General features: G+C 61.1%; 55 protein-coding genes and 2 pseudogenes (1 of these 57 cut by a window edge). 26 read left to right on the forward strand and 31 right to left on the reverse strand.

The window, feature by feature from the left end:
* Positions 1 to 201, forward strand: a pseudogene (locus D0N36_RS19360) (IS982 family transposase); the annotation flags it as partial.
* A 608-nt stretch (positions 202 to 809) separates the two neighbouring features.
* Complete coding sequence (locus D0N36_RS05650; RefSeq protein ID WP_116940448.1) at positions 810 to 1,028, forward strand: KTSC domain-containing protein; 219 nt, start codon at positions 810 to 812, stop codon at positions 1,026 to 1,028.
* Between the two features lie 51 nt (positions 1,029 to 1,079).
* Here the strand turns inward: D0N36_RS05650 and D0N36_RS05655 are convergent, their stop codons facing one another.
* The 6 genes from D0N36_RS05655 to hutI all read right to left on the reverse strand — a co-directional run bounded on the left by D0N36_RS05655 (position 1,080) and on the right by hutI (position 5,766).
* The gene (locus D0N36_RS05655) at positions 1,080 to 1,496 is read right to left on the reverse strand and encodes a hypothetical protein (protein WP_242478815.1); all 417 of its coding nucleotides are present in this window, start codon (positions 1,494 to 1,496) and stop codon (positions 1,080 to 1,082) included.
* Positions 1,456 to 2,256: a class I SAM-dependent methyltransferase gene (locus tag D0N36_RS05660; protein ID WP_116940560.1), complete on the reverse strand. Its 801-nt coding sequence runs from the start codon at positions 2,254 to 2,256 to the stop codon at positions 1,456 to 1,458. The genes D0N36_RS05655 and D0N36_RS05660 overlap by 41 nt, the downstream gene beginning before the upstream one ends.
* Positions 2,253 to 2,987, reverse strand: a complete 735-nt coding sequence (locus tag D0N36_RS05665) for a DUF2071 domain-containing protein (protein ID WP_199798305.1) — start codon at positions 2,985 to 2,987, stop codon at positions 2,253 to 2,255. Before D0N36_RS05665 ends, D0N36_RS05660 begins: the two co-directional genes overlap by 4 nt.
* Before the next feature lie 119 nt (positions 2,988 to 3,106).
* Positions 3,107 to 3,475 carry a DoxX-like family protein gene (locus D0N36_RS05670; RefSeq protein WP_116940450.1) on the reverse strand — a complete coding sequence of 123 codons (369 nt, stop codon included), beginning with the start codon at positions 3,473 to 3,475 and terminating at the stop codon, positions 3,107 to 3,109.
* Positions 3,475 to 4,284 (reverse strand): PhzF family phenazine biosynthesis protein, encoded by an 810-nt coding sequence (locus D0N36_RS05675; protein ID WP_116940451.1) that lies wholly within the window; start codon positions 4,282 to 4,284, stop codon positions 3,475 to 3,477. The genes D0N36_RS05670 and D0N36_RS05675 overlap by 1 nt, the downstream gene beginning before the upstream one ends.
* Before the next feature lie 210 nt (positions 4,285 to 4,494).
* Positions 4,495 to 5,766, reverse strand: a complete 1,272-nt coding sequence (gene hutI / locus D0N36_RS05680; RefSeq protein ID WP_116940452.1) for an imidazolonepropionase — start codon at positions 5,764 to 5,766, stop codon at positions 4,495 to 4,497.
* Positions 5,767 to 5,979: 213 nt separating this feature from the next.
* On the opposite strand from hutI, the gene D0N36_RS05685 reads away from it, so the two are divergent.
* Together D0N36_RS05685 and D0N36_RS05690 are read left to right on the forward strand one after the other, a co-directional pair.
* Positions 5,980 to 7,494 (forward strand): T9SS type A sorting domain-containing protein, encoded by a 1,515-nt coding sequence (locus D0N36_RS05685; RefSeq protein WP_116940453.1) that lies wholly within the window; start codon positions 5,980 to 5,982, stop codon positions 7,492 to 7,494.
* 106 nt (positions 7,495 to 7,600) lie between these two features.
* The gene (locus tag D0N36_RS05690) at positions 7,601 to 8,137 is read left to right on the forward strand and encodes a 2'-5' RNA ligase family protein (protein WP_116940454.1); all 537 of its coding nucleotides are present in this window, start codon (positions 7,601 to 7,603) and stop codon (positions 8,135 to 8,137) included.
* Positions 8,138 to 8,252: 115 nt separating this feature from the next.
* On the opposite strand, the gene D0N36_RS05695 is transcribed toward D0N36_RS05690, so the two are convergent.
* Both D0N36_RS05695 and D0N36_RS05700 read right to left on the reverse strand, forming a co-directional pair.
* Positions 8,253 to 8,981 carry a hypothetical protein gene (locus D0N36_RS05695; RefSeq protein WP_147320764.1) on the reverse strand — a complete coding sequence of 243 codons (729 nt, stop codon included), beginning with the start codon at positions 8,979 to 8,981 and terminating at the stop codon, positions 8,253 to 8,255.
* Between the two features lie 5 nt (positions 8,982 to 8,986).
* Complete coding sequence (locus D0N36_RS05700) at positions 8,987 to 9,196, reverse strand: hypothetical protein (protein WP_116940456.1); 210 nt, start codon at positions 9,194 to 9,196, stop codon at positions 8,987 to 8,989.
* Positions 9,197 to 9,381: 185 nt separating this feature from the next.
* Between D0N36_RS05700 and pncA the strand changes: the two genes are divergently transcribed.
* Positions 9,382 to 9,996, forward strand: a complete 615-nt coding sequence (gene pncA / locus D0N36_RS05705) for a bifunctional nicotinamidase/pyrazinamidase (protein ID WP_116940457.1) — start codon at positions 9,382 to 9,384, stop codon at positions 9,994 to 9,996.
* A gap of 24 nt (positions 9,997 to 10,020) precedes the next feature.
* On the opposite strand, the gene D0N36_RS05710 is transcribed toward pncA, so the two are convergent.
* A complete protein-coding gene (locus D0N36_RS05710; RefSeq protein ID WP_116940458.1) occupies positions 10,021 to 10,830 on the reverse strand; it encodes a class I SAM-dependent methyltransferase in 810 nt (269 codons plus the stop codon).
* Positions 10,830 to 11,249: a BLUF domain-containing protein gene (locus D0N36_RS05715; protein WP_116940459.1), complete on the reverse strand. Its 420-nt coding sequence runs from the start codon at positions 11,247 to 11,249 to the stop codon at positions 10,830 to 10,832. The genes D0N36_RS05710 and D0N36_RS05715 overlap by 1 nt, the downstream gene beginning before the upstream one ends.
* Before the next feature lie 201 nt (positions 11,250 to 11,450).
* Between D0N36_RS05715 and D0N36_RS05720 the strand changes: the two are divergent.
* Positions 11,451 to 12,973 (forward strand): annotated as a pseudogene (locus D0N36_RS05720) (malate:quinone oxidoreductase).
* 148 nt (positions 12,974 to 13,121) lie between these two features.
* On the opposite strand, the gene D0N36_RS19900 reads toward D0N36_RS05720, so the two are convergent.
* The 3 genes from D0N36_RS19900 to D0N36_RS05735 all read right to left on the reverse strand — a co-directional run bounded on the left by D0N36_RS19900 (position 13,122) and on the right by D0N36_RS05735 (position 14,373).
* Positions 13,122 to 13,487: an arginine deiminase-related protein gene (locus D0N36_RS19900; protein ID WP_199798306.1), complete on the reverse strand. Its 366-nt coding sequence runs from the start codon at positions 13,485 to 13,487 to the stop codon at positions 13,122 to 13,124.
* A gap of 31 nt (positions 13,488 to 13,518) precedes the next feature.
* A complete protein-coding gene (locus D0N36_RS19905; RefSeq protein WP_199798307.1) occupies positions 13,519 to 14,064 on the reverse strand; it encodes an arginine deiminase-related protein in 546 nt (181 codons plus the stop codon).
* Positions 14,065 to 14,181: 117 nt separating this feature from the next.
* Positions 14,182 to 14,373, reverse strand: a complete 192-nt coding sequence (locus tag D0N36_RS05735; RefSeq protein ID WP_019949498.1) for a cold-shock protein — start codon at positions 14,371 to 14,373, stop codon at positions 14,182 to 14,184.
* 221 nt (positions 14,374 to 14,594) lie between these two features.
* On the opposite strand from D0N36_RS05735, the gene D0N36_RS05740 reads away from it, so the two are divergent.
* From D0N36_RS05740 to D0N36_RS20085, 3 genes are all read left to right on the forward strand, one after another.
* Positions 14,595 to 14,732 carry a hypothetical protein gene (locus tag D0N36_RS05740; RefSeq protein WP_190242535.1) on the forward strand — a complete coding sequence of 46 codons (138 nt, stop codon included), beginning with the start codon at positions 14,595 to 14,597 and terminating at the stop codon, positions 14,730 to 14,732.
* Between the two features lie 547 nt (positions 14,733 to 15,279).
* On the forward strand, positions 15,280 to 15,846 hold the full coding sequence (locus tag D0N36_RS20080; protein ID WP_317191436.1) for an NmrA family NAD(P)-binding protein: 567 nt from the start codon (positions 15,280 to 15,282) through the stop codon (positions 15,844 to 15,846).
* Entirely contained in the window at positions 15,807 to 16,208 is a 402-nt protein-coding gene (locus D0N36_RS20085) for a hypothetical protein (RefSeq protein WP_317191437.1), read from the forward strand. Before D0N36_RS20080 ends, D0N36_RS20085 begins: the two co-directional genes overlap by 40 nt.
* Positions 16,209 to 16,245: 37 nt before the next feature.
* Here the strand turns inward: D0N36_RS20085 and D0N36_RS05750 are convergent, their stop codons facing one another.
* On the reverse strand, positions 16,246 to 16,635 hold the full coding sequence (locus tag D0N36_RS05750) for a YkvA family protein (protein ID WP_199798308.1): 390 nt from the start codon (positions 16,633 to 16,635) through the stop codon (positions 16,246 to 16,248).
* Positions 16,636 to 17,098: 463 nt separating this feature from the next.
* On the opposite strand from D0N36_RS05750, the gene D0N36_RS05755 reads away from it, so the two are divergent.
* The gene (locus D0N36_RS05755; RefSeq protein WP_147320765.1) at positions 17,099 to 20,302 is read left to right on the forward strand and encodes a PAS domain S-box protein; all 3,204 of its coding nucleotides are present in this window, start codon (positions 17,099 to 17,101) and stop codon (positions 20,300 to 20,302) included.
* Positions 20,303 to 20,532: 230 nt separating this feature from the next.
* On the opposite strand, the gene hutU is transcribed toward D0N36_RS05755, so the two are convergent.
* Both hutU and D0N36_RS05765 read right to left on the reverse strand, forming a co-directional pair.
* Positions 20,533 to 22,293 carry a urocanate hydratase gene (gene hutU, locus D0N36_RS05760; RefSeq protein WP_199798309.1) on the reverse strand — a complete coding sequence of 587 codons (1,761 nt, stop codon included), beginning with the start codon at positions 22,291 to 22,293 and terminating at the stop codon, positions 20,533 to 20,535.
* A gap of 117 nt (positions 22,294 to 22,410) precedes the next feature.
* Positions 22,411 to 23,217 (reverse strand): XRE family transcriptional regulator, encoded by an 807-nt coding sequence (locus tag D0N36_RS05765; protein WP_199798310.1) that lies wholly within the window; start codon positions 23,215 to 23,217, stop codon positions 22,411 to 22,413.
* 201 nt (positions 23,218 to 23,418) lie between these two features.
* On the opposite strand from D0N36_RS05765, the gene D0N36_RS05770 reads away from it, so the two are divergent.
* The 10 genes from D0N36_RS05770 to D0N36_RS05815 all read left to right on the forward strand — a co-directional run bounded on the left by D0N36_RS05770 (position 23,419) and on the right by D0N36_RS05815 (position 35,013).
* Positions 23,419 to 23,838, forward strand: a complete 420-nt coding sequence (locus D0N36_RS05770; protein ID WP_116940461.1) for a YbjN domain-containing protein — start codon at positions 23,419 to 23,421, stop codon at positions 23,836 to 23,838.
* Between the two features lie 53 nt (positions 23,839 to 23,891).
* Positions 23,892 to 24,620: a PspA/IM30 family protein gene (locus D0N36_RS05775; protein WP_116940462.1), complete on the forward strand. Its 729-nt coding sequence runs from the start codon at positions 23,892 to 23,894 to the stop codon at positions 24,618 to 24,620.
* Positions 24,621 to 24,644: 24 nt separating this feature from the next.
* Positions 24,645 to 24,851, forward strand: coding sequence for a hypothetical protein (locus D0N36_RS05780; RefSeq protein WP_116940463.1), 207 nt, complete (start codon positions 24,645 to 24,647; stop codon positions 24,849 to 24,851).
* Positions 24,852 to 24,911: 60 nt separating this feature from the next.
* On the forward strand, positions 24,912 to 25,580 hold the full coding sequence (locus D0N36_RS05785) for an OB-fold-containig protein (RefSeq protein ID WP_116940464.1): 669 nt from the start codon (positions 24,912 to 24,914) through the stop codon (positions 25,578 to 25,580).
* Between the two features lie 46 nt (positions 25,581 to 25,626).
* Positions 25,627 to 26,034, forward strand: coding sequence for a PH domain-containing protein (locus D0N36_RS19910; RefSeq protein ID WP_116940465.1), 408 nt, complete (start codon positions 25,627 to 25,629; stop codon positions 26,032 to 26,034).
* Positions 26,035 to 26,323: 289 nt separating this feature from the next.
* Positions 26,324 to 28,486 carry a flotillin family protein gene (locus tag D0N36_RS05795; protein WP_242478817.1) on the forward strand — a complete coding sequence of 721 codons (2,163 nt, stop codon included), beginning with the start codon at positions 26,324 to 26,326 and terminating at the stop codon, positions 28,484 to 28,486.
* A gap of 179 nt (positions 28,487 to 28,665) precedes the next feature.
* Entirely contained in the window at positions 28,666 to 33,831 is a 5,166-nt protein-coding gene (locus tag D0N36_RS05800) for a DNA repair ATPase (protein ID WP_116940467.1), read from the forward strand.
* A gap of 2 nt (positions 33,832 to 33,833) precedes the next feature.
* On the forward strand, positions 33,834 to 34,184 hold the full coding sequence (locus D0N36_RS05805; protein WP_147320766.1) for an MDR/zinc-dependent alcohol dehydrogenase-like family protein: 351 nt from the start codon (positions 33,834 to 33,836) through the stop codon (positions 34,182 to 34,184).
* Between the two features lie 7 nt (positions 34,185 to 34,191).
* Positions 34,192 to 34,752 (forward strand): hypothetical protein, encoded by a 561-nt coding sequence (locus tag D0N36_RS05810; RefSeq protein WP_116940468.1) that lies wholly within the window; start codon positions 34,192 to 34,194, stop codon positions 34,750 to 34,752.
* A gap of 27 nt (positions 34,753 to 34,779) precedes the next feature.
* On the forward strand, positions 34,780 to 35,013 hold the full coding sequence (locus D0N36_RS05815) for a hypothetical protein (protein WP_116940469.1): 234 nt from the start codon (positions 34,780 to 34,782) through the stop codon (positions 35,011 to 35,013).
* 234 nt (positions 35,014 to 35,247) lie between these two features.
* Here D0N36_RS05815 and D0N36_RS05820 read toward each other — a convergent pair whose 3' ends face one another.
* Complete coding sequence (locus tag D0N36_RS05820; RefSeq protein ID WP_458692962.1) at positions 35,248 to 35,799, reverse strand: SDR family oxidoreductase; 552 nt, start codon at positions 35,797 to 35,799, stop codon at positions 35,248 to 35,250.
* Positions 35,800 to 35,835: 36 nt separating this feature from the next.
* Here D0N36_RS05820 and purU point away from each other — a divergent pair, with 36 nt between their 5' ends.
* Positions 35,836 to 36,669, forward strand: a complete 834-nt coding sequence (gene purU, locus D0N36_RS05825; RefSeq protein WP_116940470.1) for a formyltetrahydrofolate deformylase — start codon at positions 35,836 to 35,838, stop codon at positions 36,667 to 36,669.
* A gap of 110 nt (positions 36,670 to 36,779) precedes the next feature.
* On the opposite strand, the gene D0N36_RS05830 is transcribed toward purU, so the two are convergent.
* The 4 genes from D0N36_RS05830 to msrB form a co-directional block, all read right to left on the reverse strand.
* Positions 36,780 to 37,049, reverse strand: a complete 270-nt coding sequence (locus D0N36_RS05830) for a hypothetical protein (RefSeq protein ID WP_116940471.1) — start codon at positions 37,047 to 37,049, stop codon at positions 36,780 to 36,782.
* A gap of 163 nt (positions 37,050 to 37,212) precedes the next feature.
* Positions 37,213 to 37,476, reverse strand: a complete 264-nt coding sequence (locus D0N36_RS05835; protein ID WP_116940472.1) for a hypothetical protein — start codon at positions 37,474 to 37,476, stop codon at positions 37,213 to 37,215.
* Between the two features lie 148 nt (positions 37,477 to 37,624).
* Entirely contained in the window at positions 37,625 to 40,186 is a 2,562-nt protein-coding gene (locus tag D0N36_RS05840; protein ID WP_116940473.1) for an excinuclease ABC subunit UvrA, read from the reverse strand.
* Positions 40,187 to 40,313: 127 nt separating this feature from the next.
* Positions 40,314 to 40,787, reverse strand: a complete 474-nt coding sequence (gene msrB, locus D0N36_RS05845) for a peptide-methionine (R)-S-oxide reductase MsrB (protein WP_116940474.1) — start codon at positions 40,785 to 40,787, stop codon at positions 40,314 to 40,316.
* A 39-nt stretch (positions 40,788 to 40,826) separates the two neighbouring features.
* Between msrB and D0N36_RS05850 the strand changes: the two genes are divergently transcribed.
* Positions 40,827 to 41,225 carry an STAS/SEC14 domain-containing protein gene (locus tag D0N36_RS05850; RefSeq protein WP_116940475.1) on the forward strand — a complete coding sequence of 133 codons (399 nt, stop codon included), beginning with the start codon at positions 40,827 to 40,829 and terminating at the stop codon, positions 41,223 to 41,225.
* A 22-nt stretch (positions 41,226 to 41,247) separates the two neighbouring features.
* On the opposite strand, the gene D0N36_RS05855 is transcribed toward D0N36_RS05850, so the two are convergent.
* Positions 41,248 to 42,852 (reverse strand): protein adenylyltransferase SelO, encoded by a 1,605-nt coding sequence (locus tag D0N36_RS05855; protein WP_116940476.1) that lies wholly within the window; start codon positions 42,850 to 42,852, stop codon positions 41,248 to 41,250.
* 383 nt (positions 42,853 to 43,235) lie between these two features.
* Here D0N36_RS05855 and D0N36_RS05860 point away from each other — a divergent pair, with 383 nt between their 5' ends.
* Positions 43,236 to 43,682, forward strand: a complete 447-nt coding sequence (locus D0N36_RS05860; protein ID WP_147320767.1) for a hypothetical protein — start codon at positions 43,236 to 43,238, stop codon at positions 43,680 to 43,682.
* 9 nt (positions 43,683 to 43,691) lie between these two features.
* Here D0N36_RS05860 and D0N36_RS05865 read toward each other — a convergent pair whose 3' ends face one another.
* Positions 43,692 to 44,498: a flavin monoamine oxidase family protein gene (locus D0N36_RS05865; protein ID WP_190242536.1), complete on the reverse strand. Its 807-nt coding sequence runs from the start codon at positions 44,496 to 44,498 to the stop codon at positions 43,692 to 43,694.
* Positions 44,417 to 44,785 (reverse strand): FAD-dependent oxidoreductase, encoded by a 369-nt coding sequence (locus D0N36_RS05870; protein ID WP_116940479.1) that lies wholly within the window; start codon positions 44,783 to 44,785, stop codon positions 44,417 to 44,419. The genes D0N36_RS05865 and D0N36_RS05870 overlap by 82 nt, the downstream gene beginning before the upstream one ends.
* Positions 44,786 to 44,979: 194 nt before the next feature.
* Here D0N36_RS05870 and D0N36_RS05875 point away from each other — a divergent pair, with 194 nt between their 5' ends.
* Together D0N36_RS05875 and D0N36_RS05880 are read left to right on the forward strand one after the other, a co-directional pair.
* Entirely contained in the window at positions 44,980 to 45,522 is a 543-nt protein-coding gene (locus D0N36_RS05875; RefSeq protein ID WP_116940480.1) for a universal stress protein, read from the forward strand.
* A gap of 35 nt (positions 45,523 to 45,557) precedes the next feature.
* Positions 45,558 to 45,824, forward strand: coding sequence for a universal stress protein (locus D0N36_RS05880; RefSeq protein ID WP_190242537.1), 267 nt, complete (start codon positions 45,558 to 45,560; stop codon positions 45,822 to 45,824).
* Between the two features lie 224 nt (positions 45,825 to 46,048).
* Here the strand turns inward: D0N36_RS05880 and D0N36_RS05885 are convergent, their stop codons facing one another.
* From D0N36_RS05885 to D0N36_RS05915, 7 genes are all read right to left on the reverse strand, one after another.
* Positions 46,049 to 46,399: a DUF3140 domain-containing protein gene (locus tag D0N36_RS05885; RefSeq protein WP_116940482.1), complete on the reverse strand. Its 351-nt coding sequence runs from the start codon at positions 46,397 to 46,399 to the stop codon at positions 46,049 to 46,051.
* Between the two features lie 166 nt (positions 46,400 to 46,565).
* Positions 46,566 to 47,588 carry an aspartate--ammonia ligase gene (gene asnA / locus D0N36_RS05890; RefSeq protein ID WP_190242538.1) on the reverse strand — a complete coding sequence of 341 codons (1,023 nt, stop codon included), beginning with the start codon at positions 47,586 to 47,588 and terminating at the stop codon, positions 46,566 to 46,568.
* Positions 47,589 to 47,995: 407 nt separating this feature from the next.
* Positions 47,996 to 48,730: a PD-(D/E)XK nuclease-like domain-containing protein gene (locus D0N36_RS05895; protein WP_116940483.1), complete on the reverse strand. Its 735-nt coding sequence runs from the start codon at positions 48,728 to 48,730 to the stop codon at positions 47,996 to 47,998.
* A gap of 234 nt (positions 48,731 to 48,964) precedes the next feature.
* Positions 48,965 to 50,008 carry an NADP(+)-dependent, decarboxylating phosphogluconate dehydrogenase gene (locus tag D0N36_RS05900; RefSeq protein ID WP_317191438.1) on the reverse strand — a complete coding sequence of 348 codons (1,044 nt, stop codon included), beginning with the start codon at positions 50,006 to 50,008 and terminating at the stop codon, positions 48,965 to 48,967.
* A gap of 36 nt (positions 50,009 to 50,044) precedes the next feature.
* Complete coding sequence (locus D0N36_RS05905; protein WP_116940485.1) at positions 50,045 to 50,659, reverse strand: cyclase family protein; 615 nt, start codon at positions 50,657 to 50,659, stop codon at positions 50,045 to 50,047.
* A gap of 60 nt (positions 50,660 to 50,719) precedes the next feature.
* Positions 50,720 to 53,383 (reverse strand): MGH1-like glycoside hydrolase domain-containing protein, encoded by a 2,664-nt coding sequence (locus D0N36_RS05910; protein ID WP_116940486.1) that lies wholly within the window; start codon positions 53,381 to 53,383, stop codon positions 50,720 to 50,722.
* 193 nt (positions 53,384 to 53,576) lie between these two features.
* On the reverse strand, positions 53,577 to 54,395 hold the full coding sequence (locus D0N36_RS05915; RefSeq protein ID WP_116940487.1) for an SDR family oxidoreductase: 819 nt from the start codon (positions 54,393 to 54,395) through the stop codon (positions 53,577 to 53,579).
* A 213-nt stretch (positions 54,396 to 54,608) separates the two neighbouring features.
* Between D0N36_RS05915 and D0N36_RS05920 the strand changes: the two genes are divergently transcribed.
* On the forward strand, positions 54,609 to 55,036 hold the 5' portion of the coding sequence (locus tag D0N36_RS05920; RefSeq protein ID WP_116940488.1) for an EamA family transporter. The gene runs 13 nt beyond the window's last position; the window shows 428 of its 441 coding nt (coding positions 1–428); the start codon lies at positions 54,609 to 54,611; the stop codon falls past the right edge of the window.

Raw genomic sequence — 55,036 nt, forward strand, 5'->3', positions numbered from 1 at the left:
GCGCGGCGCAAAAACAGCAAGCGGCCCCACCACCCGGCCCAAAACTTTCTGATTCAGTATTTTCGCAAAGGTATTGAAACCACCTTCAGCTGCCTGACAGCGCGCTTTCCCAAGCAGATTCATGCCGTAACAGCGGCCGGCTTCGCCTTAAAAATAGTGCTTTTCATCTTTGCCCACGCACTACACCAAGTCGGTTTGTAGTTCGCAACTTGGGTTTGCTAGCACCATTTTCTTCTCTGTAGCCCGTACATTCATAAGTAGGACCGTGATAGGCATTAGGGCGAAGTCTAACGACGAGATACGGATCTATGTCGTGTAGTTGGGCATAGACCGGCGGATGCAGGCTGTCACGTAGCGCCGCCTGTTGTGGAAGCGTGAATATCCGTTGGGCCAAGGCGTAAATGGTATCCGTTTGAGGGCGAGCCAAAACTATGACCAGCGTATCTTGAGGCACATAACGTGCGCCATGTGATATACCGTCCTTTTTTGCTTCTGTCGGATATATTCTCGAGTAAACGACGAGATAAGCCTGTGCTGCGCCTCTGTAAAATCCCCTGATAGACTTCCCGGTCTGAACGCTGAATATCTTCTGCGGCATCGACATGGCAGTTTCCTCTACATTAATCTGATAATCATAAACTAAGTGCTGCTCTTCTTGAGGCAACGTATTATCTGCTTGGCAACCTATTAACAGTAGAAGTAGGCCGAAACCTCCTGAGTTTCTATAATTGCGCATATATCATAGATATAAAGAGGTAGTTTGTCAACTTGGTTCGTACTTGGTCCACTGTGAAAACACTTCCTTGCCCATGCTCCGCCGCCCAATCCGTTCCACTTCCCTGAAAGCCGTGGGCTACGACCCCGCCACCCAGACGCTGGAAATTGAGTACCGCCACGGCGGGCTGGTGCGATACACCGGCGTACCCGAGGAGCTGCACCAGGCGCTGCTGCGGGTGCCGGGCAAGGCGCTGTTCATCGAGCAGGTAGTGGAGCGTGGCGGCTTCGGGCGCGAGCAGCTGCGGGGGTAGCGGGCACAGCTGCTTTTGCGTGGAAGCGGTTGCACAACGTCCTTCGTTCCTCTACCACCCAGCCGCCAAAAAAACCGCGGTCAGGTAGGCCCACAGCAACGAAAAAGCAACGTGCATCCCGGTTTCGAAGCGCTTGCCGCGCCACAGGGCGGGCGAGTAGCCAACGAATTGCACCACCAGCCGCAGTAGCCAAAAAGCGCCTAGGCCCCTGCATAGGGCCTGACCCAGTCGCGTGCTCGTCAGTTCGGGCGCGTAGGCTAAGCACAACAGTCCCACCAGAAGCAGCGCCAGGGCCAGAAACAGCGTGTGGATGTACATCATCTGGCGGTTGATGAGGCTGACTGTGCGGAATTCTACTGCCCAGTTGAAATAGCGCGGGAAGCCGGCGTGCAGCAGCGCCAGCACCGTCAACAGGCCACCAATCAGCTTAAGATGCGTTTCCAGCGGCATCATCTTGAAAAGCATCATCTGCGGTAATATTATGCACGATAAAGGCCGACACGAACGGGGTAATTTTCAGCTCGCGCTCCAGTTGCAGCCCAGCCGCCGCAAAGGCGCGGAGCCAGGTGGCGCGCGAGTAGAAGTGCAGGAACCCCACGGTGTAAGCTAGAAAGTTGGCGGGGTCGCGCAGGTGCTCCACCACAACGGCCCGGCCGCCGGGAGCCAGCACCCGCCCCATTTCGTGCAGAAAGGCTATTCGCTGACTGGGCTGGCGGATTTCGTGCGCAGCTAGCAGCACGAATACCTGGTCGATGCTGGCAGCAGGCAGCGGCAGCACGGCGGGCCGAACCTGCACGGTGCCCGGGTAGGGGGCCACCGCCGCCCGCGCCCGCCGGATGGAAGCTTCGGTGTGCAGTTGCGGGTCGTAGAAATCGAATACCAGCAGTTCGGCGGCCGGAAACTGCTGTTGCAGCAGGGCACTGGTTTCGTCGAAGCCGGCGTGAATGTTAAGAATGCGGCGGGGTGGCGCAGCGGCTGGCAGCCAATCGAACCGGTAGAGGTCCGAGCGGTCGTACACATACCACGAAGCCAGCAACGAAACAAAGGCGGGAATCAGCACGGCCAGCAATGCCAGCCCGGCATATCCGCCCCAGCCTAGGGGCGCCCACACGGCAGCAACTCCCAACAATAGCACAGCTGAGGCCGCCAGCGCATAGAAGGGCCAGTTGAAGCGCACGATGTTGGCCACTCCGGTCAGCGGGCCGCGCTGGTTTGCAGCCGCGCTCATGCCGGCCAAAGCTCAGTGCGCCCTTTTTTCCAGTGGTATGGAATGTCGGTCATGGTGAAGGCGCTGGCCAGGCGGGCATCCGGCAGGCCCAACTCGTGCAGAAACCCTACCTGCGCTTCCGCAACCCGCACCGGCTGCGGGTGCCACTCCTCGCGCACGCCCTCCACGATAACTACCTGTTGGCGGGCTTCATCAACCGAAAACGTGAAGGGCAGCGGCCCGGCGAATCGCCGCGCCTGCGCCCAACTGGCAAACGGCGAACTGGCCGGCAGCTCCGCTTCCCCGTTGGCTGACATTTCAACCTGAATGCGCAAGTCAGCCTTTTTGGAGGCAAAGTGCAGGCTATCAGTGGTGGCTTTATGGCAGATATCGATGGTGCGGTAATGGTAGCCAGTGAACAGGTTACCCAGCCATTGCATCCGGCGCTTATCGGTTTCGGAGCGCAGAATATATAGCCCCCGCAGGCGCTTGCCGGCCGCGGTGGTATAGCGCACAAATACGCGGTAGCCAATCAGAAAAAAGTCCTGCCCCAGAAACGCCGGCATCCCCTCGGGGCGCAGCTGCCGCGTTTGTACCAGCGCCACGGCCACAAAGGCCCACGTATCGTCCAGCGTATCGAGACTCAGACACGCCGGCACCAGCGCCCGCAAGCCGGCCACTGGCACGGCGTACGTCAGCACGGTGGTGCGGCTAAGCTGGGCGGCCACGGCGAATGGGTGATGCGCGAGCATAAGAGGAAGAAAGATGGTGAGAGGTGAGCAGAATGGCATGCCGAGCGAAGCCGAAGCATCTTTGCCGCTTAGTTGCTGCCGACAGGATTAGTATTGCGGTAGAGATGCTTCGGCTTCGCTCAGCATGACGTTGTGCTAACCTCCAACCTTCCCCACCAATACACTACCACCGCGAACAGCAGGGCAAATGCGAAGTTCAGCGGGCCCCAAAGCAGCAGGTCGGGAGCCAGCCACAGCTCCAGCGCGTTCATCGTCAGCACCAGCGCAATTTGCAGCGCAGCCGTGGGCCGTGGGTTGCGGCCGCTCAGCACCCACAGTCCCAGCCCGATTTCGGCCAGGCCAATGAACCGGGTGAGCGGGCCAGCGTAGGCCGGCCCCAGAATGCGCCCTACAATAGCCTCGTGGCGAGGCACCAAGTGCAGCAACTTGGCCAGCAGCCCATTTATCAGCCAAACAGCAGCAATACTATAGCGCAGCAACTTTACCATTAGCCTATGTCCCCCAGTTCGATTTCGCCCTTGAGGTAGGTGACGGCGTGGCCGCTCATCAGCACCCGCTCGCCACGCAGCTCGCACCATAGGTCGCCGCCGCGGGCCGATACCTGGCGGGCGCGGAGGGTGGTTTTGCCCAGCCGCTCGGCCCAGTAGGGCACCAGCGTGGTGTGGGCCGAGCCGGTTACCGGGTCTTCGGGCACGCCCACCCGGGGGCCGAAAAAGCGCGATACAAAGTCGATTTCGCCCGAGCCGGGGGCGGTGGCAATAACGCCGCGGAACTCCACCTCGGCCAGCCGGGCCTGGTTGGGGCGCAGGGCCCGCACTTCGGCCTCGGAGGCGAACACGCACACCAAATCGGGGCCGGCCAGCAGGGCCAGCGGGGTGGCGCCCAGGCCATCGACCAAGCCATCGGGGTGCCGGGGCAGCGGCTGCGGCGGCCGGGCCGGGAAGTCAAGCGTCAGCATTCCGTTCTCGGCCTTACATACGCGCAACGGGCCGCTTTTCGAGTGAAACACGATTTCGGCCGGCTGGAAGTTGAGGTGGCGGTAGAGTACGTGGGCCGAGGCCAGCGTGGCGTGCCCGCACAGCTCCACCTCCACGGCCGGCGTAAACCAGCGGATTTCGTACTCGTGCTCCGTTTCGGATTTGGGCACGAAGAAAGCCGTTTCGGCCAGGTTATTTTCGGCGGCAATGGCCAACATGGTGGCCTCGGGCAGCCACTCGGTAAGGGGGCACACGGCGGCCGGATTGCCGGCAAAAGGGCGGTCGGAGAAGGCATCGACCTGATAAAGGGGCAGTAGCATAGCAGAGGAGGGGCAGCATGAAACAATACGCCACCGTAGCCCGGCGGCCCGGCTAAACTACGGTTTCGGCTGCTATTGCGCACTACTTCGCCGCCGGCAGCCCCTTGTAGCAGCGCGGCAGCTGACTCAGGTTGCAGTTGTATTGTGCCTCTCAGGCTGCTGCGTCCGAGCCAGCTACCCATTGCCCGACCAGGTGCAGCCCCCTCTTTCTCACGGATTTTCCTCCACCAGTTCGCCCCCGATTATTACCTGATGCACCGGGTTGTCGCCCAGCCAGTAGGGGATTTCGGGCAGTGAGGCCACGTTCAGCACCAGCACATCGGCGCGAAGGCCGGGCGCGAGGCTGCCGCACTCCTGCTGCTGCCCGATGGCCCAGGCCGCGTTGCGCGTCACGGCGGCCACGGCTTCGGCGGGCGTCAGGCCCATTTTCAGGCAGCCCATGCTCAGGGCCAACCACAGGTTTTTGCTGGGGCAGGAGCCGGGGTTGAAGTCAGTGCTGAGCGCCACCGGCAGGCCGGCATCAATAAACGTGCGGCCCGGCGCATACCGCTCCTGGCGCAGAAAAAGCGGCACCAGCGGCAGCAGCACGGCCACGGTGCGCCCCTGCGTGGTAGCGGCAATGCGGGCCGCCACCGCCGCCGAAAGGTAGTCGGCATGGTCGAGGCTAACGGCCCCAAGTTCGGCGGCCATTTCGCTGCCGCCCAGCTCGTGAAGTTGCTCGGCATGGATTTTCAGCCCGAAACCCAGGTCGCGGGCCGCGGTCAGGAATTCGCGGGAGTCGGCTACGCTAAACGCGCCCTGCTCGCAGAAAATATCCACGAAGGGCACCTCGGCTGGGTCGAGGAGGGGCAGCACCTCGGCCACCAGCATGGCCAGGTAGTCGGCGGCGCGGCCGGCGTATTCGGGGCCGGGCACGTGGGCCCCCAGGAAGGTCGGGACCACCCGCACGGGCTGGCGGCGGCCGGCCTCGCGGGCCACGCGCACCAGCCGCAGCTCGGTTTCGGCATCGAGGCCGTAGCCACTTTTGGCTTCGAGCGTGGTAACGCCGTAGCGGCGGAAATCGGCCAGATGGCGCAGGGCCGCGGCCAGCAGCTCGGCTTCGGAGGCGGCGCGGGTGGCGCGTACGGTGCTCAGGATACCCCCGCCGCCGGCCAGAATATCGAGGTACGATTCGCCCCGCAACTTACGCTCGAACTCGGCCGCCCGCTGACCGCCAAATACCAAGTGTGTGTGGCACTCCACCAGCCCGGGCATCACCACCCGGCCGTGCGCATCCATAAGGCGGGTGGCCGGCGTCAGCTGGCTTTCGTCGAACTCCGCCATCGGGCCCACGGCTACAATCCGGCTCCCCTCGCAGGCTACGTAGCCGTCGGCGATAATATGCCAGCCGGATTGATCGGGGCCGGCCAGTGGGCGGGTGGTGGGTGGGCCGGCCAGCGTTAGTAGCTGGCCGCAGTGGCGGATGAGCAAGGTATACGGCATGGCAGCAACAGGGAGAATTGGTTAGGTAAAGATGGGGACAAGTGCAGCGGCTTAGTCAGGCTAAGGGTAACCACTAACAGATATTTCCCAAGAGAAATAATGTATCCCAAAGTGAGATTGAGCCGTATGTGGGTCTCAAAACATTGAAATCTAACTAGTTATTTTACTATATTAGGTATCTCACCGCCCTCCACTCTTCTTTCCTTTCCTAAAATGAAAAAGCCCTTACTCTTACTGCTGGCGCTTAGCCTGGTTATGCAGGCGCGGGCCCAGTTTCCGTCGAACAGCTACGCCGTGCGTTCGGAGTGCCCGGGCAGCGCCAATAATCCCTCCACGCTCGAAATCATCAACGTCGATGGGTCGCTGACGCTGATTGGCATAGTGCGGGAGGGTACTACCCCGCTGGTGCTTAATGCGCTGGGCAATGATGCTCAGGACCCCGCCAACCTCTACGCCCTAAATGTGGAGCAGCCCATCACCCTCGCCAACTTCAACACGCCCCCTAATTTATACCGCGTGAATCTGGCCACGGCCCAGGCCGAGAAGCTGGGGCAGGTAACGCCACCCCCTGCCTCACCAGGGGGCGGTGGATTTGGGACTATAGGGTACCGCCAGACCCTTAATTTTATCGGCGACGGGGATAATACATCGAGTTATTTCGTGGGTGGCGTTTCCTTCAATTATAACGTCTTCACCGGGACTATTACCAATTTCCGCTTTTACGTGGGGCAGGTGCAGCTCAACCCCTTCGCTACTGCCGCGCCTACTTGGCGGCTGCTCGATGTGAGCGACCCGGCCACCACGGCGCTGATTGCGCAATTTGCTCTCGAAACCCAAACCTATATCAGTGGCGGCTTCAACGGCCCCGCTCCGGAAGGGGGAATTCAGGATTGGGTATTCGACCCCGGCTCGGATAATCTGGTGAGCTATGCGGGCCAGGACGATAAATTTATTACCATCAGCGGCATCCGTACCAGCCCCAAAGCCTTCACCACCACGCCGACAATGCCCATCCCAGCCACTCAGGATATTGGTTCGATGTTCACCGACCGATTTGGGGGCGTGTATGCCGTGAATGCCAACGACGGCACCATCTTCAAGATAAACCGCCTGACGGGCGACTGGACCGGACAGACTTTCGGCTCGGCGCTGGGCTGCAACCGCGGCGACGCTGTGAGCTTCCCGGATGCCCTGCCCCTGCCCGTTACACTCACCCGCTTCGATGCGGCGACGGCCGGCCCAGCCGTGCGCCTGAGTTGGGCCACGGCCTTCGAGGAGCGGGCCAGCCACTTCGAGGTGGAGCGCAGTGCCACGGCTACCGCCTGGAACACCGTGGCACGGGTGGCGGCCGGCAACCAGGCCACCGGCCAGAAATACGCGGCCACCGATGCCGGCCCATTGCCGGGTGTGGCTTACTACCGGCTGGCCATGCACGACCGCGACGGCACCGTCAGCTACTCCGGCATCCGGATGGTCCGCAGTGCGGCCGCCACCGCCGTATACCCCAACCCCTTGCGCAACACGGCGCAGGTGCTGTTGCCACTGCCTGGCCAAAGTGCCACGCTGGAACTTGTTTCGGCCCGGGGCGCGGTAGTCCGACGGCTCACGGCTCCGGCCGGACTGGCTTCTGTTGAAGTGCCAATGGCCGATTTGCCTGCTGGCATTTACCTGTTGCGCGTGCAGCAGGCCGGCGCGACCAGCACCACGCGCGTAGTGCTGGAAAAGTAGCCCCGCGCCTTTCCCGGCCACCTAGCTGCGGCGTTTAAATTGCCAGTGTGTACCTGCTTCGCTGCCCCGATGCGCCCCGGCTGCGTATCGGGGTATTTGCTTTCGTATGCCTGATTTGCCACCCACCGCCATCGATGCGCCCCTGATTCTGACGCTGCTCCTCAACGAGGAGGCCCAGCAGCATTTCGATCGGCTGCGCACAGCGCATTTTCCTCCAGCGCGCAATTACCTGCGGGCTCACGTTACGCTTTTCCACCATCTGCCGGGAATCGAATACGCCACCATTGCCCAGCATTTGCAGGTCATAACGGTGGCTACCCCGCCCCTGTCGCTACGCGTTTCAGGAGTGCGGTTCCTGGGTCAGGGCGTGGCGTATTCCCTCGAAAACGACCAGCTGCGCCAGCTGCACCGGGAGCTACAGACCCATTGGGCCGCCACGCTTCGCCCCCAGGATCTGCAGCCCCTGCGGCCGCACATCACCGTGCAGAATAAGGTAGCGCCCGCCGTGGCCCGCACCCTGTACGAACAGCTTTCGACCGACTTCGAACCCTACAACATTGCCGGCACCGGCCTGGCCCTCTGGGCCTACCGCGGCGGCCCTTGGGAAGCCCTGGCGCAGTTTCCATTTGAGAGAAAGCCATAAAAGGGTGGCCCGGGATTGTAGACCGTCATCAGTGATACCACCAAGAGCGGTCATGCTTCATCTGGCGTCCGCTTGCCGAAGCACGACAGTCTTTTACCAACGCTCCTACCTTTCTCTACCGCGCCTTAATCGTGTGGGTGAGGCTTTTAAACTGTTCCAGGGCCTGGTCGAAATCCTGCCGGGCAACCCCCTGCAGGGCCACGGCGGTGTTGCCGATTACCGTTACCTGCTGGTACACCAGCACCCGCTGGCCCTGTAGCTGCGCAAACCCCTCAGTTTCATAAGTTACCAGGTCGTTTACCTTGCCCGAGGTCATCTTGCGCGGCTTGTAGGCCTTGGGGCCGTCGGGGCGGGTCAGGAGCTGGGCGCCGATATCGGCAGCCGTGATGGACGGATTGTAGGGATAGGTACTGACGGTGAGCACTGGCTCGGTGCCGTAATCGGGCTTGCGCTGCCCGCCCAGCGTGTAGGTGTAGGTGCCCTGCCGGGCCAGCGCCAGCGCGAAGGGCGACTTCTGCTCGTCGAGTACGAACACGGTGTTGCCCAGCGTAACCGGCGCATCGGCGGCGGCGGGGCGGTAGGTGGCCGAGCGCAGGCTACGCCGCAACGCCCCGCCAGCAGCCGTGTCGGCCGCCGGATAGCGGGCGTCGAGTAGCACGACAAACGTCGAGTCGCCGAACAGCAGCTGGCTGGTTTCCTGGGTGGGGCTGAGTTGCACCCGCGCCAGCTGCGCCGGGTATCCATCTATCTGCAGGGCGCTGAAGCTAATGATGGTACCGCCGCGCGCCGTAAAGCGCGCCGGGTTGAAGCCGGCCGCCTGCCGGTAATAGTTACTGCCGGGCATTTCCATTACCTGCAGCGCGGCCGACCCCGGCGCAGCCCCGTGAGGCCCGCGGCCGGCCCGAAGCCGGCAGGCGGCACCAGCCACACCCGCGTACCGGCCACCACCTGCCGGGCGGCTGGCTCGGAGGCCGAAACGGGAGTCAGGGTTTGGGCCGCGGCCCCCTGGGGCCAGCCGCCCAGCAGCAGGCCCAGGCCCACCAGAAAAAACTTCGTCATTATCTATCGTGCGCTTTCGGATTGCGGGTCGGGCCCGCCCCTCAATTCGTGGCAAAGTACGCACGAATCGGGCGGGCCGCCCGCCGAGTGGGCCGATTGGGGTAAGTTTGCCCCGCCAGCCGGCCGAGACTTTCTACCCGAAAGCGGCCCGCCGCCGGAGCCACCCACTTTTCAGTTTTTGCCCGATGAAAGCTCTTCTGCTGATTGATATTCAGAACGATTTTGTGCCCGGTGGGGCGCTGGCCGTAACCGGCGGCGACGCTGTTGTGGCGCTGGCCAACCAGCTGCAGCCTCACTTCGGGCTGGTGGTAGCCACCCAGGATTGGCATCCGGCCGGCCACGGCAGCTTCGCCAGCTCCCACCCCGGCCGCCAGCCCTTCGAGCAGGGAGAACTGCACGGGCTGCCCCAAACCCTCTGGCCCGACCACTGCGTGCAGGGTACACCCGGTGCCGAATTTGTGGCCGGCCTCGACCAGCACCGCATCGAGGCCATCTTCCGCAAAGGCACCAACCCCGCCATCGACTCGTACAGCGGCTTTTTCGACAACGGCCACCGCAAAAGCACCGGCCTGGCCGACTACCTGCGTGGCCGCGGCGTAACCGCAGTGTACCTGGCCGGCTTAGCGGCCGAATTCTGCGTCTACTTTTCAGCCCTCGATGCGCTACAGGAAGGCTTTGCCGTGTTCTTCGTGGAAGATGCCACCCGCGCCATCAGCGTCGAAGGCTACGAGCAGGCCCGCACCGATTTGATGCACCGCGGCGCACAGTTCGTTGCAACGGCTGACGTTCTTTTTGACTAGGCTCCAACTCCCAAGCTCCAAACCCTATGGCTTTTGGGCTACTACTGAGTACATCAGCGGGAGCTTGCCGGGCATCTGGGCGAGCTGGTAGCCGCCGGGGGCCGGTTCCAGTCCGTTCAGGCAGTCGTAGCACGAGTAATCGTATTCCTCGAAGTGGCGGATGGCCAGCCCCTGGCCCAATAGCGCCCCCAATACCTCCCCCAGGCTATGGTTCCACGATACAGACGTTTCGTGCAGCGGGGCAGCGCGGTCGGCGTAGGTGCCGGTTTCCTGCTCGATGATAGTCTGGCGGTTGAAATAGGAGTGCTCGATGTGGGTAAAATCGTTGTCGAACATCCAAATGGCCGGATGAAACTCGACCAGCACCAGCCGGCCGCCGGGGCGCAGGCAGCGGGCCACGCCGGCCGCCCACAACGCCAGGTCGGGCAGCCAGCCCAGCACTCCGTAAGAGGCAAACACCACGTCGAACTGCCCGTCGAGGCCGGCGGGCAGCGCCAGCACATCGGCCTGCACGAATTCGGCGGCCAGGCCCAGTTGCGCGTTAAGGGCGCGGGCGGCAGCAATGGCTTCGTCGGCCAGATCAACGCCCATCACGTGGGCGCCCATCCGGGCCAGCGAGAGGGTATCGAGGCCAAAATGGCACTGCAGGTGCAAAATACGCTGTCCGGTAACGTTGCCGAGCAACTGCAGCTCGGGCGGGTTGAGCGACGATTGGCCCGCCGCAAAACCGGCTACATCATAGAAATCTGACGCGAGGTGGAAGGCCGTTTTAGCATTCCAGAGGCGACGGTTCTGCTCCAGGTAATCAGGTGGAATATTGGGTGGCGTACTCATCAAACGGTAAGGCGGGTTTGCTGGATGAATTCCCGGATCAACTCCCGAATCAGCCGACCGGCTTCGTTGCGGGGCTGCCAGGGGTTTTCGGGGTCGCAGTAGCCGGCCAGCGAGGCAAAGGCGGAAGGCGAGGCCACCGCAAAGGCCATCGACCATTCGGGAAACTCGCGCCAGCTCACCGGGCCGTCGGCCAGCTTTACTACGGTACTGTGGCGCGGGTCGTGCTCAATGCGGCCATAGAGCTGTTCCACTGCTTTCCGCTCGCCCTCCAGCACCTGTAGCACTTGGCCGTTGCAGTACAACAGAATGCCCGTGATGCCCGCCTGGTGGTTGTACTGCCTGAACTTTATCAGCATTTCGCGCAGCAGGCTTTCGCTTAATGTACCCATTACCTGGCTCGAGTATACAAGATGGTACATAGTTGCGGGGCTTTAACTTACACATACAACGCACATCCGGCGCGACGGTGGCACCTACCAGAACCAACCCTGCCAGGACAATAACTAAATATACGTTTTTAAAGATGGAGTGCCAAGATTCGAGGAAATGTGGCCCTGAACCCCATTCGTTTATCTTTTTGGGGTCCGGGTTCGTACCTATCATCCTTAGCCTCTTCCCCAATGAATTCTACTACCACTTCCCTACCCGCCACCGATGTAGTGCTGATTGGTGCCGGCATTATGAGCGCCACGCTGGGCCTGATGCTCAAGGAGCTCGACCCGACACTGACCATCACTGTTTTTGAGCGCCTCGATGTGGCCGCCGCCGAAAGCTCCGATGCCTGGAACAACGCCGGTACCGGCCACTCGGCTTTCTGCGAGCTGAACTACACGCCCGAGCGCCCCGATGGCTCCATCGATATCAGCAAAGCCCTCAAAATTGCCGAGCAGTTCGAGCAGAGCAAGCAGTTCTGGGCCTTTCTGACGGAGAAATACAATATCAAGGAAATCGAGCGGTTTATCAATTATATCCCGCACATGAGCTTCGTGATGGGCCGCGAGAATGTGGAATTCCTGCGCAAGCGCCACGCCGCTCTCACCGACTCGGCCCTGTTTAAAGGCATGCAGTTCACCGAAGACCGGGCCGAAATTGAGACTTGGATGCCGCTGGTGATGGAAGGCCGCGACGCTGAGCAGACCGTGGCCGCCACCCGCATGGACCTGGGCACCGACGTCAACTTCGGCTCCCTAACCCGCGGCATGTTTTACCTGCTGCAGGAAAAACCGGGCGTAACCATGCACTTCCACCACGAGGTGGACAAGCTGCACCACAACGCCGACGGCAGCTGGCGGGTGAAAACCAAGAACCTTGAGAACGGCCAGGAAGTCGAAACCCAGGCCCGGTTCGTGTTCATTGGGGCCGGAGGCGGCTCGCTGCCGCTGCTCGAAAAATCCGATATTCCGGAGGCCGACGGCTACGGGGGCTTCCCGGTAAGCGGGCAGTGGCTGCGGTGCATCAACCCGGCCGTTATCGCCCGCCACGACGCCAAAGTGTATGGCAAGGCTTCCGTCGGCTCGCCGCCCATGTCGGTACCCCACCTCGATACGCGCGTGATTGACGGCGAAAAGCAGCTATTGTTCGGTCCCTACGCCGGCTTCAGCACCAAGTTCCTGAAAACGGGCTCCTACTTCGACTTGCCGGCATCCATCCAGTTCGGCAACGTGAAGCCCATGATTATGGCCGGCCTCAAGAACCTCTCGCTCACCAAATACCTGATTCAGCAGGTTGCTCAGTCGCCCGACGACCGGTTGGCGCCCTGCGCGAGTACCTGCCCGAGGCCCAGGCGCAGGATTGGGAGTTGGCCATTGCCGGCCAGCGCGTGCAGGTTATCAAAAAGGATAAGAAAGAAGGCGGCGTGCTCGAATTCGGTACCGAAGTGGTAACGGCCGCCGACGGCTCCATTGCCGCGCTGCTCGGGGCCTCGCCCGGTGCCTCTACCGCCGTCAGCATCATGCTGAATCTGGTGCAGCAGTGTTTTCCCCGGCAGTCGGCGACGCCCGAGTGGCAGGCCAAATTCCGTGAGCTGGTGCCCACCTTCGGCCACCAGCTGGCCGACGAGCCGGAACTGGTGAACCAGACGCGCACCCGCACCAGCACCATTCTGGGGCTGGTAACGCCACAGCAGTTGGGTATTGAGGTTTAGCGCCTGAAACCAGTCAGCGAATCAACCGAAAGAGCCCGCCGGAACTGGCGGGCTCTTTTGGTTGGCAGGTGGAGAGACTCAATCATGCTTCGGCTGCGCTCAGCACGACGTTGCTTCTGCGCGGTTTCTTCCCCACTGCCCGCGCAGCCTAGCTGGCTGCGGTTTCGGCGACTTCGGGAAGAAACACCTCGGCCAGCATGCACCGGACGCTGCCGCCGCCCAGGGTTTCGATGGTGGGAATGGGCAGCGGCAGCAGCTCGGCGTGGCGGCTGAGCTGCTGCCGCTGTTCGGTCGTGAGCGAGTCGTGGGCACTTTGCGACATGGCCAGCAGCACGGGGCCGCCGACGGGCTGCAGGGCCAGCATGTTGCCCGCGAAGCAGGCCACCTGGGCCAGCGAGATGGGCACGATTTCGTGGCCGGTTTCGGTGAGCGAATCCACCACGGCGCGGCGCTCGGCCGCATCAGCAATACTTTCGAGGCAAGCCACCGCAAAGCCGGGCCCGATACTAAGCATCACATTGGTGTGGTAGATTTCCTGCCCCCGTTCATCGACGGACCGGGAAGGACACCGGCTGGTAGCCCAGCTGGGCGCAGGCGTCGGCCAGCAGGCCCGGCTCGGTACGGGGCGAGCGGCCGGCGTAGGCGCGGCGGTGCTCGTGGTCGAAGATGATGCTGCCCGTGCCCTCCAGAAACCGGCCTTCTGCCTCCGCGCCCGACAAGTCCAGCACTTCCGCTATCCCGAATTCCTGGCCCAGGGCCGCCACAATATCGGGGCGGCGCTCGGGGCGGCGGTTGGGGGCGCACATGGGGTAGAGCACGGCGCGGCCGTCGGCGTGCAATGAGAGCCAGTTGTTAGGAAACACGGCATCGGGCTTGGCGGGGGCGGGCGTGTCGTCGAACACGCGCACCTGCACGCCCCGGCTGCGCAGGGTTTCAACCAAGGCACCAAACTCGGCAACAGCGCGGGCCTCGGCGTCAGCGGCGCTCAGATTGGTGGGGACCTGCTGGAAGTTGTTGGATTCGGCCGTTTCGGCGTTGAAGCCGAACCGGGCAGGCCGGACAACAAATACGGTGGAGGCTGCTTGCTTCATGGGGCTAAACTACGGAAAAGGCCCCTACAAATGCACCCCAATCCCAACACTATGGAGCGCAAAAAAGCACGCCCCTAGTTGGAGCGTGCTTTTTGCAACTACAAAAAGTAGGGTAGGCTAAGCGCGACGCACTTTAACGGCGTTCAGGCCCTTACGGCCCTGCTCTACTTCGAATTCTACCTTGTCATTGTCGCGGATTTCGTCAATGAGGCCGGTTACGTGTACGAAGATGTCTTCGCCGGTTTCGGCGTTGTTGATGAAACCAAACCCTTTGGTCTCATTGAAAAATTTTACGGTTCCCGTCTGCATGATGCTTGGAAGGAGGTGGAGATGATAAAGCAAGCAGCAGCGGGACTTTTTGGCTCAGTTCAGCTAGGCTGAATTGAGTTGATGACTCGTTGGCAATTTGCCTTTTAACGTGCTAAAGATAGACTTTTTTTTTGGAACGGTTCGACAGGCCTTTCATCATAAGCCTCTAAAGATTCGACCAAGGACCGGGACACCGCCTTCAGCAGTTTCAGATGAAGCGCATGCCGAGCCGAAAACAACCCAGCAGCCCACCCCAGAGCGGCAGTACCCGTGGCGCGGCCCAGCCGCGCCAGCACCCGAATATTGTAGCTATAGAAGCCCTGACCGGCGCAGCGCGGCTGCTGCAAGGCCAGCGCTAGGGCTGCCAGAACCACTAGCGGGACTACTGTAGCACTACCAGTCCCAACCAGCCCAGCGGCACCAACCCGCAGTACACCCTGATGTTGAGCGCGACGTAGCTCAGGCCGACCAGCTGGCTGACGCTTATAAATATCTGATGTTACGCCCCGTTATCTTAAGTTGATTGTAGCACTGCCGTAGGGTGCGGGGCTTGTCCCTGCCCATCGTTGCACGATATCGACAGTGCCTAATGTGGCTCCTAACGGTGCAACGGCGGGCAGGGACATGCCCCGCACCTTACAATCAGCCCTATCTGCGTAACAGCAGTTAATAACAAACACTACTAGGGCATCGAACATGCCGGCGAACAGGTTGAGCAGGATTTACATACGCCGGCAAATGCATCAGGTGTGGCCAATTGTTGCGGCAGTTTTTGGGGCTGCAGCGGCTTAGGCTACAACTTTATAGCGGCCGTCCGGGTAAAGCAGCTGTTCGCATCGGTGCGGCAACGGCCGCATCTGGCCCTGCTTGTACCGTTGCTCCACTCCTGCTCTAGCTTCTTGTTTCATGACTGAACCAACCACTTCCGCTCCGGCCGACTCGCCATTGATTGTACTGGCCGGGGCTACCGGGGCGCTGGGGCTGCTTATTGCCCACCATCTGCGCCGGCGCGGGGCCGAGGTGCGGGCGCTGGTGCGCCCGGCGAGCCTGAGCGGGGCCGAAGCCGAGTCGTTGCGGCGGCAGGGGGTGCAGGTGGTGGCCGCGGACTACGGTAGCGGTGCCGATCTGACCCAGGCCTGCCAGGGCGCCGCCTGTGTGGTATCGGCCCTCAACGGGCTGCGCGATATTATGGTGGAAGCCCAGGGCAGGCTGCTCGATGCGGCCGTGGCGGCCGGCGTGCCGCGCTTCATTCCATCCGACTTTTCGGCCGATTTCACCCGGGTGCCCGAGGGCTCGAACCGCAACTTCGACTTGCGCCGCGAGTTTGCCCGCCGGCTCGACAAGGCACCTATCCGGGCCACGTCGGTGCTTAATGGCATGTTCATGGATTTGCTGCGGGGCACGCGCCGGTGGTGCTGGCCGGCCCGCGGCTGGTGCTTTATTGGGGCAACGCCGACCAGCCCCTCGACCTGACAACCATGCAGGACACGGCCGACTTTACGGCCGCCGCCGCCCTCGACCCCGGCACGCCCCGCTACCTGCGCGTGGCCGGCGAAGTAGCCAGCCCCCGGCAGCTGCGCGAGGCCGCCAGCGCCGCCACTGGCCGGCCCTACCGGCTGCTGCGGCCCGGCGGTCTGGGCCTGCTGAGCACGCTCATCAGCATCACCAAAACCCTGGTGCCAGCCTCAAACGATGTGTTTCCGCCCTGGCAGGGCATGCAGTACCTACGCAACATGCTCAGCGGCGAAGCCAAACTACAGGGACCACTTGATAACAACCGCTACCCGGGCCTGGAGTGGACGACGGTACGGGCCATGCTGGCGGCGAACCGATAGGCGCGGTTGACTTGGGAATGAATCGGGCCAGCCCAGCTTATGGCTGTTGCCGCCCTTGCCACCACACCCACCCGAACCGGCCCACACTCAGTAGCGCTATCAGCCAGATTACCAGCACCAACGTTCCTATGAGCCAATTTGCGCGCCGGGTAATCGGGGTAGAGGCCGCCCGCTGCCTGGCCTCACGCATCACCTCGGCCGGCACCAGCCGGATGCTGAGCGCAATGCCGGCCGGCACCAGAATCAGGTCGTCGAGGTAACCCAGCACGGGGATAAAATCGGGAATCAGGTCGATGGGGCTGGCGGCGTAGGCCAGCGTCGCCAGCATTACCAGGCGGGCGTACCAAGGCGTGCGCGGGTCGCGCGGCGTAGTACAGGGCCACCAGCTCGATTTTGAGGGCGCGGGCGCGGTTCTTAAGGTCGACAAACATCATCGGCAAGGTAAGCCGCCACACCGGGAAGCCGACAGCCTTCCTGCACCTGAGGATGGCTCCGGCAAAATCGGCAGGGTAGCCGAGGTAACATTTGAACGCGCGGCACGATGAAGCACTTCTGCTCCAGGAAGTCCCGGTTGGGGCGGGCCGATTTTCGGCGCAGTTGTTCAGCGGTTATTTGCGTTTCAGCGTACGGGCTTTGCGGGCCGCCGGTGCTATTTCTCAAGTTCCCGCACGGGCCGGGGCCAGCTTCGGGCTCAACCGTTTTACCCGGGCCAGCCCGCCCGCTGACCGAGCCAGGAGCTGCGTGGCTCAAAATACAAAATTCCTTATGCCAGAAAGGTGATATTTTACATGGCCAAGTATGCGTTAAACATGCGCCTACGCCTTATCTTGTATTGAATAAACACAAAGTGATTCTCATTGCCCAGCAACCAGGCCCTGTTTAACGGGTAAGTGCTTGCCGCAAGTATCCATAATAAAGCGCTTGCCTTCACGGCCGCTGCACCACCCACGATGAAGGAAAGCGAAAAAAAGTATCGGCGCTTGATCGAAGCCAGCCAGGATGCATTGGTCACCGTTAATGCCGCGGGCGACATCCTCGACACCAACGAGGCCGCAGTAACGCTGACGGGCGTGGAGCGTGGCACCCTGATGGGAGCCAGCTTTTTTACCTTTTTTACCGAGCCGGAACTGGTGTGGCAGGCCCACCAGGAGGTGCTGGCCAACGGGGCGTTCAGCAACCGGCCGTTCACGCTCCGCCACAGCAACGGCATGCTGACCGAGGTGTTGCTTGACGGCTCGGTTCATAAGAACGACGAGGGCATTGTGCTGGGTGCCGTGCTGGTGGCCCGGGAAGCGGCCGGAAAAAACTGGGCTACGGAGCTCGGAATTGCCAACAAGGAGCTGGCGTTTCAGCACAATGAAAAAGAAAAGCGGGCCGACGAGCTCAGCATTGCCAACGAGGAGCTGGCCTACCAGAACGACGAGAAGGAAAAGCGCGCCCAGGAGCTGAGTGTAGCGAATACGGAGCTGGCCTTCCAGAACGACGAGAAGGAAAAACGCGCCGCCGAGCTCAGCATTGCCAACAAAGAGCTGGCCTTCCAGAACAACGAGAAGGAAAAACGGGCGGCCGAGCTCAGCATCGCCAACGAGGAACTGGCTTATCAGAATGACGAAAAGGAAAAGCGCGCGGCCGAGCTTAGTATTGCCAATAAAGAACTGGCCTATCAGAATGATGAGAAGGAAAAGCGGGCCCAGGAACTCATCATTGCGAATACCGAACTGGCTTATCAGAACGACGAGAAGGAAAAGCGGGCCCAAGAACTAGGTGTTGCCAACAAAGAGCTGGCGTTTCAGAACGATGAGAAGGAAAAACGGGCGGCCGAGCTCAGCATCGCCAACGAGGAGCTGGCGTTTCAGAATGATGAGAAAGAGAAGCGGGCCCAGGAGCTGAGTGTGGCGAATGCGGAGCTGGCCTTCCAGAACGACGAGAAGGAAAAGCGGGCCCAGGAGTTGAGCGTTGCCAACATCGAGCTGGCCTTCCAGAACGACGAGAAGGAGAAGCGGGCCGCCGAACTGGTTATTGCCAACAAGGAGCTGGCCTTCCAAAACGATGAGAAGGTGAAGCGCGCGGCCGAGCTGCGGCTGGCCAACTACGCCCGGGGGCTGATTGAAGCCAGCCGCGACCCGCTCGTTACCATCAGCCCGGAGGGGAAGATAACGGACATGAACCAAGCCACGGTCAACATCACCGGCCGCGACCGGGACCAGTTGATCGGGTCCGATTTCTTCGTCTATTTCACCGACCCGCAGATGGCGCGCGAGGTGTACCAGGAAGTGTTTGCCAAGGGCACTGTGGCCGACTCGCCCCTTACGCTGCGCCACAAAGACGGCAAGCTGACGGATGTGCTCTTCAACGGGTCGGTGTACACAAACGACGAGGGCATGGTGCTGGGCGTGGTGATTGTGGCCCGCGACGTGACCGACCAAAAGCGCATTGCCACCGAGCTGATTGAGGCCAAGTTTGCGGCCGAGCGCGCAACCGTGCGGGCCGAAGAAGCCCAGGCCAAAGCCGAGAGTGCCGTGAAAGCCAAGCAGCAGTTTCTCAGCAACATGAGCCACGAAATCCGGACGCCCATGAATGCCATCATCGGGTTTACGAAGGTGGTGCTCAAGACCGAGCTGACCGACAAGCAGAAGCAGTACCTGACGGCCATCAAGCTCAGCGGCGACACGCTCATTGTGCTCATCAACGACATTCTGGACCTGGCCAAAGTAGATGCGGGCAAGATGACTTTTGAGCAGATTCCGTTCAAGCTCTCGGCGTCGGTGGCGGCCATGGTGCGCTTGTTTGAAACCAAGGCCCAGGAGCAGAATCTGGCCCTGGTGCTGGACTACGACGCCAAAATCCCGGAAGTGCTGGTGGGCGACCCGGTCCGGCTGCACCAGATTATTATCAACCTGGTGAGCAACGCCGTCAAGTTTACGAGCAAGGGCGCCATCACGTTGGGCGTGCGGATGCTGGTGCAGGACCAGGAAAAAGTCATCCTAGAGTTTGCCGTTACCGACACGGGCATCGGCATTGAAGAAGATAAGCTGGGCACCGTGTTCGACGACTTTCAGCAGGCCACTAGCGGGACCAACCGCCTGTACGGCGGCACGGGCCTGGGCCTGGCCATCGTCAAAAACCTAGTGGAACTTCAAGGCGGCACAACCAACGTAAAAAGCCAGTTGGGCGTGGGCTCGACCTTCAGCTTTATCCTGAGCTTTGGCAAAACCACCGAGAAAGCCAATGACGAGTCGGGGCCGACTATCGAGCTGGAAACCGGATTCGAGGACATCAAAATCCTGGTGGTGGAAGACATTGCCCTCAATCAGCTCTTAATGAAGACGCTGTTGGAGGGCTTCGGCTTTGAGATGGAAGTGGCCGGCAACGGTAAAATAGCCCTCGAAAAGCTGCGGACCACCCGCTACGACATCGTGTTCATGGACCTGCAAATGCCGGTCATGAATGGTTTCGAGGCCACCGAATACATCCGCAATGAGCTGCACCTAACCGTGCCCATCATTGCCCTCACGGCCGACGTGACAACGGTGGACGTGGAGAAATGCAAGGCCGCGGGCATGAATGATTACATCTCTAAACCGATTGACGAAAAGCTGCTTTACAGTAAAATTATCAAGTACCTGAAGCAGCCCGACCTCCACCAAACGGCCGCGGAGCCAGCCGCCGACCACCCAGAGGCGCCGCCCCAGACCTGCGTCAACTTCGACTACCTGAAACGCATAACTAAAAGCGACGCCCGCATGGCCGAAATGATTGGCCTTTACCTGCAGGAAATTCCGCAGCTGGTGCAAACCATGAAAAAGGCCATTGCCGAAAAGGATTGGGCTGCCCTTAAGCACGCCACGCATTCCATCATTCCCACCTTTGCCACGATGGGCATGGACCCATCCTATGAGGAAACTGCCAGATCCATTCAGGAGCTGTCAGTTAACCTGATTGCCGAGGGCGGTGGGGCCAGCCGGGAGACGATGACGGGCTTGCTGTCCTTGTTTTTAAAAATAGAAACTGCCTGCGCCCAGGCCGCGCAGGAGCTGGAGCAAAAGCTGCGCGCCCTCTCCCATAGCCTCGCCCAAGCGCAGACCACCAAGTAGCAGAATGCCTGGGCGAAAGGCGCCACCACAGCCAGCTATCCAACGCCGCTAACAAAGCGCACAATCGTCGCCCCACCCAGCCCAAAACGGTGACCAAAAGGCGTAAGGGTCTCACCGTTTTGCCGGCGCGCATGGGCCCTGCTGAAGCCAGCGTCAGCGGGGCTGAGTGCGGGGCGGGAAAACGCATACTATCGGCGCAATACCCCCTGCCGCTTATCAATTTTCACTATTCACGCTGCCCCCGGAATCTGTACGCCGCGCTCTTGCGCTACCTGCTGGGCCAGCTCGTAGCCGGCGTCGGCGTGGCGCAATATGCCCATGCCGGGGTCGGTGGTGAGGACGCGGCGCAGGCGTTCGGCCTTTTCGGGGGTGCCGGTGGCTACGATTACCATGCCCGAGTGGGTGGAATTGCCGATGCCCACGCCGCCGCCGTTGTGCAGGCTCACCCAATCGGCGCCCGAGGCACAGTTGGCCAGGGCATTGAGCAAGGGCCAGTCGGCTACGGCATCGGAGCCGTCCTTCATGCCTTCGGTTTCGCGGTTGGGCGAGGCCACCGAGCCGCAGTCGAGGTGGTCGCGGCCGATGACGATGGGGGCCGACACTTCGCCGCGGGCCACTAGGTCGTTGATGACCAGGCCAAACTTCTCCCGCTCACCGTAGCCCAGCCAGCACACGCGGGCCGGCAACCCGATGAACGGCACTTTGGCCTGGGCCTTCGCTATCCAGCGGGCCAGCAGCTTGTCGTCGGGGAAGGTTTCGAGCAGGGCGCGGTCGATGCGCAGAATATCCTGGGGGTCGCCGGAGAGGGCGGCCCAGCGGAAAGGCCCTTTACCTTCGCAGAACAGGGGCCGGATGTAGGCGGGCACGAAGCCGGGATACAGGAACTGGCCTTGCTCGTCGCGTACTCTCAGGCCGCCCTTTTCGGCCTGCCCGCGCAGGTTGTTGCCGTAGTCGAGGGCTATGGCGCCAGCCGTCTGCAGGTCGATAATAGCCTGACAGTGCTTCATGATGGAAGCCAGCGCCTGCCGCCGAAACTCTTCGGGGTCGTCTTTGCGCAGCTGCAGCACCGCCGCAATGTCGCCTTCGGGAATGTAGTCGAGCAGGTCGTGGGCCGAGGTCTGGTCGGTAACGATATCGGCTGGGTAGCGGCGGGTCAGCAGCTCGGGCAGCACCGTGGCGGCGTTGCCGGTGAGGCCGATACTCCAGCCTTTGCCCTCCTGCCGGTACTGCTCGCACAGCTCCAGGGCGTGGTCGAGGTTGCGGGCCTGCTCGTCGAGGTAGCCTTCGCGCACCTTCTGCTTCACCCGATCCTCAATGGGCTCGATTACCAGGCACACGCCGTCGTTCATGGTTACGGCCAGCGGCTGGGCCCCGCTCATGCCGCCCAGGCCGGCCGTTACGGTTACGGTGCCGGCCAGCGTGCCGCCGAAATGGCGCTCGGCTACGGCGGCGAAGGTTTCGTAGGTGCCCTGCAGAATGCCCTGGGTAGCAATATAAATCCAGGAGCCGGCCGTCATCTGCCCGTACATCATCAACCCCAGCTTATCCAACTCATCGAAACGCGCCTGAGTGCTCCAGGCGGGCACCAGGTTGGAGTTGGCGATGAGCACCCGCGGGGCGTGGGCCCAGGTGCGCAGTACGCCCACGGCCTTGCCGCTCTGCACGAGCATGGTTTCGTCGGGTTCCAGGTTTTTGAGCGTGCGCACAATGGTCTGGTACTCCTTCCAATTGCGGGCGGCGCGGCCGGCCCCGCCGTACACAATCAACTCGCCGTACACGAGGCTCACGGCCGGATCGAGGTTATTTTCCAGCATGCGCAGGGCGGCCTCGGCTTCCCAGGTTTTGCAGCGCAGCGTGGTGCCGTGCTGGGCCCGCACCGTTTCCTTGGGCTGGTACTCGTAGTACATGGGCCGGCCGGAGGCTGCGGCGGGTGCCGACTGGGAGGTAGCTTCGAGGTTGAGTTCGGGAGTTTGCAGGGCGGAATGAGGCATGGCGACGGGGCAGCAGGTGGAAAGGCAGGCCGCATCAGCAAGATATTGTTTTTACCCCGGCTCCGGCCGGCCATTCTACCGCGCATGGAAATGCCCCCTCGGCGCGGCGGGTACCGCCTAGGGCTGACTGGCCGGCGGTGGGGTTTCTTCAAACCGGGTTTGCAACTGCGTAAGCTGCTGTTCGAGCAGGGCTAAACGCTCTTCGAGCAGGGCTGGGCGGCGCAGGTAAGTGCTGAAACTGCCGTGCACTTCCCAGATTTCGAGGGCTTCGGGCAAATGGAAATCCTGGGGCGGGTAATCGGAGTTGTCGGCGCGGAGCCGGAGCATTTGGCCGGGCAGCTGCTCCTGCAGGCGGCGCACCAGCAGGCGGCTTTGGGTGAGCAGGGCGTATACCCGGCCGCTGTGCAGGCGGGGCAACGCCTTGTCAATGCGGCAGCAGAGCAGCACGTCCTGGTGGCGCAGGGTGGGCGCCATGTCGGGGCCGTTGAGGTCGAAGGCGCGGGTGGTGGGGCCCAGTTGGTGCGGAAACGTGAGCGGGGGCAGCGCATCGACGAAGGCCGAATCGTGATGGCGTACGATGTACTCGAGCAGTCGGGCCTGGGGCACGTAGGGCGTCAGCTGGGGCCGCTGGTCGGCCAGCGCCGCGGCGGCGGGCGCATCGGCCTTGGTTAGCGCCGACTCCTGGGGCTTGAAAATATCGAACCGGTAGAGCTCATTTATAGTCAGTTCTTTCGTGAGTAGCAGATCTACCGATAAGCCAAAATGCTGAGCAATCTGCAGCAGCGTCTCCATTTTTGGCTCCGAGCGCCCTTCCTCGTAAGCACCCACACTGGGCCTAGCTAAGCCAAAAAGCTCCGCAAAAGCGGCTTGGCTGAGCTTCTTGACGGTTCTTATCTTCCGGATGTTCTTGCCAACGTACGACATAGACGAAAATATTTTAGCTCAAAGCTTGAGCATATTGCAAACTTTGCTTACCATTGCATCGTAAAGCTACCACAATCCCGGCAGTCGTTCAGTCATAATGCTACTTTTTTGAGCCGCGAGGATCATTCGAGGTTGCCAGCCCAATAATCCGCCCGAATTGCCTAAGTTGTCTGGTCTCTATCTTTCCTCTCCCGCTTCGCTATGGCTACTCGTTACTTCACGCTGCTACACACCTACTTACTGGAGCTGGGCTTCGATGTTCATCATCAGGATGAGGCCGCCAGCCTGCTCGTAGTAAGTCGGCCGGAACTGGGCATTCATCACTTGGTGCTGGGCTGCGGCGAGCCGCTACTCATTATGGAGCAGTACCTGCTGGAATTGCCCGCCCCCAACTGCAGCGTTTACCAGCGCCTGCTCCAGAAAAACCGTGACATCATCCACGGCGCCTTTGTGCTCGACGAGTCGGGCCTCAAGGTCATCTACCGCGACACGCTTCAGCTTGATATTCTTGACCGTGCGGCCCTTGAAGCCGTGCTCAATTCCCTGGCCTTAGTACTCAGCGAGTTTGGCGACGAGCTGATTGAATTTTCAAAAGGAATTCCCGGGAATTTGGAGGCTTGAATAATGCTCTTTTTTAGGCCTTCGAATCCCCAGACCCCATAAACCCCACTACTATGAGCTTTCTCAACCGTCTCTTCAAAATCGGACAAGCCGAAGCCCACTCGGCCGTCAATCAGTTCGAAGATCCCATTAAAATGACCGAGCAGGGCCTGCGCGACCTGCGCGAGGACCTCGACAAGGCTCTGCACGCGCTGGCCGAGGTGAAGGCCCTGGCCATCCGCAGCCGCAACGACGCCGAAACCGCCCGTAGCAAGGCCCTCGACTACGAGAACAAAGCCGTGCTGCTGCTTCAGAAGGCCAATCGCCAGGAGTTGGAAACCGCCGAGGCCGACCGCCTGGCCACCGAGGCGCTGACCAAGAAAACCCAGCACGAAGCCCAGGCCACCCGCGCTGGCCAGGACCAGGAAAAGTTCGAGGCTTCGGCCAGCCAGCTCAACCAGAACGTGCAGCAGCTCAAGCAGACCATTTCGCAGTGGGACAACGAGTTGCGGACGCTGAAAGCCCGCGTGACGGTAAGCACGGCCACTAAAACCATCAACCAGCAGCTGGCCCAGCTCGACTCGTCGGGTACGGTGAACCTGCTGGAGCGCATGAAGGAGAAGATTGCCACCGAAGAAGCCCTGGCCGAATCGTATGGCCAGATAGCCAACGAAAGCAAGTCAGTGGACCAGGAAATCGACAAGGCCCTGGGCGCCGACGGCAGCGGACAGGCCGCGACCGATCTGGCGGCCCTCAAGGCCAAGCTGGGTATGCAGAAGCAGCTTGGCAGCTCTGAATTGTAAATACAGCCCTTTATTAATAGTGCTATGACGACCCTCGAAAAGCTCTTATTCTACTTCGGTGTTGCCCTCATTCTGGGCTCGGCCCTGGCGCGGGTTTCCCACGTCATCGAGCTGGAGCAGGCCTACTTCCTGATGCTGATAGGCGCGGCGCTTGAGTTCAACGGCCAGAGCCGCTACAACCGCCGGTTGCGGCAGCGAATTGAGGAGCTGGAGTCTCAGCCGGGCCGCTAACGCCGGCCCCTTGGGCTGACCTGACAATTCCCGTACCTTCCCGCCGCTAATCCTCTCCTGATGAAAGAACTGCTACACGCGGCCGTGGCGCCGGCCAACCTGCTCCCCACGGGCCTGCTGGTGCTGGTGTTGCTGTATTGGCTTACGGTGCTGCTGGGCCTGCTCGACTTAAAGTCGCTGGATTTGAGCGTACAGGCCGATTCTCACACTGATCTGCACACCGATACCCACACCGGAGCGCACGCGCATGAGTCGGGCACCTCGTTTCTGAACTCAGTACTGGTCTTTTTCAATCTGGAGCGGGTGCCGCTAATGGTGTTCGTGAGCTTTGTAGTGCTGCCTTGGTGGGTAGGCAGTATTCTGGCCAATCATTACCTGGGCAATGAGGGCCTGCTGGTGGGTGCGGTGCTGCTCGTGCCGTTGCTGGTGGGCAGTCTGCTGATAGCAAAGGTGCTTACTACGCCCTTTATAAGCCTGTTTGCCGCGCTGGAGAAAGAATCGGAAGGCACCAACTCGCCGCTGGGCAAGGTATGCACGCTGCTGCTGCCCGCCACCCACGAGCAGCTGGGCCAGGCCAGCGTCCGGCTCCGCAAGGGTGCTCCGCTGATGCTTAATGTGCGGGCCGCCTCGCAGTCGGCCGAGCTGCGCAAGGGCGACACGGCACTCATCATCGACTACGACCAGCTGCGCCGCTGCTACCTGATAGAGCCATTTGAGCTGACGCCCTGAGGCACTAAGTAGCACCAGAACCTTATTTAACTACTCTTACTATAACATGAAACAGATATTCCGGTCCAAAATCAGCTGGTGGCTATTCGGGCCAATACTCTTTTTGCTTCTGTTTTTTCCTCTCTGGTACTGGGAGCAAACGGCCGGGCATTTCTTCACTACCGGCATCAATTTACTAGTTGCAACTTTCTTCATATATCTCATACGCACAACATATTACCTTTTCCACGACCGGCAATTACTAGTTTATTGTGGGCCTTGGCGGATGCAAATACCTGTAGATAGTATTACGCAAGTGGAAGCCACACACAACCCGATAAGCTCCCCCGCCCTCTCCCTCGACCGGCTCTTAGTCCGCTACGGCAAGTACGATTCGGTGCTGATTTCGCCGGCCGACCGCGCCGGCTTCTTGGCCGCTTTGCTGCAGCTAAACCCCGCTATCCGCCATGACTGAGTTACTCCATCTTCTCCAGAAAGGCCTGCGCTGGCTCGGCGACGTGCTGCTCGACGGCCTGCTCGCCGACTTCTTCAACTGGCTGGCCGACTGGCTGCTGACGTGAGGTTGAGCAGTACAAGAACTGTCATGCTGACGAAGAATGCATCTCTACCGCTTCGTTGCAGTCGGCAGGAGTAGTATTGCAGGCGAGATGCTTCCTTCGTCAGCATGACAGTTCTTTTTCGCTAAGCAGTCCCAGAATCCCAACAAATCCTAACTCTCTGAAACACTCCTACTCTCTATTTTCATGATTGATCAACTTTCATTGGTGGTGCTTGTCATCATCGCCGTTTTTGTGCTCGGGTTTGTGGCCTTCGTAGCCCGCATGTACAACAAAGCCGTGCAGGGCGAGGCCCTGGTGCGCACCGGCATGGGCGACACGAAGGTGTCGTTCAGCGGAATTATCGTGGTGCCCGTGCTCCATAAGCTGGAGGTGATGGACATCAAGCTCAAAACCATCATCATTCAGCGGGCCGGCTCCGAGGGGCTGGTGTGCAAGGACAACTTGCGGGCCGATGTGAAGGTGAACTTCTTCGTGCGGGTCAACAAGACCCCTCAGGACGTGATTAATGTGGCCCAGAGCATCGGCGCGCACCGCGCGTCCGACCCGGCGGCGCTGGAAAACCTGTTCGACGCCAAGTTTTCGGAGGCGCTGAAGACGGTGGGCAAGCACTTCGATTTCATTGAGCTCTATAACTCCCGCGAGCAATTCAAGCAGCAAATCCTGACCATCATCGGCACTGACCTCAACGGCTACGTGCTCGACGACTGCGCCATCGACTACCTGGAGCAGACCCCGCTCGCGGCCCTCAACCAGGACAATATCCTCGACGCCGAGGGCATTAAGAAGATTATTGCCCTGACTTCGGAGCAGAAAATCCAAGCCAACTCGATTGAGCGCGAGAAGCAGAAAACCATCAAGAAGCAGGACGTAGAAGCTCAGGAAACCATTCTGGAGCTGGAGAAGCAGCTGATTGAAAACCAGGAGAAGCAGAAGCGCGAGGTCGCCAACATCCGGGCCCGCGAGAATGCCGAGTCGGCCAAGGTGCAGCAGGAAGAAATGCTGAAATCGGAGAAGGCCCGCATTGCTACCGAGGAAGAAGTGGGTATTGCTCAGCAGAACCGCGACCGGCAGATACTGGTCGCCGAGCGCAACAAGGAGCGCACCGATGCCGTGGAAACCGAGCGCGTAGCCCAGGCCAAAGCCCTCGAAGTAAATGAGCGGGAGCGGATTGTGGCTCTGGCCCAGATTGAAAAGGAGAAGGCCCTGGAAGAAGAGAAAAAGAACATTCAGACCATTATCCGCGAGCGGATTACGGTGGAGAAAGCCACGGTAATCGAAGAGGAGAAGATCAAGGATACCCGCGCCCAGGCCCTGGCCGAGCGCGATAAGCTGATAGCCATAACGGCCGCCCGCCAGGAAACCGAAGCCGCCAACGTGAACTTGGTGGGTACGGCCGACATGGAGCGCCAGGCCGCCGAGTTCCGCGGCAAGCAGGCCCTCATTGAGGCCGAAGCCGAGAAGGCGTCCGCCGAGTTCAAAGCTTCGGCCATCCGCACCCTAGCCGAAGCCGAGGCCAGCAAGGCCGCCGCCGTCGGCATGGCCGAGGCCCAGGTGATGCAGGCCAAAGCCGCCGCCCGCCAGAAGGAGGGCGAGTCGGAAGCCAACGTGCTCCAGCTTACGGCCACGGCCGAGGCCCAGGGTATTCAGGTGAAAGCCGGTGCCCAGGCCGAAGCCGATGAGAAGCTGGGAATGGTAGCGGCTCGGGTGAACCGCGAAAAAGGCATTGCCGACGCCGATATCATCCAAGCCCGCGCCGACGCCGACCAGAAGAAGGGTCTGGCCGAAGCCGCCGTGTCGGAGCAGAAGTACGCCGTGGAAGCCAAGGGCATTGAGGCTAAGGCCGACGCCATGAAAAAGCTCGACAGCGTGGGCAAGGATCACGAGGAATTCAAGCTGCGCCTCGACAAGGAGAAGTCCATAGAGCTGGCCCAGATCAGCATCCAGAAAGACATTGCCGCTTCCCAGGCCCAGGTCATCGGCGAGGCCCTGAAAGCGGCCAAAATCGACATCGTGGGCGGCGAGACCATGTTCTTCGACCAGATTATCGGCTCCATCACCAAGGGCAAGATGGTGGACCGCGCCGTGCACAACTCCGAGGTGCTGAGCAGCGTGAAGGACACTTTCTTCGGCGAGGACGGCGGCGGCGACTTCAAAGCCAACCTGCGCCGCTTCGTCGACCAGTTCGGCCTCAGCTCCGACGACATGAAGAACCTAAGCGTGTCGGCGCTGCTGCTGAAACTCATGAGCCAGGCAAACGACGACGCCACCCGTAGCACGATTAAGCAGCTTACTAGCACCGCTAAAGCACTAGGTATCGGTGATGCGCCAGTGCGGGGGTTGATGTAATCTTGAGTTGCGCCTCACGTGCGCCTCACCCCCTAGCCTCCTCTCCGAAAAAGGAGTGGGGGAACTAGTTTTTTGCTTTTAATTCTAAACTATCCCCGGCTGGTTTCTAGCACTGAAAAGCTAGAAGCTAGTCCCCCCTCTCCTTTTTCGGAGAGGGGGCTAGGGGGTGAGGCGCACCGATGGAACAGACCACCCAACTCGAAACCGGCACCTACGAAATCCTGCGCAACCGCCTGCAAGCGGGTAGCGATGAGCTGCGCCAGCGCCTGAACGTCCTGAATGCCGAGCGTAAGCAGGTGTTTGGGGCCGTGGATACGCGGCTGATTGGCACCGGGCGCATCACCACCGAGTACAACTGCGTGGCCTGGGACCTGGTGCCGGTTGGCAAGCAGTTCATTTTCGGCTACAACGTGGTGCTGGGCCTCAAGGCTGAGCCCGATCTGGCCGACGTGTTTGGGGTCTACGAGTACCAAGACCACGAATTCCGGCCGCTGGGGCTGGAGCTGTTGGCACACCCCAAGTTTGAGGAGGAGTTTCGCAACCTGTACCGCTACTACAAGAACACCCAGTTCGTGAAGTTTGCCGTGCTCGGGGTTCACCTGTTCATGGTGTTCCGCATCGGCAAGGGCTCTTCGGATGTGAAGACGTTTAAGTGGCTGATTCGGGGCGAAACGCTGACGTATCTTGACAACCGCTCCGACCACGAGTACGGGTTTCCGCCCCAGCACGAGTTTCAGTGGCAGCGCGCCACCCGCGACATGCACCGCGGCGGCAAGTTTCCGCACGTCAGCATCGAGGACAAGGTGTTCGTGGAAACCTCCGGCGGCGACCTGACCATCAAGGTGGAAAACAACACCGCCACCGGCAAAGGCATCCTCAGCGAGCCGGTGGACGACAAGGACCAGACCCTCGACGATTCGGAAATCTACTACGCGGTGGTGGGCAACCTGGTGCTGCTCAAAATCCGGCCCTACCAGGAGCAGCAGTACCGCTACTTCATCTTCAACTACAAGCTCAAGAAAGCCCAGCGGCTCGATGCCCTGGCCGACGCCTGCGTACTGCTGCCCGACGGCCAGGGCCTGATTTTCCCGCACGGCTTTTACCTGCAGACCGGCGACAACAAGCTCTTCGACAACGGCCTGCGCGACATGCTGTTTGAGAAGCGGCTGGCCTCGCCCAACGGCGAGGATTTCCTGTACGTGTTTTATAACAAGGACAGCGGCTTGTATCTGCTGCTGAGTTACAACCGCATTGCTCAGCGCGTAGATAATCCCATCGTGTGCCACGGCTACGCGGTGTTTGAGAACGGGGAGCTGTGCTACTTCCGCACCGACGAGGAGCCTAAGAAGCACCACGCCGTGCAAATCTGGCAGACGCCCTTCACCGGGCCGGATTTCGAGCTGCCGGTTACGTCGGACTCTTATCTGTACAAGCTCGGCAACAAGGAGATTGTGCGGGCCATGAGCGAGGTGCAGGAAGTCCTCACGCTGACGGGCAAGGACGATTCCTACGCCGGCCTCTACGTCGACCTCATCCGCCAGACTACGGCCCTCACCGACGCCTACCACTGGCTGCGCGAGCCCGCCGCCCAGGACCTGGCCACCCCGCTCGACGATATTCGCCAGGCCGCCACGGCGGCGGTAGAGGAGTTCGAGAAGGTGCGCGGCATCCGTAAAAGCACCGTTCAGCAAACCCAGGACGTGTTTCAGCAGGCGGCCGAGCTGACCGACCGCATCCGCCGCGCCGCGCCCGACGATGTGACCGGCTTTGTGCAGCTGCTGGGCGAGTTGCGGGCCGTGCGCGGAGCCGTAGTGGCCCTCAAGGAGCTGCGCTACGTGGCGCTACCAGCCGTGGAGGAGCAGGCCACCGCCCTCGAAACGCTGAGCCAGGAGGTGGCCGGCCAGACCGTGGAGTTCCTGCTCCGCGACGACGCGCTGGCCCCCTACGAGCAGCGCGTGCAAACCATTGCCGACGGTGTAGCGCTGGTGGCCAAAACCGTGGAGGCCGACGAGCGGGAGCGAGAAACCACCGCCCTGGCCCAGGAGCTGGAGCTGCTGATTGACGTGGTGAGCAACCTGCCCATCCCCGACCCCACCCAGACGACGGCCATCATCGACCGGATTTCGACGGTGTACGCCCGCTTCAACCAGATTCGGGCGGCGCTGAAGCGGCGGCGCCAGGCGCTGGCCGGCACCGAGGCCCAGGCCGAGTTTACCGCCCAGCTCAAGCTGCTCGAACAGGCCCTCACCAACTACCTCGACCTGGCCGATACGCCCGCCAAGTGCGACGAGTACCTGACCAAGCTCATGGTGCAGCTCGAAGAATTAGAGGGCCGCTTCCCCGACTTCGACCAGTTCCTCGACCAGCTGACTACCCGCCGTGAACAAGTGGTGGAGGCCTTCGAGGCCAGGAAAGTGGCACTGGTGGCCGCCCGTAACCAGCGCGCCACGTCGTTGCTACAGAGCGCCGAGCGGCTGCTGAAAGCCGTGCAAACCCGGCTGGCCCGCCTCGAATCGGTGGCCGATATCGGGGGCTATTTCGCGGCCGATTTGATGGTGGAGAAGGTGCGCCAAACGGCCCGCGAGCTGCTCGAATTGGGCGACCCGGTGAAGGCCGACGACGTGCAGAGCCGCCTCAAAACCCTGCGCGAAAACGCCGTGCGCCAGCTCCGCGACCAGGCCGACCTCTACGCCGATGGCGGCCAGACCATTAAGTTCGGTCCCTACGCTTTCACCGTAAACACCCAGCCGCTGGAGCTCACGGTCGTGCAGCGCGACAACGCGCTGTTCTACCACCTCACCGGCACCAACTTCTTCCAGCCGATTGAGGATGAGGCCCTGCTGGCCGCCCGGCCGGTGTGGGACCAAACCGTAGTATCAGAAAGCCCCGACGTGTACCGGGCCGAGTTCCTGGCCTGGCGCATCCTGCAGGCGGCTCACCACCCCGTGCCCGCCGCCCCCGAAGCCGGCCGCGTCGCCGTGCTGTCGGTGGCCGGGCTGGCCCGGCTGAGCGAGGCCGAGCTGCTAACCTACGTGCAGCAGTTTATGGCCCCTCGCTACGCCGAGGGCTACCTCAAGGGCGTGCACGACCACGACGCGGCCCGGCTGCTGACGGCCCTAGTGCGCCTCACCCGCACCGCCGACTTGCTCCGCTACCCCGCCGCCACCCGCACCGCCGCCGCCCTGTTCTGGCTCCGCTTCGCCGACCCCACCCGGCGCATCCATTGGCAGCGCCAGCTGCAGGGCATCAGCACGCTGCTCCAGGTTTTCCCCGACTCCCGCCAGTTCGACGCCCTGCAAGCCGAGCTGCAAACCGCCGTTGAGCAATTCGTCCAAAAAACAGCCCTCTTCACGCCCGATCAGGTACAGGAAGCCGGCGAGTTCCTGTTCAATTCGCTCCTCAAAAGTGACCTACAACAAGGCTTATCAGATATTCCCGAGCCAATCAAAATCAAGAAGAAGGACAAGAACGAACTAAGCACTAACCACGAAGCACCAACCACCAACTCCTTCCCCATTTCCCAGGAAGCGGCCGACCTCTACCGGCAGTTCCAGCAACAACTCCAGGAGCGGCGCGCTACCGAGCTATTTGCGCAATCTGTAGCAGCCCTAGCCGGCCAGCCGGTAGCCCAGTTCGAGCTGGTGCGGCAGTGGGTGCAGGCGTCGCAACCCCACCCCCGGCCCCTCCCCGGTGGGGAGGGGAGCCAAACGGCAGCGGCTGGTTCGACAACTTCATCACAAACCCCGAAAACAGGCCAGGGCAATTCCCAGGAAAAAGAAGCCGGGGCAGAAATCAGCACACTGGAACCCGCTGGCACACTTCTCCAGAACGCACCCCTCCCCACCGGGGAGGGGCCGGGGGTGGGGTCAGGCACAGGGCTTGAGGTGGCCCTGCTGCTGCTCACCGACTCCTTCGATGCCGCCCGCATCGTGCCTACTCCTACCCGCGAAACCCTTACCGGCTTCCAGGGCACCCACCCGCGCGTCGACGGCACCAGCTACCACCTCGATTTCCCTGCTTTTCGCCGCCGGCTGCTGCGCTACGACCAGCACCTGGTGCCGCAATTTGAGGCGTTTCAGGCGCTGAAGAAACAGCGGGTGGCCGAGGCCACGGCCACACTGCGGCTGGAGAGCTTCCGGCCCCGGGTGCTCACGTCGTTCGTGCGTAACCAGCTCATCGACCAGGTGTACCTGCCGCTGATTGGGGCCAACCTGGCCAAGCAGATTGGTACCGCCGGCGAGGGCAAGCGCACCGACCTGATGGGCCTGCTGCTCCTGATTTCGCCCCCCGGATACGGCAAAACCACCCTCATGGAGTATGTGGCCAACCGCCTGGGGCTCATCTTCATGAAAATCAACGGCCCAGCCATCGGCCACTCGGTTGTGAGCCTCGACCCAGCCCAGGCCCCCAATGCCGGGGCGCGGCAGGAGCTGGAGAAGCTCAACCTGGCCTTCGAAATGGGCGACAACGTGATGATTTACGTCGACGACATCCAGCACTGCCACCCCGAGTTTCTGCAGAAGTTCATCTCGCTCTGCGACGCCCAGCGCCAAATTGAAGGCGTGTACCGCGGCCGCCCCCGCACCTACGACTTCCGGGGCCGCAAGGTGGCCGTGGTGATGGCCGGCAACCCCTACACCGAAAGCGGCGACGTGTTCCAACTGCCCGACATGCTGGCCAACCGCGCCGACATCTATAACCTCGGCGACATCCTCACGGCCGGCTCCGAAGCCGCATTCCGCCTCTCCTACCTCGAAAACGCCCTCACCAGCCACCCCACCCTGGCCCGCCTGGCCACCCAAAGCCCCCAAGACGTGCCCGCGCTGCTGCGGCTGGCCGAAACCGGCTCGGCCGAGGGCCTCAACTTTGAGGGCAACCACTCGCCCGAGGAGCTGAACGAATACGTGGCCGTGCTGCGCCAGCTGCTGCGCCTGCGCGACGTGGTGGCCAAGGTGAATGCCGCCTACATTGCCAGCGCCGCCCAGGCCGACGCCTACCGCACCGAGCCGCCGTTCAAGCTCCAAGGCTCGTACCGCAACATGAACAAGCTGACCGAGAAGGTCCGCCCGGTGATGAACGACCAGGAGGTAACCGACCTGCTGGCCGCCCACTACGCCAGCGAGGCCCAAACCCTGACCAGCGCCACCGAGGCTAACCTACTCAAGCTCCGCGAGCTGCTCGGCTGGCTCACCCCCACCGAAGCCGCCCGCTGGCAGGAAATCAAAACCACCTTCCAGGCCAACATCCGCAACTCCCAGGCTGGCCAGCTCCTCCAGCTATTGGAGAAGCTGGAGGGCATCACGGGCGGTTTGAGCGGAATTAAGGAGGCATTGAATAAAAAATAGACATGACCTCAATTAACACACTTGAAGAATGGTATAAGAATGCACTACTTATTTCTTCTCCGTTACTTATCAGCGCGAAACTATCTAGAGATAAGGTAGAATTTATATATGAACAACTTAAATTTGGCTTTGGAGAAAAATTTTTCTATCTAAAAATAGGAATTGACATTCCACTGGATAAAGCCATATGGATACATCAACTATTAGCTAACATGAATCATTTAGGGAGTATTGGAGCACTTTACCAAATATCATTATTAATTCAATACACAAGTACATTAGAGAGGAATATCTACAATGAAATATCTAGAGTAAAGAAGAATCCTAGAAACCTAAGAACTTTTTTTCTATGAACTGTTTGTGTTTTACTTATTAGATAAAGCTAAAATTTACAACAAAAAGAAACTAACCATTGGTACACAGGAAATAGAAGGATTATGCACCATTAATAACAAAACATTTTTGTTTGAATGCCGAAAAGTATTTATGCCCAGAATAGAGGAATTAGATATAAAGAAAAGATTGATGGAAATTTTCTATCTCAAATCAAGAAAGATCAATAAAGGCATTGGCATGATATGCGGCATTAAAATGAATAAACCTATTATTAGCAAATACCGTCATTCATTTGAGGAAAAAATTAGCACTTATTTTGACGAATTTAATAAATCAAATAGCTTTGATAGGATAAACTACTCCATTGAGGATGAAACAGGAATTTTTAGCGCATGCAGTTATGACGAAGCATCGTTGATCGAGGCGAAGGAACTAAAGAATTACGATGTATTATTCTACCTATCACCACAAGGAAACAAAGGAGATATGGTGTATCTGACTGGCGGCACCCAAAGCATATTTCAAGTTTCCCAAACCACAATATATAAGAAACTTGAAAGCATTCTCAAAGAGAAGAAAAAATAACACATAAATTCTGTCTATAAATATAAAATGATTTTTATCGATACAGAAATTTTCCCTAGTTTAGACATGGATATATTTCAAACCGAAACTTCTTTCAATATAGAAATGCTCAAGGAAGTATTCAACAAAGTATGCAGAGACACCATTATCATTATTACAAGAAGAATATACCAAAAAGAAGAACCTGAGATTAAAATAGCGGCCATTTACACTAAAGCACTTGAATATGAAGCTGATTATATATTATCTAGATTTAAGTAGCTCCTTACCGCTGCATCCGGTGCGAGTTTAGCGTAGCATAACATATGACCAGCCATAGCGCAGAGGTTGTGCTGCTGCCGCGCCAGCGGTAAACCGATACCGCGTTACCCAAAAAGCCCCGCCGCAAACGCGCCGGGGCCTTTCTCATTACCGAAAATCGTCAGGCTCCCCCTCTCCTCTTTCGGAGAGGGGGCCGGGGGGTGAGGCGAAACGCCAGAACGTAACGACATAGAGTTACGGCGTGCCGTTGCCGCCCATCGAGCCGTACACCTGGCCGGTAGCGTAGCTCGCGTTAGGGTCGGCGAGCAGCACGTAGATACCCGCCAGTTCGGCCGGCTGGCCGGGCCGGCCCATGGGGGTTTTGGCTCCGAACTTCTCCACTTCTTCCTGGGTGGCGCCGCCGCTGGTTTGCAGGGGCGTCCAGATGGGGCCGGGGGCCACACCGTTCACCCTGATTCCTTTCGGGGCGAGTTGCTTGGCTAAGGAGCGCACGTAGTTGGTCGTGGCCGCCTTGGTCTGGGCGTAGTCATAGAGGTTGGCCGAGGGGTCGTTGGCCTGCTCCGAGGTGGTGCCGATGATGTAGGAGTCCGGCCAGGGCGTTTCCTGTTTTTTGAACGGCGGGCTGGCATATTTCGTGGCCGGGTCCTGGAGGGGCTTAGCGCTGCCGCCGTTGCCCATTTCGCCAGCGGCGGCGGGGCGGTGGTTCTGCGGCCGCCATACAGCTACGGGGCTGGCGGCAGGGCCGCAACCGGCGCGGCCGGTATACCAGCAGAATCTGCCCGGCAATGCCTAATCTTGCGGCCCCGCTGTTCCGGGTTCCCCATGATTCACTACCTGCTGATTGACTGCCCCGACGAGCCCGGCCTCGTCTTCCGCACTTCCGAAGTACTCTTCCGCCACGGCCTCAACATCCTGCGCAACGGCGAGTTCGTGGAGCCCTACGACAGCCACTTCTTCATGCGCACCGAGTTCGATGGCGACTGCGACCCGGCCGCCCTCACCCGCGACCTGCAGGCCGCGCTGCCGCCCACGGCCGTCATTCGCCTCCGCGACGACCGGCCGCGCCGGGTGGTACTGCTGGCCACCCGCGAGCATCATTGCCTCTCCGAATTGCTGGTGCGGCACTTTTTCGGGCAGCTGCACGCCGAAATATTGGGCGTCATCAGCAACCACGACAACCTGCGCACCATCACCGAGCGCCTCGATGTGCCCTACCACCACATCAGCGCCGAGGGTCTGAGCCGCGAAGCCCACGAGGCCGCTGTATTGGCTCAGATTCAGCATTATGAACCCGAGTACGTGGTGCTGGCCCGCTACATGCGCATCCTGTCGCCCGAGTTCGTGGCCCACTTCAGCGGCCACCTCATCAACATTCACCATAGCTTTCTGCCGGCCTTCATCGGGGCCAGCCCCTACGCCCAGGCCTACGAGCGGGGCGTGAAAAGCATCGGCGCCACCGCCCACTTCGTTACCGACCAGCTCGACCAGGGCCCCATCATCGCCCAAAGCGTTATCCCCACCGACCACACCCAGAGCGCCCGCGACATGGCCCAGGCCGGCCGCGACGTCGAAAAGCTCACCCTGGCCCGCGCCCTCACCCTGGTCTGCCGCGAGCAGGTGTGCGTCCACCGCAACAAAACCATCGTGTTCGAATAAGCTACAGCTACTCCAGGTTGCGAAGCACAGCGTAGGGTGCCAGCAGGCTACTTCGCAACTTGGGTTACCTAGCCGCCGCCGCTCATGCCCATAAAGAGCACCAGCCCGGCTTACATCCGCGAGTAGTGCTCGTCAATGGCCTTATCCATGGCCGCCTTAAACGACAGTAGCAACTTGTCGCGCTCCAATTCCGGCAGCTGCTGCAAGGCCTGCTCGAACGTTACGCGGTACACGTGGGTCATAAAATCGGCCCCGTACATAGTAAAAAAGCCGTCGTGAATCTTGTCGAAAGCCAGCTTTTCGGCCGACGAGATGGAAAGCGAAAGCGCCAGCCATTCCTTGGCGTTGTTGGCTAAGCTGAGTTGCAGGTCCTGGTCCATTGTAAGGGCGAGAATTGAGAGAATGAAAGCGAAATAGGGCGTCGGTCGGCTTTAATCCAGCCGGTAAAAAGCATGCACCGTTCCGGTTGGTAACAAAGCAGGAGCAAAATTTCAGCGGCGCTCCGCATAACAATTTTCTGTTGCTAACAACCGGTGGCTGCCATCAGCCGGATACCTCGGCCGGCCAGTTTACCTGGCGCAGCAGCACCCGCAGCTCAGCTTCGGAAGCCACCCGGCCTTGGAAGCAGTAGAGCATCTGGCCGTTCACGGCTTCGAGCAGCGTCATTTCGCCATCGGCGTAGAGCACCACGGTTTCCTGGCCGACTTCGCTGGGACGGCTGTAGCGGACCTGCCCGGCCGGCGAGGAGTTGCTGCGGAAGCCAAATTTTGCCAGCAGTTCGGCTGGGGGTTGGTAGGAAGAATCCATGGAGAGAAAGCCCAGAAACAGGACGCGGGGCCGGACGGCCGGGCGCTAAGCCACTACCGCAGTGCGCACGGGCCATAAACAGCCACGCCCGAGTCATCAAAGCTGCGGAAGGTCGTCATTTTCCAGCCAACTTCGGCCTTCAAGCTCCTCAGTAATTCATAAACCGCCGCAGGTACGGGGCCGTTTTGCTAGCCTTCGCTTTCGCTACTGTGGCTACCGAGCCTTCGGCCACTACCTGGCCGCCCTCGTCGCCGGCGCCGGGGCCCATGTCAATCACCCAGTCGGAGGCGGCTACCACGCGCATGTCGTGCTCGACTACCACTACGGTGTTGCCGGCCGTTACCAGCGCCTGCAGCTGCACGAGCAGCCGCTCCACGTCGGCGGGGTGCAGGCCAGTGGTGGGCTCATCAAGCACGTAAAGCGTGTGGCCGCGGGCGGGGCGCTGCAGCTCGGTGGCCAGCTTGATGCGCTGGGCCTCGCCCCCGCTCAGCTCGGTGGCCGGCTGACCCAGGCGCAGGTAGCCGAGGCCCACTTCGCGCAGCACCGTCAGGGCCCGGTGCACCGGCGGTTCATCGGCGAAAAATTCGCTGGCCGCGTCCACGGTCATGCCCAGCACCTGAGCGATATTCTGGCCCTGGTACTCAATTTCGAGGGTTTTATCGTTGTAGCGGGTGCCGTGGCACACCGGGCAGGGCGCGTACACGCTGGGCAGAAACAGCAGCTCCACCATCACGAAGCCTTCGCCCTGGCAGTTGGGGCAGCGGCCTTTTTTCACGTTGAAGGAGAACTGGCCGGCATCGTAGCGCCGCTTGCGGGCCTCGGGCGTGGCCGCAAACAGCCGCCGCACGTGGTCGAACAGGCCGGTATAGGTGGCCATGTTGGAGCGCGGCGTCCGGCCGATGGGCTTCTGGTCCACCTGCACCAGCCGCGTTAGTGGAGCGGCTTCGGGCGAGAAGCTGAACGTCAGCGCCCCATTCCCCTCGTCGCGGTCGTCGCCTTCGGCCGCCAGCAGCTCGTCGGCCGTTTCCGGCTCGTCCTCCACCGGGGCCTTTTCGCGCGGGCTTTTCACTTCCAGCTTCAGCAATTGACTTACCAGACTCGATTTGCCCGAGCCCGACACGCCCGTTACGGTCGTGAGCACGCTTAGCGGAAAGCGCACGGTCAACTCGTGCAGGTTGTGGCGCGTGATGCCGGCCAGCTCCAGCCAGCCGGCCGGCTCGCGGGGCATGGTTGCAGCGGTTTTTTGGTCTTCTTGCGGGAATAGAAAGCGGCGCGTCTGGGATTCCTCCACTTGCTTTAAGCCTTCGGGCGGGCCGCTGTACAGGATTTCGCCGCCCTGCTCGCCGGCCTGGGGGCCCACGTCCACGAGCCAGTCGGCGCGGCGCACTACGTCGAGGTTGTGCTCGACTACGAACAGCGAGTTGCCCGCGCTTCGCAAACTGGCCAGGGCCGTAAGCAACGCTTCGGTATCGGCCGGGTGCAGGCCCGCCGAGGGTTCATCGAGCACATACACCACCCCAAACAGATTGGAATAGAGCTGGGTGGCCAGCCGCAGCCGTTGCAGCTCGCCCGGCGAAAGGCTGGGCGTACTTCTTTCCAGGGATAAATAGCCCAACCCCAAATCGAGCAGCACTGCCAGCCGGGCCCGTAAGTCTTCAGCAATGCGGCGAGCCGCTTCCACCTGGGCCGGGTCGTGGGCCGCGTGCTGGGCGTGGCCGGTTTCGGTACCGGCCTCGTAGGGCTGCAGCAAAGCGGCCACCTGCTTGAGCGGCAGGGCGGATAAATCGGCAATATCGAGGCCCGCGAACCTGACACTCAGCGACTCGCGGCGCAGGCGCTTGCCGTGGCAGATGGGGCAGGCGGTGCTCAGCATGTACTGCTGCACCCGCTTCTTCATGGAGGCGCTCTGGGTGTTGCCGAACGTGTAGAGCACGTGCCGCCGGGCGCTGCTGAAGGTGCCCATGTAGTTGGGCGACTCCCGCCGCTTGACGGCCCGCTGGGTTTGCTCGGGCGAGTAGCCGGGGTACACCGGCACCACCGGCTGCTCGTCGGTAAACAGAATCCAGTCGCGCTGCTTCTGGGGCAGATCCTGCCAGGGCGTGTCCACGTCGTAGCCCAACGTCACGAGGATGTCGCGCTGGTTCTGGCCACCCCAGGCCTGGGGCCAGGCAGCAATGGCCCGCTCGCGGATGGTGAGCGTAGGGTCGGGCACCATGCTCTGCTCCGTGACTTCGTACACGCGGCCCAGCCCGTGGCAGGTGGGGCAGGCGCCCTCGGGCGTGTTGGCCGAAAAGGCTTCGGCGTAGATAATGCTCTGCCCCGCCGGGTAGTCGCCGGCCCGCGAGTAGAGCATGCGCACGAGGTTGGAGAGCGTGGTAACCGAGCCCACCGACGAGCGGGTAGTGGGCGTGCCGCGCTGATGCTGCAACGCCACGGCCGGCGGCAGGCCCTCAATGGAATCCACCTCGGGCACCGCCATCTGATGAAAAAGCCGCCGCGCATACGGCGACACCGACTCGAGGTAGCGGCGCTGGGCCTCGGCGTACAGGGTGCCGAACGCCAGGCTGCTCTTGCCCGAGCCCGACACGCCCGTAAACACCACCAGCGCATCGCGCGGCACATCTACGTCCACGTTTTTCAGGTTGTGCTCCCGGGCCCCGCGCACCCGCACGAAGCCGGCAGGTTGCTCAGCAGGTTTTGATTCCGACATAAATTCAGCGTAAAGTAGAACCTACTCGTACGCAGAATTCGTCGCTTCTGCTGAACCAGAAAGGTTTTACCCAACGGACCAGCTCTGCGCAACCCTCCGCGAAACTCTGTGGGAAATCCGTTCGCACTTACTCGCCCACCAATACCAAGCTCGCCGAATTGATGCAAAACCGCAACCCGGCCGGCGCAGGTCCGTCGGCCGATACGTTGCCCAAGTGCCCGGCGCAGACGTTGCAGCGTACTTCCACACGCTGCATCTGGTGGCTGTCGTCGAATTGGAAGCTCAGGGCATTCCGGCTGGCGGGCTGGGTGAAGCTGGGCCAGCCGGAAATAGCGTGGTACTTGGTTTCGGCCGCGAACAGCAGCTGCCCGCAACCGGCACAGCCATAGCAACCCGGCGCGTAGCTGCGGCAGAACTCGTTGCGGTAGGCCGGTTCGGTAGCCGCCCCGCGCAACACCCGAAACTGCAGCGGCGTGAGCCTAGCGGCCCAGTCAGATTCCGACAGCACTAGCCGGCACGTTGGTTCAGGGTTGCCGTAGCGGGCGTATGTCAGCACGTCGCGCCAGCGCAACAGCGGCAGACCAAAACCCTTAATTTTCATACATTTAGCTCTGAAAATACCCTACGAATCACCCCGGCCATGGAAGTGCTCTATGATTCCCCGGCGCTGGCTGTTTCCTACGACCCCGCTCAGCAGTGCCTTTACGTGGAATGGCGCGGCAAGCATACGGCGGCCAGCGCCCGCAGCGGGGGCGAGCAGGTACTGGCCTGCCTGCGCCAGCAGCCCTGCCACAAAATGCTCAATGACAACACCCAGGTAACCAGCGACTGGGAACCGGCCGCCCGCTGGGTTGGGGGCGAATACTACCAGCGCCTGGCCGAGCTGCAGATGCAATACGTGGCCTGGGTGTGCGCTACGAACTGGTCGGCGCGCAAGAGCATGGAAACGGCTATGCACTTCGTAACCGAGCCCACCGTCGTGCTGTTCGACGACGTGGCTTCGGCCTATACCTGGCTCGCGCAGCAGGGCCGGCAGTAAACGACACCCGGCAAGGCCGCGGCTACGAACTGCACGAAAGCGTGGCGCTGCCCGGCTTGGTAGCGGCCCACTCGGGGCGGCGGGCGGCCAGGGCCTCGTGTTCGGGCTGCTCGTCGAAGGGCCGTTTCAGTACTTCGTGCAGGATGTGCAGCGGGGCCAGGTCGCCCGTTTCGGCGGCCTCGATGGCCTGCTGAGCGAGGTAGTTGCGCAACACATATTTAGGGTTCACGGCCAGCATGCCGGCCCGAATGGCTTCGGGCGTGCCCGGCTCCTGCCGCAGCCGGAGCGCATACTGCCCCAGCCAGGCCCGCAACGGCGCGGCTCCTTCAAACTCTGGTGCGGCGTACGAAACGGCTTGCAGCAGTTCCGTTGCCAGCTCCTCTACCGATTCGGCGGTTGAGTCGACGGCTTGCAGGCGGGCCGTAAGGTGGGAGAGGTGGCGGTAGAACAGCGTCATGTCCACCTGGGCGGCTTCCATGGCTGGCAGCAGGCTCCCGACGAGCTGCTTATCGGCGGCGTCATCAGTGGAAGCCGTGAGGCCGAGCTTGGCCAGCAGGCGCACATGGTGGCTGCGGTTGAAGGTGGCCACGTAGTGGTTGAGGGCCGGGCGCAGTAGCTCGGGGTCGGGCACGAGGGGCGTGAGGGCCTGGGCCAGCTGCGTCAGGTTCCAGAGGCACACCTGGGGCTGCTGCCCGAAAGCGTAGCGGTAGTTGGTGAAGTCGGTGGTATTGGGCGTCCAGCCGGGCTCGTAGGGCTCCAGCCAGCCGTAGGGGCCGTAGTCGATGGTCAGGCCCAGAATGCTCATGTTGTCGGTGTTCAGCACGCCATGCACGAAGCCCACGGTCTGCCAGTGCGCCACCATTTCGGCCGTGCGCCGGCAGATTTCGGTCAGCCAGGCCACGTACACTTCCGGCGAGGGCGGGCCCAATTCGGGGAAGTGGTGGCGAATCACGTAGTCGGCCAGGGCGCGCAGGTTGTCAGTTTCCTCGTGGGCCAGCAAGAGCTGGAAGTTGCCGAAGCGCACGAATGAGGGCGCCACCCGGGCCACCACGGCGCCCGGTTCGGGGCGGGCGTTGCCGTCGTAAAACATGTCGCGCAGCACCTGGTCGCCAGTGCTCACTAGGCTCAGCGCCCGGGTGGTGGGCACGCCCAGGTGGTGCATGGCTTCGGAACACAGAAACTCCCGCACCGAGGAGCGCAGCACCGCCCGGCCATCGGCGCGGCGCGAGTAGGGCGTGGGGCCGGCGCCTTTCAGCTGAATTTCCCAGCGCCGCCCGTCCTGGCCGGGCAGCTCGCCCAGCGAAATGGCCCGCCCGTCGCCGAGTTGGCCGGCCCAGTTGCCAAACTGGTGGCCGCCGTAGCGGGCGGCGTAGGGCCGCATCGAATCGGCCACCCTATTGCCGGCCAGCAGCTCCACGGCCGCGCCCTGCTCCGGCGGCCGCGCCAAGCCCAACTCCGCCCCCATTTCCGCCGACCATTCCAGCAGCCGCGGGCTTGCCACCGGCGTGGGCACTACGGGCGAATAGTGGTAGCCCGGCACCTGCCGCGGCACGTTCTCCCGCGAAGGGTCGCCGGCCAGCTCATCGACGAAGGAATTGGTAAATGTGGCGGTTTCAAGTGGTTTCATAAGGGCGTGGTTAAGGGTTATCGGGCAAAAGCCGATGCCATGCTGAGCGAAGTCGCAGCATGTCTGCTGCAATGCTAATCTATAAAACGTAGCCCGGCTGCATCTTGCAGCTGGGGCCGTTTCTGTTGAGCCTGCTTCCTCTTGCGCATCAAAAGCTGGCAGCGGTGAAAGGAGAAAGTATTCTAATATATCTATATTAGCTCCGCTTACCCCGTAAGCGGACGATACTACGAGCACTCACCAGCAGAACGCATGAATGAAAATAGCTTTTCCAGGGTTGCCCTTGCTGGCACAGTACTCATAACTGTAGCTATCTGGGCGCTACTGGCTTGGAGCCATTATCACGGCGGCGTGCCGAGCCATCATTCCTGGCTCGGGCGGATATGCCCGAAATATCAAACTGGTGGGGCGGGTTGTTGCTGCCGGTGCTCACCGGGTTGCTGCTCTACCGCATTCGAAAGCAAGTTTTTGGCAAAGCTGGCTCGTACTCTGAAACCACTCAGGCCTTGCTGCGCGCCCTGTACGGGTTCGTTGGGGCTTTGTTGTTTGGGGTGTTAGTATCCGTTTTGTTTACGGCCGGCGAATCGGATATGGCGGGTAATGTGATGCTGGGTTTGTTTGTATTTGCCTTTTTCGTCCCGATTTACCGGCCAGAGTGCCTGCTCGGCTTCGTGCTGGGCATGACTTATACCTTCGGGGCCGTGCTGCCCATGATAATCGGCACCGGATTGGGGCTGGTGGGCCTGGTGCTGCATGCCTACCTCCGGCGGGGCCTGCTGTATGTCGGGGCTAAGCTGCTGCCAACCAACAAACCCGGAGTCAACGGCTGATACCTACCGTCAGGCCTTTGATCCGGCACCGGCCAGCACTTGCGTGGCCGCCCGTTCGCCGGCTTCCACGGCCCCGTCGAGGCGGCCCCACTCGCTGCTGGCGGTTTCGGCCCCGGCCCAGATGAGGCGGGCCTGCCAGAGCGGGGCGCGCAGCTCCGGCGGGCCCTGCAACGGCACGGATAGCGGCGGGGCTTCGTCGGCGGGGGTGCTGGTATACGGTTCGCGGGTCCAGTCGAGTTCCTGGTAGGCCAGCGGGTGGGCAGCGGCCGGCCCGAACACCCGCACCAGCTGGGCCACTACGGCGGCCTCGCGGACGGCAAGCGAAGCGCTACGTAGCGGGTGCGGCCCGGCGAAGAACCCGAACAGCACGCCCGGCCCACCCTCTGGCGGGCTGGCATCGTGCATTTCCGTCAGGGGCCCCTGCTGGCTCACGGCGAAACCCGACCAGCCCTGGCCGCGCCAGAACGGCGTTTCATAAGTCACCAGGCTTTTCATGGAGTGGCTCATCCAGGTGGGCATCTGCTGCTGGGCGGCCTGCACGGCGGCGGGCAGCGCGGGCTCAAACCGCAGGCTGTGAGCGGCCAGGCGCGGCGGCAGCGCCACTACTACAGCATCGGCCCGATAGGTGCGTGGCTGCCCGTTTTCTTCCGTCGTTACCTCTACCCCATCGGGCAGTTGCCGCAGCCCGGTGGCATTGGTGTTGAGCTGCACGGTGCCGGCTGGCAGCGCCGCCGCTACCCCCTGGGCCAGCGCCGCCGCGCCGCCCGAAAACCGCAGATATCCCGCCGAGCCCGACGGGTGGGGCAGCCGATGCACTGCGCGCCCGTTTCGTAGGCGGTGGCTCCGGCGCTGAACTGCTCGAACGGCGCAATGTGCAGCTCCCGCGCCAGAGCCAATAGCTGCGGCTGATGGCTCCAGCCCCAGGTGGCGCCCAGGTCGGCGAAGTCGGCGTTTTGGTGGGCGGGCACGGCGTGGGTGCGGCCACCCACCCGGTTGCGGGCCTCCAGCACCCGCACGGTGCGACCGGCCGCTACCAGCCGCCGCGCTGCCACCAGGCCCGAAAGCCCGGCCCCCAGTACGATAACCGAAAAAGAATCTGTCATAGGCTCCCTAACAGGCGTCGGGCTGCAAAGTAACGGGCACCGCGGTCAATCGGCCGTTTCAGGGTGGTACCGACCCAACACCGGCAGGGTTTGCAGGGCGTCGGCACTTGCAAATAGATTCTTTTATCTATATATTAAGACACTCTCCTGCTGCTGGTTATCGGCAGATTTCTCCCACCTTTCACCGCCGCACCATGAAAAACATTCTGGTCCCTACCGATTTCTCCCCCGAATCCCGGTATGCCTTTGAGGCGGCGCTGCAACTGGCGCAACGCAGTGGGGGGCACCTGCTGCTGCTGCACTGCTTTGTGCCTCCCGCCGACTCGAATATTTCCACCACCGGCGGCCTGGTAGGCAGCCATGGCCTCAACGACGTGTACGTTCTCAAAAGCCTGCAGGCCATCAAGCGCCGCATGCACGAGCTGATGGCGCAGGCCCAGGAGCTGGCTCCCGGCGTGCCGGTACACGAGCTGGTGCTCACCGACGAGCCCGAGACAGCCATTCCGGAAACCATCCGCGAGCGGAACATTGATCTGGTAGTGCTGGGGGCGCACGAAAACACTTCCTGGACCCGTTTTTTCCTTAGCTCACACACCGAGCAGATCATGCGCGAAGCCCCCTGCCCGGTGCTCACAGTGAAGCATCCGGTAAACAATTTCGATGTGCGCCACTTGGTGTTTGCCTCCGACTTCTCGGCCGAGGCGACCAGGCAGTACCCGCGCTGCAGCAGCTGTTAGCCCTTTTCCCGGATGCTATACTGCACCTACTTGATGTGGTACCAAGCGCCGGCCACCATGTAAAGGCGCTGGAGGCCATCCACGCGTTTGCCAGGCGCCACCAGTTCAGTCACTACGAGCCCGACGTGTTCGATGCCCCCCGGGTCAGCACCGGCATCCCGCGCTTCGCCGAGCAGGCCCACGCCGACCTTGTGGTGATGCTAACCCACGGCCGCTCTGCGCTCAGCCACCTGCTGCAGGGCAGCATATCCGAATCGGTTGCCCTGCACGCCGCCCCACCTGTGCTTACAGTACACGTGTAGCCGCTGGCAGAACACCTCATTGGCTGATTTGCTGCCTTATGCAGAAGGCAGATAGCTAACTCAAGTTATGGAGGGCGCTGTAGAGGCGGGGCTTGTCCCCGCCCGCCGTCAGAACGATGCGCTGAGCGAATATTTGAGGCCCTGCAAATCTCGTTGCAACGGCGGGCGGGGACAAGCCCCGCCCCTACAGCGTGCTCATAGACGCATGGCGTCGCTTGGGTTTGCTACTTTTTCAGCGGGTCGTGGCCCCAGTTCATGAGGGAGTAGCGCCAGGGCGAGGTTTCGGTTTCGCCTTTATCGTCGGGGCCACCCTGGGCGAGGTGGCGGCTGATGTAGCTGTGGACTTTGTGCATGTGGGCACGGTCGTCGGCAGTGAGGTCGGCCTTTTTCTTGTGCAGAATCCGCACGATTTTCTCGCCCGAATGGTGGCCGATGCTGCTGCCGTCGCCGCTGTCCTGGCCCACCGACTTCGACTCGTCGGTTTTCAGCCACTTTTCCAGCTCGGCCGCCGTCATGTTCACGTCGCTTTTGAATTCGGAATAGATATCGTCGGAGTCGTGGTCGTTGGCGGCCATAAGCAGTTAGGTTCAGATGAAGGAAGGCGGACCACAAACGTGCCACTTTCCTCCAACGAAACACCCGTAATGCCGGTTGCGGCCGGCCCCACGCGAAAGGGTAGAGAAGCGTTGGCCGTCAGCCTTGCTTCTCCACCCTTTCGCATAGGCAACTTCCGCGCGCCTCTTACAGCAGCGTCACGCCCATGTCGGCCAGCTCGCGGCGCACTTCCTCGGGCCAGATGCTCACCTGCACCTCGCCAATGTGGCCTTTACGCAGCATGAACATGCACACCCGGCTCTGGCCAATACCGCCCCCAATGCTCTCAGGTAGCTCATCGCGCAGCAGCCGGCCATGGAAATCCAGCTCCTGGCGCTGCTCGCAGCCGCGCAGCGCCAGCTGCCGCCGCAACGCCAGCTTGTCTACCCGAATGCCCATCGACGACAGTTCGAGGGCCGTTTGCAGCACCGGGTGCCACACCAGCAGGTCGCCGTTGAGACCCTGGTAGCCGGGGGCGGTTTCGGTACTCCAGTCGTCGTAGTCGGGGGCGCGGCCGTCGTGGGCCTCCCCGTGGCTGAGTGCCCCCCCAATGCCCATCAGAAACACGGCGCCGTACTGCCGGGCGGCCTCGTGCTCGCGCTCTTTGGGCGTGAGCTCGGGATACTGACGCAGCAGATCTTCGGCGTGCAGGAAGGTGATGCGGCCGGGCAGCACCGGCATAATATCGGGGTACCGGGCGGCCACTTCGGTCTCGGTGGCCCGCAGCGCCTCATAAATATGCTCCACGGTGGCACGCAGGAACTCCGGCGTCCGTTGTTCGGCCGCTATGTGCTGCTCCCAGTCCCACTGGTCGACGTAGATGGAATGGATGGGCGAGTAGTCCTCGTCGGGGCGCAGGGCCCGCATATCAGTGAGCAGGCCGCGGCCGGCCGCTATGCCCAGCTCGCGCAGCCGCAGCCGCTTCCACTTGGCCAGCGAATGTACTACTACAGCCCGGCGCTCGGCCAAGGCCTTTATCAGGAAGGCCACCGGCCGCTCCACGCCGTTCAGGTCGTCGTTGATGCCGGTGCCGTCGAGTACGGCGATGGGGGCCGAAACACAGCTCAGGCGCAGGCGGCGGGCCAGTTCGCGGGCAAATACGCTTTTCACCAGGCTAATCGCCTCTTCGGTTTCGAGCAGGTCGGTAGTGGTCATTTCGGCGGTAGTCATGGCGCTGTTTTTTTAAAGGGTTTGAGAGAGTTTTTATTTTCAAAAGGGCACACAGATTCCCCTGCTCCAAGCGGAGCATTTTTTTGCTTTTTATTCTATTAAATAAACTTCAGCCCCGGTTCAGCAACTACCCAATACAGGGCCTTTTCTGCTGCAGAGGCACAAAAAAAAGCCTTCCGGAGAGGAAGGCTTGAGAAAAAAATCAATTTCTGATTTTTATTTTTCCCAGGGAACAATAGCCTTCCAGTCCCGAATAAGATTATTATTCGAGTTATTATTCTGGCGGATATTGCGGAAGTGGCGCATTTGAATACTCCGTTTATTTAGGAGTTCACAAGTATAGTTAGTTACTATAATATTCGCAAGTTTTTATACGTTTATTTTTATTTATCCTACTCTACTGGCTGCTACGCGGGTTCATCATCCAGCCCGCCGCTCAGCGCGTGGCGCACACCGCGCACGGCCGGCAGCACTGACAGCGGCACGGGCGCTTCGGGGTGCAGCAGGTACAACAGGCGCAGGTACTTGGCCCGGCCCTCCGAACGCATCAGCGGGGGCACGGCATACACGAACACCTTGAAGGGCTCCGTTTTCTGGACTCCTACCAGCAAAAACCGTTCGGCCTGCAGTGCATCGGCATAAAAAGCGGCCTGCCGGTCGTAATCGTAGTAGGTACACTGCTCCACGAAGTGGTTGTAGTCGCGGGCCATCGTGGTTTTGAAATCAACGACGGTGTAGGGGTGGCCAGGGTGGTCGATGACCAAATCGGCGCGCAGCTTGCAGAGCGTGCCCGTGACAGGCTCGGTGAAGATGCAGCTGGGCTCGGGCGTGCCTACTTCAAGCAGCACCTTCACCTCGGGGTCAAGCTGCACGCCTTCCACCATCCACCAGATGAGCGTGTCGTTGATGCCGGGCTGGCCCGACTCGTAAAGGTCGGGTTCGAGCAAGGCCGTGTGGAAGGCCGTGCCCAGGCCCAGCGCCCCGCCTACGCTGCTATGGGGCCGCGGCGGACGGCCATTAAGGGCGTCGCGCAGGCGCGAGAGGTCGGAGTTGGCAATGGCCGGCAGGGCACGGTAGTCATCGTAGGGGACGCGCAGTAAATCGGGGCGGGCGGGCAGCGGAGTAGCAGTTGGGTCAGTCACAGAAGAAGAACAGCAGAATCGGAAGGATAGTTGGCTTTGGATAGGGAGATGAGGTGATGAAGTGATGATGTGACAGGGACGGTCATTCTGAGCAGAGCGCAGTCGAAGAGTCTCCACCGCTTCGCTGCCTGCCCGCCCCGATTTCTTTGGAATGAAGAATCAACGAAGCAGTAGAGATTCTTCGCCTTCGCCTCCGGCTCCGCTCAGAATGACAGTCCTCATCACCCGATTACCTCACCCCTCCTCCCCTTTCGCAAATTTCGGCATTTCGTACTCGCCCACACGGCCAAAGCGCCGTTCGTGCTTCAGGCCTTCATCTTCGCCGTAGGGGTGGCCGCCAAAGCCATGTCGCATCATGGCAATAGCCTTGGCCCAGGTGGGGTTTTGGTCGCGGGAAGCGAAAAGCTGCATAATTGACTGTGAAATGACCGGAATGGGCACTTCCATGCGCAGGGCATCGGCCACCAGCCAGTTCACTTCGCCGGTGTCCTCGATGTAGCTGGGCACATCGAAGCTGCCGCCTTCCTGGTCGTACATCTGCTTCATGAGCTGCACCAGCCACGAGCGCACCACCGAGCCGTTGTTCCACAGGCCCAGAATGGCGCTGATGTCGAGTTCCTCGCGGAAGTGCGTGAGCATGCCCATCCCCTCGCCAATAGCCTGCAGCATACCAAACTCGATGCCGTTGTGCACCAGCTTCACGTAGTGGCCCGTGCCGGCCGGGCCGGTGTGCAGGAAGCCCTCGGGCACAGCGGTATCCACGAAAAACTCCCGAAGCTGGCTCACGGCCGCCTCCTCGCCGCCCACCATGTAGCAGGCGCCGTTGCGGGCACCGGTGGGGCCGCCGCTGGTGCCACAATCGATAAAATAAATGCCCTTGCGCTGGAGCCGGTCGGCGCGGCGAATAGAGTCGCCCCAGTAGGAGTTGCCCCCGTCCACGATGATGTCGCCTTCCTCAAAATATGGCTCCAGCTGGTCAATCAGGCCATCGACGGCCGCACCGGCCGGGATGTAAAGGAACACTTTGCGCGGGCGCTCCAACTGCTGCGCCAGTTCGGCCACGGTACTCACTACGCGCAGGTTATCGGTTTCAAGGTCGGGCCGGGGCCGGATATCCATGCCCACTACGGGGTAGCCTTTCTCAACGACCTGCCGGGCCAGGCCCGCTCCCATCTTACCCAGACCAATAATTCCTATTTGCGTCTTTTTCATGCGGTGAGATTGACTGAATGAGCGAACAGGACGGATACGTAACGAGGGTAGTAAGTTGAGCATCATGTTTCGCTCCGAATGACGCCCTCACTCTTTCTGTTTCTACAGCTTACGGGCCAGTACGCGGGCGGGGGCACCGTCAGTGCCTTTTATTTTCAGCGGAAGGCACAGCAGCTCGTACTCGCCGGGCTGCGCGTGCTGTAGGGCCAGGCCCTCGATTACGCTGATGCCCGAGCCAAGCAGAATATGGTGGGTGTCGGCGTTACCGACCGAGAGGTAATCGACGCCCACGCACACCACCCCTTTGTCGCGCAGCCAGACGGCAGCTTCGGCGCCAAGGCGCACAAAGTCGGGGTTGAAAGGCTCTGTTGACCAGTTGCGGGCGGAGTTGCGGGTTTTGAACAGCACCCGGCTACGCTTTTCCAGCTTCAGGTGCTCCACGTCGGCCAGTGCAATAAACTTTTCCGAATCCACGGCCACCAGCAGCGCCGGCCCCATCAGCTGGCTCAAGTCGAGGCTGGCCGCGTCGGAGCCGTCGGCCAGAAAGTGCAGCGGCGCATCTACGTGCGTGCCCGTATGCACACTCATGCTCACCTCCGACACGTTGGCAGCCGCGCCATCGGCCATGCTCAGGGTGCGCCGGATGCGCACCGGCGCGTTGTCGGGCCAGTAGGCCATGCCGTCGGTGATGGGGGTCGTAAAGTCGAGCCATTCCATAGTTCAGGGATTTAGGATCGGGGATAAACCGTGTTGAAGGAGCCGCGCTGACGGCCCGTTTCACTTTGGCATCCCCGGCATTTCATCGGTGTGGGGCTGAATTAGCTTGGCCACGAGGCCGGTCCAGCCGGTTTGGTGGGTAGCGCCGAGGCCCTCGCCGGTGTCGCCGTTGAAGTACTCGTGAAAGAGCAGGTGGTCGCGGAAATGGGGGTCGGTCTGCATCTGCTGGTTGGGGCCGAAGCAGGCCCGCTGGCCGTTTTCATCGCGCAAAAACAGCTTGATAAGCCGGTCGGACAGGGCCTGCGAGATTTCGAGAATCGTGCAGTACGTACCCGAGCCCGTGGGGTATTCCACCTTGAACTCGGGGCCGTAATAGTGGTAAAACCGCTGCAACGACTCCACAATCATGAAGTTGGTAGGCAGCCAGACGGGTCCGCGCCAGTTGCTGTTGCCCCCGAACAACGACGTGGTAGACTCGGCCGGCTCATAGCTGACCGTTGCGTTTATGTCGCTTTCGTGCTCGAACACGAACGGGTGCTGCAGGTGGTAGCGCGAGAGGCTACGCACGCCGTGCTCGGAGAGGAACTCGGCCTCATCGAGCATGCGGCGCAGCAGCAGCTTCATGCGGTGGCCGCGCAGCAAACTCAGCAGGTGGCGCTGGCCCTTGCCCGGTTCCTGCCAGCGGCTTACCAGGGCGGCCAGCTCGGGGCGGTTATCCAGAAACCAGTTCAGCCGGCTTACAAACCAGGGCACATCCTGCAGGGTAGCCGTATCGAGCACCTCCACGGCAAACAACGGAATGAGGCCCACCATGGAGCGCACCCGCAACGGAAAGCGGCCGCTGTCGGGCGTATTCAGCACGTCGTAGTAGAACTCGTCCTCTTCGTCCCACATGTCAATGCTTTCATCCGACACGCGGGTCATGGCTTGGGCGATGTACAGGAAGTGCTCGAAAAACTTGCTGGCCAGGTCCTGGTACACGGGGTTGGTGCGCGACAACTCCAGGGCAATACGCATCATGTTGAGCGCAAACATGGCCATCCAGGCCGTGCCGTCGGCCTGCTCGATGTAGCCGCCGGTAGGCAGCGGGGCGCTACGGTCGAACACGCCAATGTTGTCGAGGCCCAGAAAGCCGCCCTCGAATACGTTGCGGTTGTCACTGTCTTTGCGGTTCACCCACCACGTGAAGTTGAGTAGCAGCCGGTGGAATACGCTTTCCAGAAACGCCGTGTCGCCCTGGCCGCCGCGCTGCTTCTGGTCGATTTTGTACACCCGCCAGGTGGCGTAAGCGTGCACTGGCGGGTTCACATCGTCGAGCTTCCACTCGTAGGCCGGCAGCTGGCCGTTGGGCGCCATGTACCAGTCGCGGCACAGCAGCCGGAGTTGGTTTTTGGCGAAATCGGCATCCACCATCGCCAGCGGCAGGCAGTGGAACGCCAGGTCCCAGGCCGCATACCATGGATACTCCCACTTATCGGGCATCGAGATGATGTCGGCGTTGTTGAGCTGTTTCCAGTTGTGGTTGCGTCCGTGCAGGCGGCTGGCGGGCGGCTCGGGCATAGCCGGGTCGCCGCGCAGCCATTGGGCCACATCGTAGTAATAAAACTGCTTGCTCCAGAGCATGCCGGCCAGCGCTTGGCGCTGCACATTGCGGGCATCGGCGCTTTCTATGCCATGCTGCAGGTCGTGGTAGTAAGCGTCGGCCTCCTGCTGGCGCAGTTCGAGTATTTGAGCAAAATCGGCGAAAGGCTTATCGAGGCCGCAGGTGGCCAGCCGCAGCCGTATGGTGCGGCTACCACCGGCGGGCACCTGCAGCTGGTAGTGCACAGCCGCCTTATTGCCCCGGCGGGCCGGATTTACGGCCTTCATCCGGCCGTGTACCACGTAGTCGTTGATGCCGTCTTTGCAGTAGGCGGTGGGGTTTTGTGAGTCGAAGAGCCGCCGGGCGTTGGTTTCGTTGTCGCAGAACAGCAGCTCGGCCGGCTGGTCGTCGGCCTGCTCGTAGTACAGTTCGAGGGCAGGCAGGCTGGCATGGTCAATAGCTATCGAGCCCGATTCGGGAGCCCGCAGCTCGGGTTTGTAGTGCTCGTTGCCCCAGGCCCAGGTGTTGCGCAGCCACAGCTGGGGCAGCACATGCAACGGAGCCGACTGGTCGCCGCGGTTATGCACCGTAATCTGCAGCAGCAGGTCGTCGGGGCCGGCTTTGGCGTATTCGAGGAAGATGTCGAAGTAGCGGTTCTCCTTGAAAACCAGCGTGTCAATCAGGTCGAACTCAGGTTTGTCGCGGCCGCGGCGGGCGTTTTCGGTTACCAGCCAGTCGTACGGAAAAGCGTGCTGCGGATACTTGTAGAGCATCCGCATGTAAGAGTGCGTAGGCGTGTTGTCGAGGTAGTAATACAGCTCCTTCACATCCTCACCGTGGTTGCCTTCGGGGCCCGCCAAGCCAAACAGCCGCTCCTTCAAAATAGCATCCTGCCCGTTCCAGAAAGCGGGAGCCAGACACAAAAACTGCTTATCGTCGCTGACGCCGCCGATGGCCTCCTCGCCCCAGCGGTAAGCGTAGGAGCGGGCCATATCGTGGGTGGTATAGGTCCAGGGCTGGCCATCGGCCGAGTAGTCTTCGCGCACGGTGCCCCACTGCCTATCCGACACGTAAGGACCGAAGCGGTGCCATTCGGCCTTCCCGTCGCGCAGTTCCTGCTGCCGTTGCTGCTCCTGGTTCATGCGCTGGGGTTCTGGGGGGTTGAAAGGATAAAAGAACGGTGTAGGGGCGGGGCTTGCCCCCGCCGCCGCGGGAACGGAATCGTTACAACCAGTAACGGGCGTGCCGTTCAACGGCGCGCGGGGACAAGCGCCCCTACCTCGTTCCCACGTCACCGTTCCAACACTCCCGTTCAACGGCCGCTCCTACGTCAACTCACCCATTATCCGCAAAGCCGGGGTAGAGCGTCATGCCGCCATCGGCGAAAATACTGGTACCCGTCACGTAATCCGACTCGTCGGAGGCCAGCCAGACGGCCACCTTGCCAATATCGAGCGGCTGGCCGATGCGGCCGTAGGGAATGAGGGTGAGCAGCGACTTTTCTTCCTCAGGCGTGTCGCGGGCCGTGAGGTTGATGGGCGTGGCAATAGCGCCCGGCGCAATGCTGTTGATGCGGATTTTTTCCGGGGCCAGCTCCTGCGCCATGCTTTTCATCAGCAGCATAATGCCGCCTTTGCTGGTGGCATAGTTCACGTGGCCGGCCCACGGAATCACCTCGTGCACCGAGCTCATGCAGATAATCTTGCCCAGCGCACTCGAAATTTCCGGCTGCGGGCCGCGGCGCAGAAACTCGCGGGCTGCTTCGCGGGCGCACAGAAACTGGCCCGTCAGGTTTACGTCAATCACCCGCTGCCATTGCTCCAGCGTCATGTCCACAAACTTGGCATCCATCTGAATGCCCGAGTTATTGACCAATATGTGCAGCGTACCGAATTTCTCGCGCACGAAATCGAACATGCGCAGCACGTCGTCCTCCTTGCTCACATCGGCCTGAAACGACACGGCCTGACCACCGGCATCGGCAATTTCCTTGACTACGGCCGCCGCCTCATCGGTACTGTGGGCGAAGTTGACGATAACCGTTGCGCCCTCGGCGGCCATGGCTTTGGCCACGCCCGCCCCGATGCCGGAGCTGCCGCCCGTAATCAGGGCAATCTGGTTCTGAAGTCGATTGGCGGAAGGGGTAGCGGGCATAAAGCAGGGGGTTGAAAAGCCGGGCAAAGGAAAGAAAGAAGCTAGTGGCTAGACTGCCTTCAAGGTACTTTGGTTACATGAGCTAAAAATGAAGCACTGTATGACAAATAGTTATCTGCCAAACAATTTCACTCACTCATTTTTTCAGTTTCGTGGCCGGCCAGCCTGGCCATTACGCCCGTATATCCGTTCCACCCTCTCAGCCTTGCTTTTATGTGGATAGTTTTTTCGCTGTTAGCCGCGCTGTCGGCTGCTGTTGTCGTTATCCTCTCCAAGATAGGCGTCAAGAATATTGAGTCCAGTTTGGCCTTCGCAGTGCAGTCGGTGCTGATTGTTGGCGTTGCCTGGAGTGTAGTAGCCTGGCAGGGCCATCTGGGGCAGGTGCAGGAAATCGACCGGCGCACTTGGCTGTTTCTGATAGCGGCCGGCGTCATTACGTGCGCCTCGTCGCTGTTCTCGTTTCAGGCCCTCAAGCTCGGCCTGGCTTCCCGCACCTCGTCGTTCGACAAAATCTCGCTCGTCTTTTCCATTCTGCTGGCCGTGTTTTTTCTCAAGGAAAAGGTCACCTGGCAACTCGTGGCCGGGGCCGTGCTCATGGCCGGCGGGGCCATCCTTATTGCCTTTTCGGGGGGCGAAGAAGG

It is taken from the genome of Hymenobacter lapidiphilus (genome assembly GCF_003417065.2).
GTDB lineage: Bacteria > Bacteroidota > Bacteroidia > Cytophagales > Hymenobacteraceae > Hymenobacter.

Excerpts from the sequence above, each read along its gene's own strand:
- D0N36_RS05690 (WP_116940454.1), top strand. The coding sequence starts at position 7,601 with ATGCCTGATTTGCCACCCACCGCCATCGATGCGCCCCTGATTCTGACG.
- D0N36_RS19905 (WP_199798307.1), bottom strand. The coding sequence starts at position 14,064 with ATGAAGCAAGCAGCCTCCACCGTATTTGTTGTCCGGCCTGCCCGGTTC.
- D0N36_RS05850 (WP_116940475.1), top strand. The coding sequence starts at position 40,827 with ATGGAAGTGCTCTATGATTCCCCGGCGCTGGCTGTTTCCTACGACCCC.
- D0N36_RS05915 (WP_116940487.1), bottom strand. The coding sequence starts at position 54,395 with ATGCCCGCTACCCCTTCCGCCAATCGACTTCAGAACCAGATTGCCCTG.
- hutI (WP_116940452.1), bottom strand. The coding sequence starts at position 5,766 with ATGCCGTATACCTTGCTCATCCGCCACTGCGGCCAGCTACTAACGCTG.
- msrB (WP_116940474.1), bottom strand. The coding sequence starts at position 40,787 with ATGAAAATTAAGGGTTTTGGTCTGCCGCTGTTGCGCTGGCGCGACGTG.
- D0N36_RS05830 (WP_116940471.1), bottom strand. The coding sequence starts at position 37,049 with ATGGACCAGGACCTGCAACTCAGCTTAGCCAACAACGCCAAGGAATGG.
- D0N36_RS05660 (WP_116940560.1), bottom strand. The coding sequence starts at position 2,256 with ATGAGCGCGGCTGCAAACCAGCGCGGCCCGCTGACCGGAGTGGCCAAC.
- D0N36_RS05840 (WP_116940473.1), bottom strand. The coding sequence starts at position 40,186 with ATGTCGGAATCAAAACCTGCTGAGCAACCTGCCGGCTTCGTGCGGGTG.
- D0N36_RS05770 (WP_116940461.1), top strand. The coding sequence starts at position 23,419 with ATGGCTACTCGTTACTTCACGCTGCTACACACCTACTTACTGGAGCTG.
- D0N36_RS20080 (WP_317191436.1), top strand. The coding sequence starts at position 15,280 with ATGACTGAACCAACCACTTCCGCTCCGGCCGACTCGCCATTGATTGTA.
- D0N36_RS05740 (WP_190242535.1), top strand. The coding sequence starts at position 14,595 with ATGCCGAGCCGAAAACAACCCAGCAGCCCACCCCAGAGCGGCAGTACC.
- D0N36_RS05815 (WP_116940469.1), top strand. The coding sequence starts at position 34,780 with ATGATTTTTATCGATACAGAAATTTTCCCTAGTTTAGACATGGATATA.
- D0N36_RS19900 (WP_199798306.1), bottom strand. The coding sequence starts at position 13,487 with ATGCTTAGTATCGGGCCCGGCTTTGCGGTGGCTTGCCTCGAAAGTATT.
- D0N36_RS05885 (WP_116940482.1), bottom strand. The coding sequence starts at position 46,399 with ATGGCCGCCAACGACCACGACTCCGACGATATCTATTCCGAATTCAAA.
- D0N36_RS05780 (WP_116940463.1), top strand. The coding sequence starts at position 24,645 with ATGACGACCCTCGAAAAGCTCTTATTCTACTTCGGTGTTGCCCTCATT.
- D0N36_RS05795 (WP_242478817.1), top strand. The coding sequence starts at position 26,324 with ATGATTGATCAACTTTCATTGGTGGTGCTTGTCATCATCGCCGTTTTT.
- purU (WP_116940470.1), top strand. The coding sequence starts at position 35,836 with ATGATTCACTACCTGCTGATTGACTGCCCCGACGAGCCCGGCCTCGTC.
- D0N36_RS05700 (WP_116940456.1), bottom strand. The coding sequence starts at position 9,196 with ATGACGAAGTTTTTTCTGGTGGGCCTGGGCCTGCTGCTGGGCGGCTGG.
- pncA (WP_116940457.1), top strand. The coding sequence starts at position 9,382 with ATGAAAGCTCTTCTGCTGATTGATATTCAGAACGATTTTGTGCCCGGT.
- D0N36_RS05765 (WP_199798310.1), bottom strand. The coding sequence starts at position 23,217 with ATGTCGTACGTTGGCAAGAACATCCGGAAGATAAGAACCGTCAAGAAG.
- D0N36_RS05835 (WP_116940472.1), bottom strand. The coding sequence starts at position 37,476 with ATGGATTCTTCCTACCAACCCCCAGCCGAACTGCTGGCAAAATTTGGC.
- D0N36_RS05860 (WP_147320767.1), top strand. The coding sequence starts at position 43,236 with ATGCCCGAAATATCAAACTGGTGGGGCGGGTTGTTGCTGCCGGTGCTC.
- D0N36_RS05715 (WP_116940459.1), bottom strand. The coding sequence starts at position 11,249 with ATGTACCATCTTGTATACTCGAGCCAGGTAATGGGTACATTAAGCGAA.
- D0N36_RS05900 (WP_317191438.1), bottom strand. The coding sequence starts at position 50,008 with ATGATGCTCAACTTACTACCCTCGTTACGTATCCGTCCTGTTCGCTCA.
- D0N36_RS05905 (WP_116940485.1), bottom strand. The coding sequence starts at position 50,659 with ATGGAATGGCTCGACTTTACGACCCCCATCACCGACGGCATGGCCTAC.
- D0N36_RS05775 (WP_116940462.1), top strand. The coding sequence starts at position 23,892 with ATGAGCTTTCTCAACCGTCTCTTCAAAATCGGACAAGCCGAAGCCCAC.
- D0N36_RS19910 (WP_116940465.1), top strand. The coding sequence starts at position 25,627 with ATGAAACAGATATTCCGGTCCAAAATCAGCTGGTGGCTATTCGGGCCA.
- D0N36_RS05695 (WP_147320764.1), bottom strand. The coding sequence starts at position 8,981 with ATGCCCGGCAGTAACTATTACCGGCAGGCGGCCGGCTTCAACCCGGCG.
- D0N36_RS05655 (WP_242478815.1), bottom strand. The coding sequence starts at position 1,496 with ATGATGCTTTTCAAGATGATGCCGCTGGAAACGCATCTTAAGCTGATT.
- D0N36_RS05650 (WP_116940448.1), top strand. The coding sequence starts at position 810 with ATGCTCCGCCGCCCAATCCGTTCCACTTCCCTGAAAGCCGTGGGCTAC.
- D0N36_RS05665 (WP_199798305.1), bottom strand. The coding sequence starts at position 2,987 with ATGCTCGCGCATCACCCATTCGCCGTGGCCGCCCAGCTTAGCCGCACC.
- D0N36_RS05855 (WP_116940476.1), bottom strand. The coding sequence starts at position 42,852 with ATGAAACCACTTGAAACCGCCACATTTACCAATTCCTTCGTCGATGAG.
- D0N36_RS05735 (WP_019949498.1), bottom strand. The coding sequence starts at position 14,373 with ATGCAGACGGGAACCGTAAAATTTTTCAATGAGACCAAAGGGTTTGGT.
- D0N36_RS05870 (WP_116940479.1), bottom strand. The coding sequence starts at position 44,785 with ATGACAGATTCTTTTTCGGTTATCGTACTGGGGGCCGGGCTTTCGGGC.
- D0N36_RS05670 (WP_116940450.1), bottom strand. The coding sequence starts at position 3,475 with ATGGTAAAGTTGCTGCGCTATAGTATTGCTGCTGTTTGGCTGATAAAT.
- D0N36_RS05710 (WP_116940458.1), bottom strand. The coding sequence starts at position 10,830 with ATGAGTACGCCACCCAATATTCCACCTGATTACCTGGAGCAGAACCGT.
- D0N36_RS05800 (WP_116940467.1), top strand. The coding sequence starts at position 28,666 with ATGGAACAGACCACCCAACTCGAAACCGGCACCTACGAAATCCTGCGC.
- D0N36_RS05805 (WP_147320766.1), top strand. The coding sequence starts at position 33,834 with ATGACCTCAATTAACACACTTGAAGAATGGTATAAGAATGCACTACTT.
- asnA (WP_190242538.1), bottom strand. The coding sequence starts at position 47,588 with ATGACTACCGCCGAAATGACCACTACCGACCTGCTCGAAACCGAAGAG.
- D0N36_RS05685 (WP_116940453.1), top strand. The coding sequence starts at position 5,980 with ATGAAAAAGCCCTTACTCTTACTGCTGGCGCTTAGCCTGGTTATGCAG.
- D0N36_RS05875 (WP_116940480.1), top strand. The coding sequence starts at position 44,980 with ATGAAAAACATTCTGGTCCCTACCGATTTCTCCCCCGAATCCCGGTAT.
- D0N36_RS05910 (WP_116940486.1), bottom strand. The coding sequence starts at position 53,383 with ATGAACCAGGAGCAGCAACGGCAGCAGGAACTGCGCGACGGGAAGGCC.
- hutU (WP_199798309.1), bottom strand. The coding sequence starts at position 22,293 with ATGCCTCATTCCGCCCTGCAAACTCCCGAACTCAACCTCGAAGCTACC.
- D0N36_RS05675 (WP_116940451.1), bottom strand. The coding sequence starts at position 4,284 with ATGCTACTGCCCCTTTATCAGGTCGATGCCTTCTCCGACCGCCCTTTT.
- D0N36_RS05785 (WP_116940464.1), top strand. The coding sequence starts at position 24,912 with ATGAAAGAACTGCTACACGCGGCCGTGGCGCCGGCCAACCTGCTCCCC.